We start from the raw sequence: 54091 nt of genomic DNA on the forward strand, positions 1-54091 counted from the left end.
CATGCGCGGTGACGCTGTCGACCGACAGCCGCTACGTCATGGACGGGCTGACCAAGTGGATTCACGGCTGGCAGAAGAATGGCTGGAAGACCGCCGACCGGAAGCCGGTGAAGAATGCCGAGCTGTGGCAGGCGCTGATCGAGGCGGCGAAGCGCCACAAGATCGAGTGGAAATGGGTGAAAGGCCATGCCGGCCACCCCGACAACGAACGCGCCGACAAACTGGCAAGCGACGCAGCCATCGCAGCGGGCCGGCGCCCGGCCTGATCCGGCGGCAGGTCTCGCCTCCGCCGCGATCGGAGCATGGCCGCTCCCCGGTTCACGTACGAGGCGACGGCTCGCGGGCGATTCACCGCAGCCTAGGGATCACCCCGGCGGCGACCGGTGTTCAGAACCTTTGCCGGTCGCGGCTCTCACGGCGGCCTGCGCGTCCGGATCCCCGCGTGCGCGGGGATGACGATCGGAGCGATTACGAGTCCCGATCGGTCTTGGACCTGGGCGCCCCGTCGGTACTCATCCCCACGGCCTAGGGCCGATCAATAATCGGGTTCAAACGGGGATCAGGGGCCCGTAAATCACCCGTCATCCCCGCGCAGGCGGGGATCCATAGACGCCAACGAACGACATCGAGCCGAACGCGGTGCGTCCATGGGTTCCCGCGTGCGCGCAAACGACGGCCACAGGCGAAAGCGCTATATGGCGATCTGCCCTAGTCCGCCTCTTCCACCGGCGCGTCCGGGCCGTTCTTCAGGACCGACGCGATGGCGTTGCGGGCGCTGGCGCGGCTGGAATAGCCCTCGGTCCAGAAGATCGTCTCGCTGTTGTGCTTGAACTTGGCGACGAACTCGCCGGCCTTGTTCTTCTCGATCACGAACCTGTGCGCCATCGCCACCTCCTCATATCAACGGCCCTACCCTATCATCGAAGCGCCCCGGTGAGTAGCGGTCGGGATCGACGCCGCCCACCGCGGGCGGGCGGCCCAGCAACATCGCGGCGGCCATCTCCGCGGCGGCCGGCGCGGTCTGGATGCCGAAGCCGCCCTGCCCCGCGCACCAGAAGAACCCGCGCTCGGCAAAGCCATAGACCGGCAACCGGTCGGGCGCGAAGGTGCGCAGGCCCGCCCAGCTGCGTTCGACCGCCCGCACCTGCCAGTCGACCGCCCCCTCGAACCGGTCGACCGCCACCGCGATATCGAGTTCCTCGGGCGCGGCGTCGCACGGGGTGGTGGGCACCTCGTCGTGCGGCGACAGCCAGAGCCGCCCGCCGGGCTCCGGCTTGAAGTAGAAGCGCCCGCCCAGATCGGCGACCAGCGGCAGGTCGGCCGGGGCGCCGGGATCGGTGCGCAGCTGCACCATCGTCCGGCGATAGGGTTTCAGCCCCAGCGGCCGGGCACCCGCGGCGACCGCGACCTGATCGGCCCAGGCGCCGGCGGCGTTGACGATGATGTCGGCGGCGACGGTGCCGGCGGGCGTGTCGATCGTCCAGCCGCCATATTGGCGTTCGGCCCCGCGGATCGCGGCATCGGTGACGATCGTCGCACCGCCCCGGCGCGCCTCTGCCAGGCACCAGCCGTGCAGCGCGGCGACATCGATATAGGCGCAGCTCGGCTCCATCACGCCGATCGTCCAGCCCGGCCGCAGCCCCGGTACGTGGCCAGCGGGATCGACCGCGGACAGCGCGACCGCGCTGCCGTCGAACGCCGCCAGCAGCGCCTCCGCCGCCGCCACGTCGCCACTGCGCCCGATATGGAGCGAGCCGAGCGGCGACAGGAAGCCGCCGTCGCGCAGCGCCGGGCCCGACGCGGTGGTCAGCGGCTGGATCGCCGGCCCGCCGTACGTCTCCGACCAGAACGCCGCGGAGCGACCGGTGGCGTGGAACCCGGCGACCGACTCCGCCTCCAGCACGACGATGCGGGCATGCGGCGCCAGGGCCGCGGCCAGGCTGGCGCCGGCGATGCCGCCCCCCGCGATCGCGATGTCGAATCGCGTGTCGGGCAGCGTCATGAGGGCGGCGGCGATTCGGGACGGCGCATCGGCGCCATGGTTACGGTTTCGCAAGCCCTGCCGTCTAGGAGTCGCGGCATGGATTGGGAACTCATCCGTATCGGACTTGGCCTGGCGGGCGCGGCGCTGCTGCTGTCGGCGGGCATCGAGGATGCGCGGGCGCGCGAGATCGCCAATCGCAAGAGCATCGCGCTGGTGTTGATCGCCCCCCTGTGGTGGTGGGCGAACGGCGCGTCGCTGTGGCCCGACGCGGTCGTCCAGCTGGGGCTGGCGCTTGCCATGTTCGGGTTGTTCGCGGTCGCGTTCCACTTCGGCGCGATGGGCGGCGGCGACGTGAAGCTGATCGCCGCGCTGACGCTGTGGCTGCCGCTCCCGCTGCTGGCGGCGATGCTGGTGACGATGTCGCTGGCGGGCGGCGCGGTGACGCTGGCGATGCTGGTCGAGCGTGCCGTGACCCGGCGCCGCACCACCAATTCGGCAGCCCGGATCGAGGTGCCGTACGGGGTGGCGATCGCCATCGCCGGCATGCTGGCGCTTCGCGAACCCATCCTTAACCAATTTGGCTGATGATTAACGTCGGATCAACCCGACGGCCCTGGAAAGGCGCGAGAAAGAGACATGGACAGTCGTAAGCTCATCCTGCTGGTCGGTGCCCTGATGGTCGCGGTCGTCACGGCCCTGATCGCCCGGTCGCTGATCGCCGGCAGTGCCGCGCCCGAGGCGGCGGCCGTACAGCCCGTCGCGGTGCAGGGTCCCGAGGTGCTGGTCGCGACCCGCGCCCTTCCCGTCGGCACCATCCTCGACGCCAGCGCGCTGAAGTTCCAGCCCTGGCCCAAGGAGCTGGTCGACAACGCCTATTTCCTGAAGGACAAGGCCGACCTGAAGTCGCTGCAGGGCACGGTGGTGCGCAACGCCATCACCGCGGGCCAGCCAGTGACGCAGGGCGCGCTGGTGAAGCCCGGCGATCGCGGCTTCCTGGCCGCCGCGCTCGGCCCCGGGATGCGCGCCGTGACGGTGCCGGTGTCGGCACAGTCGGCGGTGGCGGGCTTCGTCTTTCCCGGCGACCGCATCGACCTCGTCCTGACCCAGTCGGTCGCGGGCGGCGGCGACGGCCCCCCCTTGCGCGTCTCGGAGACGTTCATGCGCAACATGCGCGTCCTCGCCACCGACCAGCGCACCGACAATCTGGTCGGCGACGACGGCAAGACCCAGGTCCGCACCTTCTCGACCGTGACGCTCGAGGTCACGCCCAAGATCGCCGAGGAACTGGCTGTCGCGCAGACCGTCGGCTCGATCTCGCTGTCGCTCCGCTCGCTCGCCGACAATTCGGCCGAGCTCGAGGAGGCGATCGCCAACGGCACCATCAAGATGCCCGACGGCAATCCGACCGCCGAGAAGGCGATGATGCTGCGGGTCGCCCGCCAGCCGCTGTCGGGCGTCGCCTCGCTGGCGACCGGTGCCGACGTGTCGAAGTTCCAGCGCCGCTCCATCCCCGGCAAGGGCGACCAGACCAGTTCGGGCCCCAGCACGATGGGCCCCGGTGCCGGCGCGCCCGCCGCGGCGCCCGCCCCCAGCTTCCCCGGCGCGACCGTCGTCGCGGTGGGACCCGTGGTGCGCATCGCCCGCGGCAACAACGTCACCGCCGTCTCGGTGGGAGGTAAGTAAGCATGTTCCATCCGATCACTCCGCTGGCCGCCTCGGTCGGCCTGGCCCTGGCGCTCGCCGCCGCGGCCGCCACGCCGGCCACCGCGCAGACGACCGCGGCCGCCACCGGCACCCCGGTGGTGGAAGTGGCGACCGGCCGTGGCCGCCTGGTCACCCTGTCCCGCCCGATGAGCGACTTGTTCATCGCCGATGACTCGGTCGCCGACGTCCAGGTCCGCTCGCCCACCCAGCTCTACATCTTCGGCAAGAAGACCGGCGAGACGACGATCTCCGCCACTGCCAAGGGCGGCGCGGTGGTGTTCGCCACCACGGTGCGCGTCGGCAACAATCTGGGGTCGGTCGGCTCGATGCTGGCGATCGCGATGCCGGAGGCGCGGATCACCGCCACGCCGATGAACGGGATGCTGCTGCTGACCGGCACCGTCGCCACCCCGGCCGACGTCGCCGAGGCCGAGCGGCTGGTCCAGGGCTTTGTCGGCGACTCGACGAAGGTGCTCAGCCGGCTGCGCACCGCGACGCCGCTGCAGGTCAACCTGCAGGTCCGCATCGCCGAGGTGAACCGCGGGTTCAGCAAGAATATCGGCGTCAACGTCTTCTCGGTCGACCGCACGGGCGGGTTCAAGTTCGGGCTTGGCCAGGGCCGCTCTCCCGGAACGCAGTTCACTCCGGGTGGACCTTTGGGAACCGGCCTGACCGGGGCACCTGCCAATGGCAGTCTGGTGAACCGCGCCACCGGCGCCACGACACTCGGACTCGCCGGACAGCTGTTCGGCCTCGACCTGCTTGGCGCGATCGATCTGGGCGAGAGCATCGGTCAGGTGACGACGCTCGCCAACCCCAATCTCACCGCTCTGTCGGGTGAAACCGGCAGCTTCCTGGCCGGTGGCGAAATCCCGATCCCGCTGGCCGGCGGACTCGGCACGATCTCGGTCGAATACAAGCAGTACGGCGTCAGCCTGTCGTACACGCCGACGGTGCTGGCCGACGGCCGCATCTCGCTGCGCGTCCGTCCGGAAGTGTCACAGCTCGACTATTCCAACGCGGTCACGATCGGCGGAACCGCCGTGCCCGGGCTCACCTCGCGGCGGGCCGAAACGACGGTCGAACTCGGTTCGGGCCAGAGCCTGATGATCGGCGGCCTGCTGTCGAACAGCCGCAACAACACGATCGACAAGACGCCGTTCCTCGGCGACATCCCGATCATCGGCGCCCTCTTCCGGTCGAACAGCTGGCGTCGCAACGAGACCGAGCTGGTCATCATCATCACGCCGTATCTGGTCAAGCCGGTCGACAACATCCGCGACATCGCGATGCCGACCGACGGATACAAATCGCCGACCGATGCCGAGCGACTGCTGCTCGGCAAGCTGGGCTCTGGCGACACCGGCGGCCAGCGGCCCGTCCCGACGATGGCGCCCGAACCGCAGCCCGCCGCCCCCGGCGTCTCCGCCCTGCCGTCCGCACCGATCGCGACGACGGCCGCCACCAGGCCGGCGCGTGCGCGCGGCGGCAGCGTCGCCGCCGCGCCCGGCTTCTCCAACTGATCGCCAAGGTAGCCCATCCATGATGCAGCGTTTCCTGATCCTGTCCTGCCTGGCGCCGGCCGTCGCGCTCGCCGGCTGCGCGGGTACGAAGAACCGGGGGGTCGAATCGGTCCACCAGCCGGTGGTCGGCCGCTCCGACTTCCGCCTTGATCTGGCTGCCCCCGCCGGCCGGCTGGCGGCGGGCGAGCAGCAGCGGCTGACCGGCTGGCTCAGCGGCCTGCGCGTCGGATACGGTGACCGCGTCGCGGTCGACGATCCGCTGGGCGGCAACGCCGATGCGCGCGACGCGGTATCGAGCGTCGTCGCCGGCTTCGGCCTGCTGCTGGCCGACGAGACGCCGCCGTCCGCGGCGCCGATCGCGCCCGGCACGGTGCGCGTCGTCGTCAGCCGGATGAAGGCGAGCGTCCCCGGCTGCAACGACTGGTCGCGCGACAGCTCCGTCGATTACGGGCAGAACACCTCGTCCTATTACGGGTGCTCGGTGAACGGCAATCTGGCGGCGATGATCGCCAATCCGCAGGACCTGATCCACGGCGCCGGCAACCGTGGCGGCGCCGATCCGGCGGTCGTCTACAAATCGATCGATCTCTATCGAAAGGCCGCACCCAGCGGCGGTGGCGGCACGACCGTGAAGGCCGAGTCGGCGGGAGGCAAGTAAGATGAACGCACCCTGGAAGCCCGGTACCCGCGATCCTTTCGTCGCCTATGTCTGCGACGAGACCACGGCAGAGGCATTGCGCCCGCTGGCGGTCGAGATGGGCTGGTCGGTCGAGAAGATCCACAAGGGCGGGCTGCGCGCCGCGATCCAGGCGCTGTCGGTGTCCGCCAGCCCCACCGTGCTGCTGGTCGATCTGGCGGAATCGGGCGACCCGCTGAACGACATCAACGCGCTGGCCGAGGTATGCGAACCCGGCACGATGGTGATCGCCACCGGTCAGGTGAACGACGTCCGCCTGTACCGGGATCTCGTGTCCAGCGGCATTCAGGACTATCTGCTGAAGCCGCTGCATCCGGACTCGGTGCGGCAGGCGTTCGCCAACGCGCAGGCGATGCTGAACGCACCGCGGGCGGTGGAGGCCTCGACCGACCGGCCGCACAGCGCGATCGCGGTGATCGGCGCGCGCGGGGGCGTCGGCGCATCGACGGTGGCGGCCTCGCTGGCCTGGCTGCTCGCCGAGCGCGAAACGCGGTCGACCGCGCTGCTCGACCTCGACATCCATTTCGGCACCGGCGCGCTGGCGCTGGACCTGGAGCCGGGCCGCGGACTGACCGACGCGATCGAGAATCCCAGCCGGATCGACGGGCTGTTCATCGAACGCGCGATGGTCAAGGCGTCGGAACGGCTGGCGGTCCTGTCGGCCGAGGCGCCGATCAACGCCCCGCTCGTCACCGATGGCGCCGCCTTCCACCAGCTCCAGGAAGAGATGCGCTCGGCCTACGAGTGCACCGTCGTCGATCTGCCGCGGACCATGCTGGTCCAGCATCCGCACCTGATGGCCGAGGTGCAGATCGCGGTCATCGTCACCGAACTGACGCTGGCGGCAGCGCGCGACACCATCCGGCTGCTGTCGTGGATGAAGACCAACGCGCCGCAGTGCCAGATCCAGATCCTGGCCAACCGCGTGCACACCGCCGGCCAGCCGGAGATCAACCGCAAGGACTTCGAGGGGTCGATCGAGCGCAAGATCGATCACCTGATGCCGTTCGACCAGAAGCTGGCGAGCCAGGCGGCCAAGCTCGGCAAGCCGCTGGCGGAAGCCGGCAAGAACGGCAAGACGGTGACGCCGCTGCTCGATCTGGTCACCGCCGTCGCCGGAGCGGTCGACGACGCGGCCGACGGCAAGGGGACGGCCAAGGCCGGCAAGGGATCGCTGATGGGCAAGCTGGGCGATTTCCGCAGCCTGTTGTCGAAGCCTGCGCCGAAGGCCGCATCCAAGCCCGCGATGGCCAAGAAGTAAGGTCATGTTCTATCCGATCCTGCTGCTGACGGTCTGCGCGGCGATGCTCGCGCTGATCGCCGCGACCGCGCTGTCCGGCCCGTCCGTGTCGCGCATCCAGGCGCGCCGCATCGCCGGGCTGCGCGATCGGCATGCGCATGTCGATGTCGTCGAGACGCAATCGCGCGGCATCGGCCACGCGCGCGACACGAAGATGGACATCGCGTTCGGGCGCATCCTGCCCAACCGCGAGCTGTTGTCGAAGCGGCTGGCGATGACCGGTCGCGACTGGACGGTGGGGCAATACGGCCTGGCAACGGCGGGGCTCGCGATCTTCATCATGCTGGCGCTGTGGCTGAAGGGACTGCCCTTCTTCATGGTGCTGCTGCTCGGCCTCGCGGTCGGCGGCGGCCTGCCGCATTTCGTGGTCAGCCGGTTGATCGCGCGCCGGATCAACCAGTTCACCATCCGCTTTCCCGACGCCATCGACCTGCTCGTCCGTGGCCTCCGCTCCGGCCTGCCGATCAGCGAGACGATGGGCGTGGTGGGCAACGAGGTCGACGGTCCGGTCGGCGACGAGTTCCGCTCGATCAGCGACAAGATGAAGATCGGCCGGACGATGGATGCCGCCCTGCAGGAGACGGCGGATCGGCTGGGCACGCCCGAATTCCAGTTCTTCGTCATCACCATCGCGATCCAGCGCGAGACGGGTGGCAACCTGGCCGAGACGCTGTCGAACCTGGCCGACGTGCTGCGCAAGCGGGCGCAGATGAAGCTGAAGATCCGCGCCATGTCGTCGGAATCGAAGGCGTCGGCCTATATCATCGGGTCGTTGCCGTTCATCGTGTTCGGGCTGATCTGGTTCATCAACGACAAGTACATGCAGAACTTCTTCGTCGACGAGCGGCTGATCGCCACTGGCATGGGCGGCATGGTGTGGATGGGCATCGGCGGCTTCATCATGGCCAAGATGATCAGCTTCGAGATCTGAGGGAACAGGGCGATGGGTCAGACGGGCGGACCGACGCTGCTGGGCGTCGATGTGATGTGGGCGGCGACGATCCTGTCGGGGATCGCGGCGTTCGCGGTGATGGTGGCGATCTATGCGGCGACGACCGTGCGCGATCCGATGGCCAAGCGCGTCAAGGCGCTGAACGATCGCCGCGAGCAGTTGAAGGCGGGTATCACCGCCTCGACCAAGCGGCGCGCCAAGCTGGTCCAGCGCAACGACACGACCGACCGGATGCGCGACCTGCTCGGCTCGATGAAGATGCTGCAGGACAGCCAGATCAAGGAAGCGCAGCAGAAGCTGCTCCAGGCCGGCATCCGTCGCAAGGAGTGGGCGGTCGCCGTCATCTTCGGGCGGCTGGTCCTGCCGGTCGTGTTCGGCGCGCTTGCCGGCTTCTGGGTCTATGGCACCGACGGTTTCGCCGAATGGTCGCCGATGAAGAAGTACGCGCTGGTCGCCGGTACCCTGATCCTGGCGTACAAGGCGCCCGACATCTTCCTGAACAACAAGATCCAGAAGCGCTCGGACGCGATCCGCAAGGGGCTGCCCGACGCGCTCGACCTGCTGGTGATCTGCGCCGAGGCCGGGCTGACCGTCGATGCGGCGTTCCACCGGGTCGCGCGCGAACTGGGCCGCGGCTATCCCGAGCTGGGCGAGGAATTCACCCTGACCGCGATCGAGCTCGGCTTCCTCACCGATCGGCGTCAGGCGTTCGAGAATCTGGCGATGCGCGTGAAGCTGGACGCGGTGAAGGGCGTCGTCACGACGATGATCCAGACCGAGAAGTACGGCACGCCGCTTGCCTCGGCTCTCCGCGTGCTGTCCGCCGAGTTCCGCAACGAGCGGATGATGCGCGCCGAGGAAAAGGCCGCGCGCCTGCCCGCCATCATGACGGTGCCGCTGATCCTGTTCATCCTGCCGGTATTGTTCATCGTCATCCTCGGACCGGCGGCCTGTTCGATCAAGGACGCGCTGTTGAGCAGCTGACCCGTTCGCATCGCCGCCGCAGCGCCCACAGGGCGCGGCGGGTGGCGATGCGGGCGGCCGTGCCGCTGCCTTCGACCCCCTGCGACACCGCCAGCCAGGCGGCGCCCAGCTGGCCGAAGCCCAGCATGCCGGCGATACCGGCGATGCGATGCGCCTCGGCGGGGTGATCGGTCGTCGCCAGTGCCGCCAGCGCGGCGGTCAGCTGCGCGCGCAGCCGCCCGATCATCTCCCCGATCTCGTCGGCACCCAGCGCCGCCTCCAGCCCATCGAGCGTGGCGGAGGGATCGTCCGGGCGCCACCGCTGCGCCAACGCCTTGATCCCGGCCGCTCCCGCCGCCTTGTCCAGCACGTCGTCGACATCGGCCGGCGTCGCCTGCGCGGCCGCGACCCATGCGACGATCGGCGCATCCCGCACCGCCGCGTGCGCGCGGAGGACGTCGATCGCCGGCACGTTCCCGCCCCCGCGCAGGATCAGCGCCGGCACCGTTCCAGACGCCGCGCGATGCCAGCCGTCCGCCGTCGCGCCGACCGGCTCCCAGCCCAGCGAGGCGAACAGCTCGCCCGCGAAACAGCGATCGCCCGCGTCGTCGTCGATCATCAGCACCATCGGCCGCATCGATCCCGCTCCGTCGCTATTCCGGACAGACTCGCCGATCCGGATCGAAATTTACTGGAATATGAACGAAATATATCCGAAAGTCGTTCCTGAAGGCATCGACGCCTTTGGGGGACAGCGATGACGGATGGCCGCATACTGATTGCGGACGACCATCCCTTGACTTGGGAAGGGCTATCGCTCGCGGCGCGGGCGGCGCTGCCGGGTATCTCCGTCATCCCGGCCGGATCGATCGCCGATGCAGTCCAGGCGCTGAAGGGGCGATCGGCGTTCCGGCTGGTCCTGCTGGATTTCGAGTTGCCCGACGCGCAGGGCTTCTCCGGGCTCCTGCGTCTGCAGCATGTCAACTCGACCGTTCCGATCTGCGTCTTCACCGCCCATCAGGATCCCACCCTGGTCGAGGCGGCCCGGGCGCTGGGGGCAGCGGGTTTCATTCCCAAGAGCCTGAAACTGGACGAAATTGCCGCGATCCTGCGCCGCATCCTGGCGGGCGGCACCTATTTCCCGCCGGCTGTCGCCGCCAACAACGGCATCGCCGCGGCCCGCGATCGCATCGCCGAGCTGTCGCCGGCGCAGCGCGCGGTGCTGATCGCGATGGCGGACGGGCGCGCCAACAAGCAGATCGCCTTCGACCTGCAGATCGGCGAGGCGACGGTGAAGGCTCATCTCACCGCCATCTTCCGCAAGCTGGGCGTCACCAACCGCAGCCAGGCGCTGCTGGCCGTCCAGCCCCTGCTGCAGGCGGGCAGCGCGGCCGCAGGACGATGAGCGCGCAGACCCGCCGGACCGAACTCTTCCTGCGCGCCCCCCGCCGTCGCCGATATGTGCTAATTGCGATCCTCGTCCCGCTGCTCCTCGCCGTGCTGGTGGCGGCGTTGCGGTACGAATTCGGCCGGGCGGAGGCGATCCGGACGGAAGCCACGCATTCCTACGACCGGCGGGTCGCCGCGCTGACGCTGCTGTCGCGGCTGAAGGATGCGGAGACGGCGCAGCGCGGCTATCTGCTGACCGGCGATCCCGCCTTCCTCGTTCCGTACGAGCCCGCCCGGCGCGACATCGCCGCGATGCTGGACCGCGCGGCGACGCCGGCCGGACCCGCCTGGCCGGCGACCGTCACCGCCGGGGTCGCCGCCAAGTTCCGCGAACTCGACCGCACGATCGACATTGCCCGGCAGGACGGGCGGACGGCGGCGATGGCCGTGGTGGCGCAGGGCCGCGGCCTGCGGCTGATGGACCGGCTGCGCGTCGAGGTCGGCGCCATGGTCGCGCGCGAAGCGGCGGCCTATGCCCGCGACGAGGCGATGTTCCGCCAGCGCCAGGCGCGCCAGCAGCTGGCGGTCACGCTGATCCTCGTCGCCCTGATCGCGGTCCTGATCGTGTCGCTCGGCATGGTCTGGCGGCTCCAGCGCCAGCGCTATGACGGGCTGGTGCAGACGTTCGAGGCGGCCGAGCGGCACCGCACGATCCTGGACAGCACGATCGACGCGATCCTGATCCTGAATCCCAGCGGCACGATCGAGGTGGTGAACGCCGCCGCCACGGCGATGCTGGGCTATGCCAGCGACGAACTGGAACGGCGCGACATCGCCATGCTGATCGACCTTGCGCCGGGCGAGGGCAGCTTCCACCGCCGCATCGGCCTCGTCGACGGACTGATCCGCCGGTCTTTCCTGACCGATCGCACCGTCCGTCATCGCGACGGCCGGTCGATCGCGGTTGATGTCGCGATGGGCGTGATGCACCTGCCCAGCGGCGACCACATCGTGGTGTCGCTGCGCGATATCGCCGAGCGCAAGCGAATCGAGCGGATGAAGGACGATCTGATGTCGACCGTCAGCCACGAGCTTCGCACCCCCCTCACCTCCGTCGTCGGTTCGCTGGGCCTGCTGCGCGCGGGCAGCGTCGGCCCGCTGCCCGCCGGCGCGGAGCGGCTGGTGGAGATCGCCGAGAACAACTCGCGCCGGCTGATCCGCCTCATCAACGACATGCTCGACATCGACCGGATCGAATCGGGCAAGCTCCACCTGGTGCGCGATCCGATCGATCTGGGCACCGTGATCGACCGCGCCTGCACCGGCAGCCAGGGGCTGGCGACCGGCAACGGGGTGGAGATCGTCTGCCATCCGTTCGCGCGCCCGGTCATGGTGTCCGGCGACGCCGACCGGCTGCTCCAGGTCGTCACCAACCTGCTGTCGAACGCGATCCGCGTCTCGCCGCCGGGGCAGGCGGTGGAACTGGGGCTGGAGCGGGACGAGCGGGGCCAGGCGCTGGTCGTCGTCGACGATCGCGGCCCCGGCATTCCGCCGGCCTTTCGCGATCGCATCTTCGGCCGGTTCGAACGCGCGACCCGCGACGACGGATCGACCGGCACCGGCCTCGGCCTCGCCATCTCGCGTGAGATCGTGGCGCGGCACGACGGCAGGCTGTGGTTCGAGGATCGACCGGGCGGGGGCACCCGCTTCGCCTTTTCGCTGGCGACGATCGGCGCGGCGGCCTCTTGTGACGGACAGGCGCCCCGCGTGCTGGTCTGCGCCGCCGACGAGGACGAGACCGCGACGCTGGTCGCGATCGTCCTCAACGAAGGCTGCACGTACGACGTGGTGCGCACCGTCGCCGACGCCCGCTCTGCGGTGCGCCGGCAGGACTATGCCGCCATCCTGGCCGACCTCAACCTGCCTGAAGAAGGCGGGCTGTGGCTGGCCCGCACCCTGCGCGAGGGGGACATGGCCAGCGACACGCCCATCATCGTCGTGTCGCACGGCGCGCTCGACGACGGGGCCGGGCTGTCGCCGCTGGACGTCGTCGACGTGATCGGCGCGCGCGCCGATCCCGGGCGTACCGCGGCGGCGCTGAAGACCGCGCTGGGCCGCACCGGCTCGCGTCGACCGGTCATCCTCCACCTCGACGACGATCCCGATCTCCTCGCCGTCGTCGGCGCCGCGCTGGAGCCGGAGGCGCGCACCGTCACCGCGACCAGCCTGCCGGCCGCCCGCGCCCTGCTGCAGACCTTGTCGCCCGACGCGGTGATCCTCGACATGCAGCTGGCGCACGGCTCGGGGCTGGAGCTGGTGCCGTTCCTGCTGGACACGGAGGGGCTGGCGATCCCGACGATCATCTATTCCGCGCAGGAGGTCGGCCCGGAACTGGCGAGCGGCGTCGATGCCGTCCTGGTGAAGGCACGGGGCTCGATCCCCGACCTGAAGGCGACGGTGCGCCGGGTCGTGCGCGCCCGCTCCGGCACGCCCGCGGCCGGCCGACCGACACCTGCCCCCGTGGACGAGCCAGCCGCATGAGGCCGCTCGACATCCTCTATGTCGACGATGACGAGGATATCCGCCACATTGTCCGCCTGTCGCTGTCGCTCGATCCGGCGATCACGCTGCGGATCGCGGGGTCCGCGGCAGAGGCGCTGGCGCTGCTCGAGCGGGGCCGCCTGCCCGATGTCGCGCTGCTCGACGTGATGATGCCCGGCCGCGACGGGCTGGCGCTGCTGGCCGATCTGCGTGCGCGTCCGGCGACGGCCGCGCTGCCGGTGATCTTCATGACCGCCAAGGGCCGCCCCGCCGATGTCGAGCTGTACCGCGCGCGCGGTGCGCTCGGCATGATCCTGAAGCCGTTCGACCCGCTCGACCTGGCCGGACAGATCCGCGCCCGGATGGACCCGATCCTCGACGAGAGTGGTTGACAAGACCGGCTGGCTTGCCTAGCTGGCCGCTCTTCCCCGCCCGGCTTCTCGCCTGGCGAGGCTACGCATTTGGAAAGTGATGAAGGCCATGTTCGCAGTCGTGCGCACGGGCGGCAAGCAGTATCGCGTCGCCGCCGGAGACAAGATCGTCGTCGAGAAGATCGACGGCGACGCCGGTTCGTCCGTGACGCTGGGCGATGTCCTGCTCGCCGGCGAAGGGTCCGAGCTGAAGGCCGTCGCCGGTCTGACCGTGGCGGCCGAGATCGTCGCGCAGGCGAAGGGCGAAAAGGTCATCGTCTTCAAGAAGCGTCGCCGTCACAACTATCGCCGCCGCAACGGTCATCGCCAGAACCACACGATCCTCAAGATCGTGTCGGTCGGCTGATCAGCTGCGCGAACAAGGAGTAATCGCAAATGGCACATAAGAAAGCAGGCGGTTCGTCGCGCAACGGTCGTGATTCGGCCGGCCGTCGTCTCGGCGTGAAGAAGTTCGGCGGGCAGGAATGCATCGCCGGCAACATCCTCGTGCGTCAGCGCGGGACCAAATTCTATCCGGGCGCCAATGTCGGCATCGGCACCGACCACACGCTGTTCGCGCTGGTCGATGGTCGCGTGGCGTTCTCGAAGGGCAAACTCGGCCGCAGCTTCTGCTCGGTCGAGATTATGGCCGAGGCTGCCGAATAACATCGGGTAACCAACCGGGTTGCCCACCAGGGCGACCCGGTAGCCATGCCGACAGGCAAGGCCAACCGAACAAGGGAGACGGGTCGCCCCGGCTCCCTTTTTCTTGCTCCCTCCCCTGCCCGTGTCGCGGTCTCGTCATGTTGGCGTGGCAGCGCGCGCGCAACGCGACGAGGAGTAGGAAGACATGTTCGCGCGGACGGAGAGACTGTTGCTGCGCCCCGCCTGGCCGGAGGACGCCGCCGCACTGGCGGCGGCGCTGAACGATGCGCGGGTCTCGCACGCCTTGGAGCGTGTGCCTCATCCCTACACGCTGGCCGACGCGCGCGCCTGGGTGGAGGCACCGCGCCCTGCTGACGAAGCCAGCTTCCTCATCGACTCGCTGGAACATGGGGCACCCATTCTGATCGGCGGTATCGCGATCATCGGTGGACCGGTCGACCCGCGCATCGGCTATTGGCTGTCGCGGAACCATTGGGGACGCGGCTACGCGACCGAGGCAGGCCGGGCGATCATCGACATGGCGCGCCACGCGCTCCCGATCACCCGACTGTCGGCCCGCCATTTCGCCGACAATCCGGCGTCCGGCCGCGTTCTCCGCAAGCTCGGCTTCCGTCCCACGGGCGACGCCGGCCAGACCCACTCCGCAGCCCGCGGCGAAAGCACGGCGGCGGTGGGTTATACGCTGGATCTGGACGACGACCGATCGCCCCTGCCGATCGCGGCCTGACGAGAGACCGCCGATCGGGTCGCGCTAGACTGAACTGCGATCAGGTCTCGTCAACAGCATCGTCACCCCGGACTTGATCCGGGGTCCCGCTTGTCCCGCGTCCAGCGGGATCCCGGATCAAGTCCGGGATGACGACTGTATAAAGCTGATCGACAGCAACTCTAGGTCCCCGCCCGGCGAACGAGGCGATCGGCCGTTACTGGGTGTGATCCATCAGGCTGAACCACTCACAGCGACCACCCCGGCGACGGCGGGACCTCTACAAAACTCTTTCGTCATCCCGGCGCACGCCGGGACCCATCTGTCCGCGAGCGTCGAAGCCGTCGATGTTCCGTGTTCATGGGTCCCGGCTTCCATCGGGATGACGAAGAAAATCAAATGTGGAGGACTTTCGCAGACGTCTCGCGAAGGCCGGGGTTCAGCGAGCGGCGGCAGAGAGGCGCGTTGCGCGTCGTCGGGTCGGCCATTCTGGCCGGAACTCGGCCTTGACCGAGCGGGTCCGTGCTCCTGCGCACGCAGGAGCCCAGGGTCACGGGCGACCACCCTGCCTGGCCCGGACTTCGGCATTCGCCGCAACACGGCGGATGGGCGTGCGATCATAGGGACCTTTCGCAGGGAGCTGGCACCCCCTGCGATCCCGCCCCGCCACCATCCGGAACGGCCAAACTGTCCTACACCACCCCCGACCGGTAATAGATGATCGCATCCGCCCCGCACCGATCATCCCCGCCGGCGCACCTTCCCACCGCACCTTCGCCAGGTTACGACAGCTTCACTGTCGCAACTTACCCGTCCCGGCACAACCTCTGGCAATTTCTCCGTGTGCTCGTCCAAGTACCGGCAAGAAAACAATTAAACGCCCACCGGACACTCGCAACATTCGCCACGTCCAACGCCCGCAACCCGAAACTTCCTCAACATTCGCGCGCTCAGGCGGCCAGCGGCGCCACCTTCCGCGCACCGGGCAGAAGCGCATCCTCATACTCGCTCTCCGCCAGTGCGATCAGCGCCCGGTCGTCATGCTGCCACGGATGGAAGCCGGGCAGGAAATAGCTGAGCCACACGCCCGCGACCTTGCGCGCCATGCCGGGCCGGCCGAACGCGTACCAGGCCAGCTTCGCCCAGACCCGCGGCCCCGTCAGCCCGTCCTGCCGCAACAGTTCCAGCATGCCCTTGCGCCGGCCCTGATAGAATTTCCACGTCGTGATCAACATCACCAGCGACTTCACCTTCCAACGCCGCAAGCGCGACCAGTCGCGCGTCGCGTGCAGCCAAGTGTCGTACGCCACGCCCTTGTGCTCGATCTCCTCGGCGGCGTGCCACTGCCACAGGCCGGCCGCCTGCGGCTCACCGCCGGCCAGGTGGCGCGGGTTGGCGATCAGCTCGTGCGCGATCATCGCGGTGAAGTGTTCCAGCGCCATCGTCGCGGCCAGGTTGCCGATCGGGTGGCGTCCCTTGGTCAGCGCCAGCGCCTCGTCGACGTGCCGCTCCAGCAGGGTCACGTCGTAACCCTGGTCGACGACGTGGCGGTTGAACGCGACATGCTCGCGGCTGTGGATCACCTCCTGCTTTACGAACGCACTGATCTCGCCGTGCAGCTTGGGCGGCGTACCTTCGCGGAATGCCTTCACGCTCTCGCAGAAATACGCCTCGCCCTTGGGAAAGGTGATCGACAGCGCGTTGTAAAAGGCGGTCGCGATCGGATCGTCGTTCAGCCAGTACCGCTTCAGCTGCTGGCCGCGCCCGAAGCGTACGTCGCGCGGGGTGATCGTCAGATCGGCGGGAGTGGTTGCCTTCGCCATGAAATCCTCCAAGGTCGCCGGAGCAGCGGCCGCTTATTGACAGCCGTGTAAGTAAGGCACCCCGTTTCCCATGTCAACGCGCCGCCGCCTTGCTCCCGAAGAATCGCGCACCGCCGCGCTCGATGCCGCACGCGCGCTGCTGATCGAGGCGGGGCCACAGGGGGTGACGCTGAAGGCGGTGGCAGCACGGATCGGGCGCACCCATGCCAATCTGCTCCATCATTTCGGCTCCGCCGCCGGGCTCCAGCGGGCATTGGCGGAGCGGATGGCGGCCGATATCACCGCGACGATCGGCGAGGCGGTGCTGGCCGCGCGCGCCGGCACCCGCGATCCGCGCGCGATCGTCGATCTCACCTTCGACGCCTTCGACCGCGAGGGGGCGGGGGCGCTCGCCAGCTGGATGATCCTGACCGGCAACCACGACGCGCTCGATCCCATCCTCCAGGCGATCCACCGGCTGGTCGACCAGCTCGCCGCCGGCACCGGGCTGGGCCAGCGGCCGATCGCGGAGGAGACGTTGCAGCTGGTGCTGCTGGCGCTGGGCGACGCGCTGCTCGGCGCGCCGATGGCGCGCGCGCTCGGCCTGTCGCGGACCCGGGCGCGCGAACTGGCCCTCGCCGGCCTGCTCGGTGCCCATCCGGGTGACGGGGACGCCGTCAGCGGCTAAGGGGCGGCGATGCATTTCCTCGACCAGGCAAAGATCTTCGTCCGCTCCGGCACCGGTGGCCCCGGCGCCGTCAGCTTCCGGCGCGAGAAGTTCATCGAATATGGCGGCCCCGACGGCGGCAACGGCGGCAAGGGCGGCGACATCGTGTTCGAGGCCGTGGCCGGGCTGAACACGCTGATCGACTTCCGCTACACCCAGCATTTCCGCGCCCCCCGCGGCCATGGCGGATCGGGCAGCAACCGCACCGGCGGCGGCGGCGACGACCTGCTCATCAAGGTCCCCGTCGGCACCCAGATCCTGTCGGAGGACAAGGAGGACGTGCTCCTCGACTTCACCCGCGTCGGCCAGCGCGAGGTATTCCTGCGCGGCGGCGATGGCGGGCGCGGCAATGCCAGCTACAAGACCTCGACCAACCGCACGCCGCGCCAGCACGGCACCGGCTGGCCGTGCGAGGAGGCGTGGGTGTGGCTGCGGCTGAAGCTGCTCGCCGATGCCGGGCTGGTCGGCCTGCCCAATGCCGGCAAGTCGACCTTCATCAACGCCGTCACCAACGCCCAGGCGAAGGTCGGCGAATATGCCTTCACCACCACCCGTCCGCAGCTGGGCGTCGTTCGGCACAAGCAGCGCGAGTTCGTCGTCGCCGACATCCCCGGCCTGATCGAGGGTGCGGCGGACGGCGCCGGCATCGGCGACCGCTTCCTCGGCCATATCGAGCGATGCCGGGTGCTGCTGCACCTCGTCGACGCCAATGACGACGATGTCGCCGAAAGCTACCGCATCGTCCGCGACGAGCTGGAGGCGTACGGCGCGGGCCTGATCGACAAGCCGCACATCGTCGCGCTCAACAAGATCGACATGCTGGACGACGAACTGATCGAGGCTTTGTCGGCCGAGCTTGCAGAGGCGTCCGGCGCCGACGTGATCCCGATCTCGGGCGCGAGCGGGACCGGGGTCGACTGGGTGCTGGATCGCCTGATCGAGGCGATCCCCGACAGCGGCACCGCCGCCGTCGAGCCCGACGACGAGGGGGAGGACGAGGTGGAATGGTCGCCGCTGTAGACCGGGCACGGAACGGCGACGATGGCTGACACGCCGGCGATGCAGCTGTTCCCGCCGGCCACCTGCCCGCGCCTGATCGTCAAGGTCGGCTCCGCCTTGCTCGTCGATGCCGGTGGCGCCGTCCGGCGCGAGTGGCTGGCGACGCTGGTCGGCGATGTTGCCGCGCGCGTCGCTGCAGGCCAGCAGGTCGCGATCGTCTCGTCGGGCGCGATCGCGCTCGGTGCGCGCCGCCTCGGCCTGGCGAAGGGCGGCCGCGCCAGCCTTGAGGACGCGCAGGCCGCCGCTGCGACAGGACAGATCGTGCTGGCCCAGTCGTGGGCGGAACTGCTCGGCGCGCATGGCCTGTCGGCGGCGCAGATGCTCGTGACGCTGGGCGATCTGGAGGACCGGCGCCGCTATCTGAACGCCGCCGCCACGCTCGCCCGGCTGCTGTCGCTCGGAACCGTGCCGATCATCAACGAAAACGACAGCGTCGCGACCGAGGAGATCCGCTTCGGCGACAACGACCGCCTCGCCGCCCGCGTCGGACAGGCGGCGGCGGCCAGCGGGGTGATCCTGCTGTCCGATGTCGACGGGCTCTACGACGCGAACCCGACGAGCAATCCCGGTGCCCGCCACATCCCCCGTGTCGACCGGATCGACGCGGTGGCGGCGATGGCGGATGCCGGCTCAGCGTCGGGCATGGGATCGGGGGGCATGGTATCGAAGATCGCCGCCGCCCGCATCGCGACCGGCGCCGGCATCCCGCTCGCGATCGCCAGCGGCCGGGTCGATGCGCCGCTGTCGGGCGAACGGCCGCACACGCTGTTCGTCGCCGAGCGCACCGCGACCGCCCGCAAGGCATGGTTGTCCGGCGGACTGACGGCAGCCGGCACGATCCGGGTCGATGCCGGCGCCGCGGCAGCGCTGGTCGGCGGGGGCAGCCTGCTGGCGGCGGGGGCGACTGCGGTGGAGGGCGACTTCGCCCGCGGCGATCTGGTCGCGGTGCACGGACCGGCGGGGCCGGTCGCGCGCGGCCTGGCCGAATACGACGCCGCCGACGCGCGCCGCCTGCTCGGCCGCCGGAGCGAGGAACATGCGGCGATCCTCGGCTATGCACCCCGCGCCGCGCTCATCCACCGCAGCCACCTGGCGCTGACATGATGCTGGCGATCACCGGCGGCACCGGCTTCGTGGGCGGCGCGCTGATCCGGCACGCGGCGGCGGCCGGTCACCGGATCAGGGCATTGGCCCGCCGCCCGCAGCCGCCGACCGAGCAGGTCGAGTGGGTGGCCGGCGCGCTCGACGACGCCGCGGCCCTAGACCGGCTCGTCGCTGGGGCGGAGGCGGTGGTGCACGTCGCCGGCGTGGTCAACGCGCCCGACCGGGTCGGCTTCGTCGCCGGCAATGTGGAGGGTACACGCGCGATCCTGCGCGCCGCCCAGGGCGTGGAGCGGTTCGTCCACGTCTCCTCGCTTGCCGCGCGGGAGCCGGCGCTCTCCAACTATGGCTGGTCGAAAGCGGAGGCGGAGCGGCTGGTGGAAGCATCGGCACTGCCATGGACGATCGTCCGCCCGCCCGGCATCTACGGCCCCGGCGACCTCGACCAGCTCGACCTCTTCAGACTGGCCAGGCGCGGCCTCGCGTTCCTGCCCCCGCCGGGCCGGCTGTCCCTGATCGCGGTGGACGATCTGGCACGCCTGCTGCTCCGGCTGGCGATCCACGATGCGCCGCGGACGATCTACGAGGTCGATGACGGCGGCGACGGCTGGACCCATGACGGCTATGCCCGCGCGATCGGCGCAGCGGTCGGCCAGCGCGTGCTGCCGATGCACCTGCCCCGCGCACTGCTGTCGCTGATCGCATGGGGCGACCGGCGTCTTCGCAGCGACCGGGCCAGGTTGACCGCAGACCGCGTCAGCTATTTCTGCCATCCCGATTGGACGGTGGACCCTGCCAAGCGACCGCCGGCGGCGCTGTGGCAACCGTCCATCCCGACGCCACGGGGATTAGCCGACACGGCCAACTGGTATCGCGCCAATGGGCTGTTGTAGCATGGACGGCCTGTTATAGCCGCAAGCCTGCCGCATTTTCCCGCCAAGGAATTCCGATGAGTGACCGCCAAGCCATCTTCGACACCGTCGCCGGCCAGATCGAGCCCTTCAACAAGAAGGGCGTGGCCCTGACCGACGCGACCACTTTCCAGGGCGATCTGGAATGGGACAGCCTGACGGTCATGGATTTCGTCGCGGCGATCGAGGACGAGTTCGACATCGTCATCACGATGAACATGCAGGCGGAAATCGAGACGATCGGCCAGCTGGTCGATGCCGTCGCCAAGCTGAAGGACGACTGAGCCCGACATGACCGAAACCGGCCTGCAGGCGGAAACCCTCCCTGCCTCTCCCGCCAGTGCCGCCCCGGCGCGCGACCTGATGTCGAAGTTCGACGGCCTGATCGCCGAGCGGCAGGCGCTGATGGACAGCGGCGTGATCGATCCGTTCGCGATCGTGATGGAAGAGGTGCGCAGTCCGACCGAGGCGGTCATCAAGGGCCGCGAGACGATCCTGCTCGGCACCTACAACTATATGGGAATGACGTTCGACCCCGACGTGATCGCCGCCGGCAAGGCCGCGCTCGACCGGTTCGGGTCGGGCACCAACGGCAGCAGGATGCTGAACGGTACCTTCCGCGACCATATGGAGGCGGAACAGGCGCTGCGCGACTTCTATGGCATGTCGGGTGCGATCGTCTTCTCGACCGGGTACATGGCCAATCTGGGCATGATCTCGACCTTGGCGGCAAAGGGTGAGTACGTCATCCTCGACGCCGACAGCCACGCGTCGATCTATGACGGTTGCCAGCAGGGCAATGCCGAAATCGTTCGCTTCCGCCACAATTCGGTCGACGATCTCGACCGCCGGCTCGGGCGCCTGCCGAAGGAACCCGCCAAGCTGGTGGTGCTCGAGGGCGTCTATTCGATGCTGGGCGATGTCGCCCCGCTGAAGGAGATGGTCGCGGTCGCCAGGAAGCACGGCGCGATGGTGCTGTCGGACGAGGCGCATTCGATGGGCTTCTACGGCCCCAACGGCCGCGGCGTGTACGAGGCACAGGGGTTGGAGGACGAGGTCGACTTCGTCGTCGGCACCTTCTCCAAATCGGTCGGGACGGTCGGCGGCTTCTGCGTGTCGAACCATCCCAAGTTCGAGGCGATCCGCCTCGCCTGCCGACCGTACATCTTCACCGCCAGCCTGCCGCCCTCGGTCGTCGCGACCGCCGCGGCATCGATCCGCAAGCTGATGACCGCGCGCGAAAAGCGGGCGCGGCTTTGGGAGAATGCCCGCACGCTCCACGGCGGGCTGAAGGCGCTCGGCTTCAAACTCGGCACCGAGCATTGCGACAGCGCGATCGTCGCCGTGATCCTCGACGATCAGGAACAGGCGGTCGCGATGTGGCAGTCGCTGCTGGAGAACGGGCTGTACGTCAACGTCGCCCGCCCCCCCGCGACTCCGGCGGGCACCTTCCTGCTGCGCTGCTCGATCTGCGCCGAACACACGCCGGGGCAGATCGCCGCGGTGCTCGACAAGTTCGCCGCTGCCGGGCGGTTGACCCGCGCAATCGCCTGATCGTGACGGTGGAGGCACGACTTTCCTCGGCCACGTCAATGGTCTAGGACGGTCGTGTGGAGCGAGAAGGCGACACGAACGCGCCGGGGGGCGCCGCACGGTGGCAGACGGTATCGCTGGTGGCGATGGCGCTGCTGGCAGGGCTCGTGCTGATCGCGTTGATCGTGACGCTGCGTGGCAGCAATCGCGAGCGGGACCACGCGCTGGAACTGCAGCGCCACAGCTACGACGTGATGATCCTGGCGCGTTCGCTGGCCGGCACGATCGCCCGATCGGAAGCGTCGCTCGGCCGCTACGTCATCTCCGGCGACAAGGCGATGGGGCAGCTCTACTTCGACGACTGGCGACTCGCCTCGTCGCAGATCGACCGGCTGGACCAGCTGACCAGCGACAATGCGGCGCAGGACCCCGCGATCGAGCGGCTGCGCGCGGCCTATCGCACCCGGGGCGAGGATCTGTCGACCACGGCCCTTTCGACCACCTATGGCCGCAATTCGCAGGCATGGGCCCGGTATTATCAGTCCAGCAAGGCCCGCGCGCTGCTCGCGATCAACAGCGAACTGGACGAGATCATCTCGCGCGAGCGGCGCCTGCTGGAAAGCCGGGTGCAGACCGCGGCGGCGTCGGTCGCGAGATCGACGCGGATCGCCAGCGTGCTCGGCGTGTTCGGCCTGCTATTGGTGCTGGGCGCCATCGTGCTCGGCTGGCTGAGCGTGCGCGCGGTCAACGAGCGGGTGCTGGCCCGGGCGGATGCCGACGCGGCCCGCGATCAGGCGCAGGCGCTGGCGACGGCCGTCGAGGAGGCGACGAGCGAGCTGCGCGCGCGTGAGGCGACGTTGCGCCAAGTCCAGAAGATGGAGGCGGTGGGCCAGCTGACCGGCGGCATCGCGCACGACTTCAACAACATGCTGGCCGTCGTGCTGGGCGGGCTGGAGCTCGCGCGGCGGCATGTGACGCAGGATCCGGTGACGGCGCAGCGCCACCTGGACAATGCGACCGAGGGTGCGAACCGCGCCGCCGCGCTGACCCGGCGGCTGCTGGCGTTCAGTCGCGAAGAGACGCTGAAGCCGGAGCCGATCGCCGCGGCGGAGCTGATCACCGGGATGTCGGAGCTGCTCGACCGTACGCTGGGCGATGGCATCGTGCTGGACGTTCGCAACGACGCGGCGGGATGGCGCGTGCGGGCCGACCGGGTGCAGCTGGAAAACGTGGTGCTGAACCTGGCGGTCAATGCGCGCGACGCATTGGGCGGACGTGGGACGATCCGGGTGCTGACAGCGACGCGCACCCTGGCCGAAGGGCAGATCGGACAGTGTTCCGCGGGCGATTACGTGATGCTGGCCGTGGCCGACGACGGCTGCGGCATGACGCCCGAGGTCGCCGAGCGGGTGTTCGAGCCGTTCTACACCACCAAGGAGGCGGGCAAGGGAACCGGTTTGGGGCTGAGCCAGATCTTTGCGTTCGTGCGCGGGCAGGCCGGCGAGATCACCATCGACACCGCACCCGATCGGGGCACGACGGTGACGCTCTACCTGCCCCGTGACACCGCGCCGGCGGTGCCCGTGCCCGCGACCGAGGCGCCCTTCGCCGATGATCGGGGCGCCGCCGGTCTGGACATCCTGGTCGTCGAGGACGATCCGCGCGTGCTGTCGGCGACGGTCGGCGCGCTGGAAGAACTGGGCCACCGGGCGATCGGCTGCGACGATCCGTACGCGGCCCCTGCCCTGCTGGCGAACCATCCCGAGGTGAACCTGCTGGTGTCCGACGTGCTGATGCCGCGCCAGACCGGGCCGGAGATGGTCGCCGGGCTGCGCGAGCATTTCCCGCACGTCGCGGTGCTGTTCGTGACGGGCTATGCCGGGGAGAACAGCGCCGCCGATCTGGGCGCTTACCATGTGCTGCGCAAGCCGTTCACCCTGACGCGGCTGGAGCGATCGATCGTCGAGACGATGCGGGAGCACAAGCCGGCGCCGCAACGGCTGGCGGCGGAGTAGCAGCGGCTCGCTTTTTACCGCTAGCGCCGTGCGGGCGTGCCCATTACCGCTGCGGCCATGAAATCCATCGACCGCTATATGGCGCGGCTGATCGCTTTGCCGCTGTTCGCGACATTGGTCATCGCGGCGATGCTGCTCGTGCTGGATCGCATGCTGCGGCTGTTCGACTTCGTTGCGACGCAGGGCGGACCGATCAGCGTGGTGTGGCGGATGCTGGCCAACCTGCTGCCCGAGTATCTGGGGCTGGGCATTCCGATCGGCCTGATGCTCGGCATCCTGCTGGCGTTCCGCCGGCTGGCGACGTCGTCGGAGCTGGACGTGCTGAGCGGCGTCGGCATGAGCTACAACCGGCTGCTGCGGGTTCCGTACATGTTCGCGATCGGGCTGGCGCTGGTCAACATCGCCATCGTCGGCTTCGTCCAGCCGCAGGCGCGCTATTACTACGAGCAGCTGCGCTTCGAGCTGCGCACCGGCGCGCTGGGCGCGTCGGTGAAGGTCGGCGAGTTCACCCATATGGGCAGCCGCATGACCATGCGGATCGAGCAGAGCCGCGACAGCGGGCGCGACCTGTCGGGCATCTTCGTCCATGTCCAGACGCCCAAGAACGACTGGATCGGCGTGACCGCCGAGCATGGCCGGTTCATGGCGACCGACGATCCCAACGTCATCAATTTCCGCCTGACCAACGGCATACTGGTCCATGACAAGCCCGGCTTCCGCACGCCGAGGGTGCTGGGCTTCACGTCGCACGACCTGCCGATCGACCTGCCCAAGTTCGAGAACTTCCGCCAGCGCGGTGGTCGCAACCTAGAGTTCACGCTGCCCGAGCTGGCCAAGCTGGGCCGCGACGGGGCGATGAGCGAGCAGCAGCGCGACAGCAGCCGGGCCGAGTTCCATTTCCGCCTGGCGGAGGTCGCGTCGATGTTCCTGCTGCCGCTGCTGGCGGTGGCGCTGGGCGTGCCGCAGAAGCGGTCGACCTCTGCCCTGGGCGTGTTCCTGGCGATCGTGATGATCGTCACCTACCACAAGGTGAACGAGTATGCGCAGAGCGTGGGCGAGCTTGGCAAGGTCGACCCGGCGATCGCATTGTGGGTGCCGTTCGCGATCTTCGCGGCGCTGGTGATCCGGATGTACTACGTCATCGCCTATGTCCCCGGCGGGCAGCCGATCGGCGGGCTGGAACGCGGGTTCGCCAAGCTGGCGAAGGCGATCGGCCGCCGCATGCCCGGGCGGCGTCGGACGGAGGCCACGGCGTGAAGGGCATGAGCTTCTTTCCGTCGCGCACCGTCGCGATCTACACGGCGCGGCTGTTCCTGGTCAGGACCTTCGCCATCCTGTTCGCGCTGGTGCTGGTGCTGCAGGCGCTGGACCTGCTGAGCGAGAGCGGCAACATCCTGGCGGTGAAGGGCAACGGGCAGGGACAGATCTGGACCTATGTCAGCCTGCGCACGCCGCAGATCATCGCACGGTTCCTGCCCTTCTCGGTCCTGCTGGGCACCATCCTGACCCTGATCACGATGAACCAGAACAGCGAGGTCATCGCGCTGAAGGCCGCCGGACTGTCGGCGCATCAGGTGCTGGCGCCGCTGATCGTCGCAAGCCTGGGGGTGGCGGCGCTGTCGTTCGCGTTCAACGAGCGGATCGTGGCACGGGCGACGGCGACACTGACCCAGTGGCAGCGGGTCGACTACGGGCCGATGCCGATCGACCGGGGCGACCGGAGCAACGTGTGGGTACGCGACGGCGACGACCTGATCCAGGTCGACCAGATCAGCGGCCGCGGCAACGGCGCCCGGCTGGGCGGGGTGACGCTGTACGACCGTGCCGGTGGCAACCTGCAGTCGATCGTCCGGGCGCAACATGGCGAGCGCAAGGACGACGGCTGGCTGATCGGCCCCGTCACCACCCGGTTCGACGTGGCCAGCGGCAAGCTGATGCGGCTGGGATCGGTGGTGGTGGCGCGCGGCGTGCGGCCCGACCAGTTCACGCTGGCCGCGGTCGATCCCGACGGGCTGCCGTTCGACCAGCTGGAAGCGGCGATCGACGACCTGTCCGAATCGGGGCGGCCGACCAAGGCGCTGGAGGGTGCGTTGTGGCACAAGCTGTCGGGGCCGCTGTCGTCGGTGCTGATGCCGCTGCTGGGCGCCGTCGCGGCGTTCGGCATCGCGCGATCGGGCAAGCTGTTCGTCCGGGCGGTGATCGGCATGGCGCTGGGCTTCGCCTATTTCGTTGCGGACAATTTCGCGCTCGCGATGGGAAATCTGGGAGCTTATCCCCCGTTTCTCGCGGCCTGGGCACCGTTCCTGCTGTTCTTCCTGATCGGTGAGGCGGTGCTGTTCCGGACCGAGGAATAAGGCGGAAGGTAAGGCTAAGGTAAGGCCTGGATCATGTCGGCGCGGGCGGTGACGGATGGGCGTCGAGGCTGGAAGGTAAGGCTAAGGTAAGGCGTAAATCGAGTTTCCCGGCTGTTCAGCGTGGTGCGCTATCGGTGGAGGAAGCAGCGCAGGCGCCCGGCCGAGACCTCGCTTCTTCCTCTCTGGCGACGATGGTGAAAAGGGCGGGATCCCGGACCATGTCCGGGATGACGGACAGATGGTGTCTGGTGAGGACATTCCGAAATTACGTCGATCCGTCCATGTAGGACAGCGGTCAGCGGCGGAGCATGGTGCTGCGAGCGATGCGGCCGACGAGCACCGGCAAGCCCGAATAGCTGGCCTTGTGATAGGGCGAATCCCCTTCCAGCAAGGCGGTGAGGCGGCGATGCGCCTCCCCCAGCGCATGATAGGGGACGCTGGGGATCAGGTGGTGCAGCGCATGGTAGCGCAGGCCGACCGGTGCCCAGAGGCCGGGCAGCAGCGACGGCGGCGGCACGTTGACCGTGTCGAGATATTGCGCCGTGACGCTCATCGGCTCGCCTTCGTTCTCCCAGAGATGCGCAACGAGGGTGCGGACCTGGTTGAGGACCGCGACGGCCGACGCGATGCCGAGGATCAGGAGGAACGCACGCAGCGGCAGTACCCCGGTCGCGGCAAGGGCCACGAGGGCGATCGCCCAGATGCTTGCGGCGGTCTCGATCCGGTTCCAGAGCGTCCTGGCATCACCCTCCGGCATGCGGCGGCGGAATTGCGGATTGATGGCGAGGGCCGAGTAACGCTCGACCACGGTCCTGCGCAGCCGCGGCGACAGCAGCGACAGCGGCGACAGCACCGCGAAGCGGAACAGCAGCGCGACCGGCGCGAGCGCCGACACGACGATGAATACCGGCAGGGTCCACGGCTTCATCAGCGCGAGCGGCAGATATTCGGGATCCTCGACGGTGCCGTAGCGGGTCTTGGCATGGTGGAGGTTGTGAACGCCCTCGTACATGAAGGACGGGATCAGCATCGGCACGCCGACCACCGCGTTCCAGCCGGCGCGGAAGTGCGGCAGGCTGGCATGCTTCATATGGCTGACTTCGTGGATGAAGCTCATCGCGCGATAGAGGCCGAGCACCGCGACGATCGCCGCGATTATCGTCACCGCAGTGGACGTCGCCATCGTCGCCACAACGAGCGCGCCGTAACCGAGCACCGCCGAGCCGAGCAGATCGGCCCAGTAGATGGCCGGGTTCGGCCGCGACAGATCGCGCGTCAGATCGGCGGCGGCGCGCAGCATCGCCCGGTCATCGGCGATCTGCGACAGCGAAGGCCGCGCCGCGGTGGCGCGATCGAGAGTGATCGTGCTGGTCATGACGGTATCCATTGCCCCAAGATAGTGGCGACAGCGTGGCTTTTACAGCAGCGGCAAATGACGGAATCCTCACTCGCCATGATCGCCCGGGCCGTTTAGATCGCCGGGGCAGACGCGTTTGGGGAGCGATGACGATGGCCGCAGTGACGATCCGACCGGTGCTGACGAAGCGGGATCGCAAGGCGTTCGTCGAACTGCCGTTTCGCCTGTACGCGGACGACCCCCACTGGGTGCCGCCGCTGAAGTCGGAAGCGCTGGGGCTGATCACGCCCGAGAAGAACGGCTGGTTCAGCCACGCCAAGGCGCAGTTGTTCCTGGCGGAACAGGACGGCCGGGTGGTCGGGCGGATCAGCGCGCATATCGACACTTTGGCGCTGACCATGCCGGCCGATCAGGGCTTCGGCCCCGGGGTCGGCCAGTGGGGCCTGATGGATGCTGAGCGCGAGGACGTGTTCCAGCTGTTGCTGGCGACCGCGGAGGAATGGCTGCGCAACGAGGGGATGACGCGGGCGCTGGGCCCGATCAGCATGTCGATCTGGGAAGAGCCGGGCCTGCTGATCGAGGGATACGACCACTCGCCGACGATTATGATGGGGCATGCCAAGCCCGAATATCGCGGCTGGATCGAGGCGGCAGGCTATGCCCCCGTCAAGCAGTTGCTGACGTACGACCTGCGCATCGATCGGGAATTCCCGCCCATCGTGCAGCGGATCATCAAGTCGGGCGAGAAGAACGAGCGGATCCGCATCCGCGACGTCGACAAGTCGAAATTCGACCAGGAGGCGGCGATCATCCTGGCCATCCTGAACGATGCATGGTCGGACAATTGGGGCTTCGTGCCGCTGACCCCGCCCGAGATCAAGGACGTCGGCGTCAAGCTGAAGCCGATCGTGTTCAACGACCTGATCCGCATCGCCGAACTGGACGGGCGGCCGGTGGCGTTCATGATCACGCTGCCCGACCTGAACGAGGCGATCCGGCCGTTGAACGGATCGCTGCTGCCGTTCGGCTGGGCCAAGTTGCTGCTGTGGCTGAGGAAGCCGCAGGTGCGGACGATGCGCGTGCCGCTGATGGGGGTGGTGAAGGAACTGCAATCGTCGCGGATGGCGAGCCAGCTGGCCTTCATGATGATCGAGTACATCCGCCGTGCGTCGGTGGTGCGGTACGGCGCGACGCGGGGCGAGATCGGCTGGATCCTGGACGACAATCAGGGGATGCGGTCGATCGCCGATACGCTGGATAGCCGGATCAACAAGATCTATCAGGTGTACGAGCGGACGCTGTAGCGGCAGCGGTCGAACCGATCTTCCCCCGATCGGACGGGCCCCGCGACGGCGTCCGCCGCGGGGCCATGTGTCGGTCGGGGTGTCAGCGGCGGGGCAGCTGGCGGGGATCGATGCCCTGCGCCTGCCAGCCGGACAGCGTCTTGCACGCGCGATGCGTGATGCGCGAGCCGGTCACCTCGTTGACGATGCAGTAACGCTGGTCGGGGCTGTCGATGCGCGAGGTCTTCGTCACCGGCTTGCCGATGTTGGCCACAATGGTGTCGACCGGGGCGGCGGTGGCGGCGGTCGTCAGCATCATGGCGGCGGCGAACGAGGTCAGGACGATGGTCTTGGCAGTCATGGTGGTCACTCCCTATCGGTGCGGTTGTTCCGCATCCGAGACATTGCACCGACCGTGCCAACTGCATGAAAGCAGCGATATCAACTACTTGCCCTGACGGTGTGTTATAGTAGCACGCCACATACAGGTGAAATCCGCCAATTGGTGGCGGCGGATCAGAACAATGTCACCAAACCGCCATAGACGCGCAGGCCGGGGGCATCGTGGTCGAGCCCGGCCGCGGCGCCGATGTCGAACTGGAGATGGTGATTGGGCTGCCATCCGGCCGACAACCCGGCCAGCCAGCTGGTGGTGCGGCCGGCCGGATCGCGATCGCGCAGGGCCTGCACCTCGGCGGTCAACTCGATCCCCTCCGCTGGATTCCACTCGACACCGGCGACGCCGCTATAGGCGAGATGCCGGCCCCATCCGTCCTCGTCGACGGCGGCGTCAACCTCCGGCGTGAATTCCAGCTGCACGGCGTCCGACAGATCCCAGGTCACCGGCGCGACCAGTCCGGCGCCCCAGTCGCCGGCACCGATCGGCTGGCGGCCGACCGGCAACGTCGCGAAGGGCAGCAGCGCCACCGACAGGCCGTGGCCGTCGGGATTGGCAAGGTTCTGCTTCACCGCGAGTCGAACGTCCCCTGCCCTGCCGACGCGATCGACGCCGCCTGCGGCATCGCGCAGCCGCTGGTGGCCATAGGGTGTCCAGGCGAGTTGCAGCTCGGTCGCCTCGCCCACGCCGAAGCGCAATTCAGTGAAGGCGAACTGGATGGTGTCGATCCGCTCGCCATCGTCGCGCTCACGCGTCCAGTCGGCCAGACCGGTCTCGACCTGAAGATGGCCGGACTCAACGGTGCAGGCCGGGGTGCCCAGGCCGGGCCGCTCGGCGCACAGATCGCGCGCGGTGGCCGGCGCGGCCAGCAGCACCGCCAGTGCGACGGCGCCCGGCATATGGCGCATCAGCGCAGCCGGACCCAGGTGGGGGCGTGATCGCTAGCCTTTTCGCGCGCCCGGTACGACTTGTCGACGCCGGCATCGACCAGCCGGTCGGCCGCCTGCGGGCTGAGCAGCAGGTGATCGATGCGGAAGCCGGCATCCCGCTGCCACGCGCCGGCCTGATAATCCCAGAAGGTCCAGACCCCACCCTTCGGATGGCGGGTGCGCAACGCGTCGGTCCAGCCCTGCGCGGTCAGCCGGCGATACGCAGCGCGACTTTCGGGCTGCATCAGCGCATCCTCCGCCATTGCGCGGACCGAGAAGCTGTCGTCGTCGTTGGGAATGACGTTGTAGTCACCGGCCAGCACCGCCGGCACTTCCTCGGCCAGGATGTCGCGCGCGCGCCCGGCGAGCCGGTCCATCCAGCGCAGCTTGTAGTCGAACTTCGGGCCGGGGCGCGGATTGCCGTTGGGCAGGTAGAGCGAGGCGACGACCAGCCCGTCGACCTCGCATTCCAGATAGCGGCTGTGCTCGTCCTCCGGCTCGCCGGCGAGGCCGCGGTGACGCTCGACCGGGGTCTTGCCGCGGGCGAGGACGGCGACGCCGTTCCAGGCCTTCTGCCCGTGCCAGACGGCGCCGTAGCCGGCGGCCTCGATCTCGGCGAGCGGGAAGCCCTCGTCCGCCGATTTCAGTTCCTGCAGGCAGACGATGTCGGGCTGATCCTCGGCCAGATACTCGACGACGCGGGGCAGCCGGGCCTTGATGCCGTTGACGTTGTAGGTGACGATCTTCATCAGATCGCGAAGCTGGTGCCGCAACCGCAGCCGGACGCCGCCTGCGGATTTTCCACCCGGAACGCGGCACCACCCAGCGACTCGACATAATCGACCATGCAGCCGCGGACGAGATCGAGGCTGACGCTGTCGACGACGAGGCGGACACCGTCGGTCTCCGCGACCGCGTCGTCGCCCTCGGGCGCGTCGGCCAGGCCGAACTTGTACTGGAACCCCGAACAGCCGCCGCCATCGACCGAGAGCCGCAGGATCGCGGGCTTCTCCTGGCGGGCGGCGATCGCCGCGACGCGGGCGGCGGCGGCGGGTGACAGCGAGACGTCGGATGCTAGCGTGGCCATGGGCAGTAGATAGGCGGTGTGCCGGGATGCGGCAATGCGGCGCGGCATCGGTGCTTGATCGCGGCGCCGGGCGATCTAGGCTGGCGGGCGATGGCCGACAGCGATCCCTCCGGCACCGCAGGCCACCGCGAGCGGCTGCGCGGACGGCTGCTCGCCGAACCGGGCGGGCTGCTGGAGCATGAGCTGGTCGAGTATCTGCTGATGCTGGCGATCCCGCGGATCGATACGAAGCCGATGGCGAAGGCGTTGCTGAAGGAGTTCGGCGGGCTGGGCGGGCTGTTCGCGGCGGATGCGGAGAGCCTGATGCGGGTCGACGGCGTCGGGCCGAGCGCGGCGGCGGCGATCCGGATCGTGCAGGCGGCATCGGTGCGGCTGCTGCAATCGGCGGTGGCGGACCGACCGGTGCTGGCCAACTGGCAGGCGCTGCTCGATTATCTACGCGCCGACATGGCGCATCACGGAGTCGAGCGGTTCCGGGTGCTGCACCTGAACACGCGCAACGTGCTGATCCGCGACGAGGTGATGAGCAAGGGCACGCTGGACGAGGCGGCGGTGCATGTGCGCGAAGTGATCCGGCGGGCGATCGAGCTGCAATCGGCGGCGATCATCCTGGTCCACAACCACCCCTCCGGCGACCCCTCCCCCAGTCGCGCCGACATCGATGTGACGCGATCAATCGTCGAGGCGGGAAAGCGGATGGGGATCGCGGTGCACGATCACCTGATCATCGGCGCGCACGGGCATTCGTCGATGCGGGCGCAGGGGCTGATCTGAGGGTCCGGAGCACAGTCCATCTTGTGGAGGACGACTGGCACGGCAACGCCGCCGAACCGAAGTCCGGCGGCGCCGTCGCTGCTATCGCAGCGGTCGGATCATGACTGGCCCTGGGCCAGGAACCCGGTCACCTCGGCCTTGTCGAGGGACTTGTTCTTGTTGACGTCCGCCTGGGCGAAGGCGGCGCCGACCCACTTCTTCGTCTCGGCGCTCTCCGCCTTGGTCGCCGGATCGCTCGCGGTCTTCAGGGCGACCATCCACGACGTGAATTCGGCGCGGTCGAGCTTCCCGTCGGCGTTCTTGTCATACTGGCCGAACTGCGTGTCCACCGCCGAGGCTACCTGCGCGCTGTCAGCCTGCAGCTGTGCCGCGGTCGCGTCCGCCGATTGGGCTGTCGGCGCGGCCGGCTCCACCGGTGCCGCCTGCGGTGCAGTTGTCGGCGCGGGTGCGGTGGTCATCGTGCTATCCTGACCAGCAGGGGCGACTGGCGCCGTCGTCTGGGCAAGAGCGGGGGCAGCAATGGCCATGGTGCCGGCGAGAAGGATCGTCTTCATCATCTTAACTCTCCTTTGAGTTTCAACAGCATCTCGGCAGACTGTTCGTCGTTGGCGCCGGGATGATGTCGTGAAATGCTTCGGTAGAACTACAGATGGGTTGATTCGGTTCCGATTTGAAGGCCGCGCGCCATGCTGCTAACGCCCGCTCACCCCATGCCCCGAGTGAGCCGCACGACGGCCCGTGGCCAAAGCAGGACGAGAGACCGAGATGATTCCGCGCTATTCCCGCCCCGACATGGCCGAAATCTGGACGCCGGAGGCGCGCTTCCGGATCTGGTTCCAGATCGAGGCGCACGCGACCGACGCTCTGGCCGAACTGGGCGTCGTACCGAAGGAAGCGGCGGCGCGGATCTGGGAAGCCGATGCGGCGGCGGGGCCGTTCGACGTGGCGCGGATCGACGCGATCGAGGCGGAGACCAAGCACGACGTCATCGCCTTCCTGACCCATGTGTCCGAACGGACCGGGCCTGAAGCACGGTTCCTGCACCAGGGGATGACCAGCTCCGACGTGCTCGACACCTGTCTGGCGGTACAGCTGGCACAGGCGGCGGACATCCTGATCGCCGATCTGGACAAGTTGCTGGACGTGCTGAAGCGGCGCGCGATCGAGCACAAGCTGACGCCGACGATCGGGCGCAGCCACGGCATCCATGCCGAGCCGGTGACGTTCGGGCTGAAGCTGGCGCAAGCCTATGCCGAGTTCGATCGCAACCGCACGCGCCTGATCGCGGCGCGGGCCGATGTCGCGACCTGCGCGATATCCGGCGCGGTCGGCACCTTCGCCAACATCGACCCGTTCGTGGAGGAATATGTCGCGGGCAAGCTGGGCCTGACGGTCGAGCCGGTTTCGACGCAGGTGATCCCCCGCGACCGGCACGCGATGTTCTTCGCCACGCTGGGCGTGATCGCCAGTTCGATCGAGCGGCTGGCGACCGAGGTGCGCCACCTGCAACGCACCGAGGTGCTGGAGGCGGAGGAGTATTTCTCGCCCGGGCAGAAGGGATCGTCGGCGATGCCGCACAAGCGCAACCCGGTGCTGACCGAGAACCTGACCGGGCTGGCGCGGATGGTGCGCGGCTATGTGACGCCGGCGCTGGAGAATGTCGCCCTGTGGCACGAGCGCGACATCAGCCATTCGTCGGTGGAGCGATACATCGGCCCCGATGCGACGATCACGCTGGATTTCGCGCTGGCGCGGCTGACCGGGGTGATGGACAAGCTGCTGGTCTATCCCGCGCGGATGCAGAAGAACCTCGACCAGATGGGCGGGCTGGTCCACTCGCAGCGCGTGCTGCTGGCACTGACCCAGGCGGGGGTCAGCCGCGAGGATGCGTACCGGCTGGTCCAGCGCAACGCGATGCGGGTGTGGGAGTCGGATGGCGCGCTGTCGCTGCTCGACCTGCTGAAGGCGGATGCGGACGTGACGGCGGCACTGCCGGTGGCGGAGATCGAGGCGAAGTTCGATCTGGAATATCATTTGAAGCACGTCGACACGATCTTCGCGCGGGTGTTCGGCGCAGAAGCGTAACGCCAGATCAGCGATGCATGCACAAAATGCAATCGTGATGGACTGTTACAAAATTGCGTCAAACGGACATGATCGCCATATCGCCCTTGCCGGATATGTCGCCGGCATCGGAGACCCTACCATGCGCATGTTCGAGACCGTGACCAGCACGATGCTGGTTCTCGCGGCCCAGGCGCTGGTGGTCGGCGTGGTCGTCACCACGTTCTAACCATCGGCCCACCGCCCCCTGACGGGGGCGGACTGGGCGGCTGCGGGGTCTGCCGCTCAACAAATTCATTTCCTGCCCATCCATGGACAGGTCGACGCGATCATGATCGACTTCATTGCCAGAGCCGGCAGGGAGAAATCGCGTGAGACGTTCATGGATCGTCGCGGGTGCAGCCAGCATCCTTCTCCTCGGCATCGCTGCGATCCTGGAGCGAGCGCCTTCGGCACCGGCCCAACATGATTCCGGGGCGATTACGGTCGCCAAGGTAGCGGAGCGGACCAATCGGCCCGCACCCGCCGCTGCGGCCTCCGCCCCCCGGTCGTCAGCCGCCCCTCCTCCTGCAGGGCCCTCCATTGCCGCGCCAACTGGCGTCGGCTCCGCCGACCAACCGCCTCCGCTTCCCGACGGACTGGAGGGAAGTTTCGATCCGCTTGCCTTTGCCCGATCGGTGAGGGCGGAGAAACGCGACGGCAGCTGGGCGCCAGCGGCGGAAGCCAGCCTCAGGTCGAGCATCGCGCGCATATCCTATATGGGCCCGCAGATGAAAACCGTGTCCGCCTATTGCGGGTCGACCCGATGCGAGGTGACCGGCACAATGCCAGTGGGGCTGCCGAAAGAGAGCATGAATGTCGCGATGCAAGAAATGCAGGGCGAGCGGATGACGGAAATGCTCGGTGCTGCGCATCAGCAGCAGCATGGCGTGATGTTCGGTGAAGACACATTCACGATTTGGACCATACGGGAGCCGGTGCAGGCACCGCGTTAGCCCGGCAGCGCCCGCTTTGGAGGGAAACAAGCGATTTCCGCCATTTCGAGGCATATGTCGCACTCGCCGATGCCCGCATCGAAGAGCATGTCGGCGTGATCGGATGCCGTATGACGAACCCAGCCGGACGGAGGCAACCAGCCGTTGCGGGGAGCAACCAGCTCGAAAAGGTTACCCGACAGGACGTGGGCGCGGCAGCACGGTCCCCGTCGGCGGCCGGCTCTTACAGAATGCTGATTTCCCGTCCCTCGTCTTTGGGGAGGGTTGGCCGGGGCACACACATCATCGCGGCAACCGCGGAACGGACCCAAACCCAACCGCTCCCCCTAATAGGACAGGGCCTTTCACCTGACGGGGGCGGACTGGGCGGCTGCGTATCGATATTCCCGCTCGTCAAATCGAGCGCGGCTTTGCCCTGATCGGCACCCCGCCCGAAAGCCTCGGCGGGTCAAAATCGAGATCGGCATGATGAGGTGCCGGATGACGGACCTTCGACGGGCGGCCCTCCGCCCGCATGCGGCAATCGGCTTCTTCCCAGCCCGGCGGTGACGATCCCTCCTGAACCCAGTGGGCGACGCTCGCCTCGTCACACCAGTGCAACAGCCGCGGCATCGTTTTCAGGTGGTCGCCGCTCGTCATGTAGGCGCGCATGTCGGCCTGCTGACGCCACAGCGTCATCGTCCAGAAAGTAAGCTTGCGATCGGCAAGCAACGACCCGCCGAGGAAACCCACCGCCCGCTCGACCTGCCGCTGCGCGCGCCAGGTATCGACGGCAAAGGCGGGCATGAACCGCAGCGAGCGAATGCGGAGGCGGGTTATGCTGACGAATGGCATTCCGCGGTGATGCGGCGGGTACCGGCAGAGCACAAGCGCCGGAGCGTGAATGCGGAGTCGCGTTCGCCGCCGGTACGCTGCTCCCGCTTCCCTCCCCGGAAGGAGAGGAAGCGGGATCCCGGATCTAGTCCGGGATGAAGGATGAGGGGAACGGCCGATATCGCGGCGACGGCCGGTGAGAACCGGACGACGAACTCACGACGTCACTCGCCCGCGAAGACACCTTTCAGCTTCGAGAAGAAGCCCTGGCTGGCGGGGCATTCATCGCCGGTCTCGGTTTCGCGGAACAGTTCGAGCAGCTCGCGCTGGCGGGTCGACAGGCGGGTCGGCGTCTCGACCTCGATCTGGACGACGAGGTCGCCGTGCCCCCTGCCCTGCAGCACCGGCATGCCGGCTCCGCGCTGGCGGAGCTGCTTTCCCGACTGGATGCCGGCGGGAATCCTTACCTCGTGCGTGCGACCGTCGAGGCCGGGGATCGCGAGCGATCCGCCCAGCGCGGCGGTGGTGAAGCTGATCGGCGCGCGCGCGAACAGCGTCGTCCCCTCCCGCTCGAAGAGCGCGTGCCGCTTGACGTGGAGGAAGATGTAGAGGTCGCCGGCCGGCGCACCGCGCGGCCCCGCCTCGCCCTCGCCGGTCAGGCGGATGCGGGTTCCCTCGTCGACACCGGGGGGGACGTTCACGCTGAGCGTCTTGGTCTTCTCGACCCGACCCTCACCACGGCAATCGCCGCAGGGATCGGCGATGACCTGGCCGGATCCCTGACAGACCGGGCAGGCACGCTCGACCACGAAGAAGCCCTGCTGCGCGCGGACCTTGCCGTGGCCGTTACACTGGCGGCAGGTGGCCGCATGGGTGCCGGGCTTGGCGCCCGAGCCATGGCAGGTGTCGCATTCGGCAGAGACGTCGACGGTTATCTCCGTCTCCTTGCCGTGGAACGCCTCTTCCAGCGACACGTCCATGTCGTAGCGGAGGTCGGCGCCGCGCCGCGCCTGCTGGCGCCCACCACCGCGGCCGCCGCCCATGAACTCGCCGAAGACGCTTTCGAAGATGTCGGAGAAGCCGCCGAAATCCTGCGCGCCGTGACCGCCGCCCGGGCCGCCGTTCTGGAACGCGGCATGGCCGAAGCGATCATAGGCCGCCCGCTTCTGCGGATCCTTCAGGATGTCGTACGCCTCGGAGACCGCCTTGAACCGGGCCTCCGAATCCTTGCAGCCCGCGTTCTTGTCCGGGTGGTACTTCATCGCAAGCTTGCGGTACGAGGACTTGATCGTCCCGGCGTCCGCGGTCCGCTCGCATTCGAGCAGCTCGTAATAGTCGATCTGGGTGCTCATGATAGGCCCTTCAGCTCCCGATCGTCACCCCGGCGGAGGCCGGAGTCTCCCCGCTGGAGGGAGATGCCGGCCTGCGCCGGCATGACGATCGGGAGGGGTGACATCACGCCTTCTGGCTGTCGTCGACTTCCGAGAATTCGGCATCGACCACGTCGTCGCCGCCCGTCTCGCCACCGCCCGCAGCACCGCCGGCCGGCGATGCGTCGGCCTGCTGCTGCTTCTCGTAGATCGCCTGGCCCATCTTCATCGCGACCTGCGCCAGTGCCTGCGCCTTGTCGTTCATCGCATCGGGCTCACCACCCTCGACCGCGGTCTTCGCCTCGGCGATCGCCGCCTCGATCTCGGACTTCAGCGACGCGTCGATCTTGTCGCCATTGTCGGCAAGCTGACGCTCGGTGGTGTGGATCAGCGATTCAGCGTTGTTCTTCGCCTCGGCGCCGGCACGACGCTTCTTGTCCTCCTCGGCGAACTGCTCCGCGTCGCGGACCATCTGGTCGATATCGGCGTCGGACAGGCCGCCCGATGCCTGGATGCGGATCTGCTGCTCCTTGCCGGTGCCCTTGTCCTTGGCCGACACGTTGACCAGGCCGTTGGCGTCGATGTCGAACGTGACCTCGATCTGCGGCACGCCGCGCGGCGCCGGCGGGATGCCGACCAGGTCGAACTGGCCGAGCAGCTTGTTGTCCGCCGCCATCTCGCGCTCGCCCTGGAACACGCGGATCGTGACCGCGCCCTGATTGTCGTCGGCGGTCGAGTAGGTCTGCGACTTCTTGGTAGGGATCGTCGTGTTGCGGTCGATCATCCGGGTGAACACGCCGCCCAGCGTCTCGATGCCCAGCGACAGCGGCGTCACGTCGAGCAGCAGCACGTCCTTGACGTCACCCTGCAGCACGCCCGCCTGGATCGCGGCACCCATCGCCACGACCTCGTCCGGGTTCACGCCGGTGTGCGGATCCTTGCCGAAGAAGTTCTTCACCGCCTCGCGCACCTTGGGCATGCGGGTCATGCCGCCGACGAGCACGACCTCGCTGATGTCGGCGGTCTTGAGGCCGGCATCGGCCAGCGCCTTCTTCATCGGATCGATCGTGCGCTTGATCAGGTCGTCGACCAGCCGCTCCAGATCGGCGCGGTTGATCGTCTTCACCAGATGCTTCGGCCCGTTCTGGTCCGCGGTGATGAAGGGCAGGTTGACCTCGGTCGAGGCGGCCGACGACAGCTCGATCTTCGCCTTCTCGGCCGCTTCCTTCAAACGCTGGAGCGCCAACTTGTCCTTCGACAGGTCGATGCCCTCGTCCTTCTTGAATCCCTCGGCCAGGAACTCGACCAGCTTGTTGTCGAAATCCTCACCGCCGAGGAAGGTGTCGCCGTTGGTCGCCTTCACCTCGAACACGCCGTCGCCGATCTCGAGGATCGAGACGTCGAACGTGCCGCCGCCCAGATCGTAGACCGCGATCGTCTTGCCGTCCTGCTTCTCGAGCCCATAGGCGAGCGCTGCCGCCGTCGGCTCGTTGATGATGCGCAGCACCTCAAGGCCAGCGATCTGGCCAGCGTCCTTGGTCGCCTGGCGCTGGGCGTCGTTGAAATATGCCGGCACGGTGATGACCGCCTGCGTGACCGTCTCGCCCAGATAGGACTCGGCGGTCTCCTTCATCTTCTGGAGCGTGAAGGCGCTGATCTGCGAGGGCGAATAATCCTTGCCTCCGGCCGAGACCCACGCGTCGCCGTTCGGCCCGCGCGCGATCTTGTACGGAACCAGCTCGGTATCCTTCTTGGTGATCGGATCGTCGAAGCGGCGGCCGATCAGGCGCTTCACCGCGAAGATCGTGTTGTCGCCGTTCGTCACCGCCTGACGCTTCGCCGGCTGGCCGACCAGTCGCTCGCCATCCTTGGCGAAGGCGACGATCGAGGGCGTGGTGCGCGCGCCCTCGGCATTCTCGATCACCTTGGGCTTGCCGCCCTCCATCACTGCCACGCAGCTGTTGGTCGTGCCGAGATCAATACCGATTACTTTAGCCATGAGTTCGTGTCGTCCCTCACTCGATATAAAAACGCCGGATCGCACCCCGTTACGGCAGCGCAATCTTGTCGATGATGGGCGCGATATAGGAGGGGTTCCGCTTGCCGCAAGACGGCCGGGAACCTAGTCGCCGTTCGGAAGTGGCACGAAGGGACGGATGGAATGCGCTGGCTGGCACCGATGGTCATAGCGGCAGCGATGCTGACGGGTTGCCGCGACGAGGCGGAGCTGCGGGTGGACGGTGCGTGGATCCGCCTGCCCGCGGTGGCGGGGCGTCCCGGCGTCGCCTATTTCACCATCCATGGCGGGCCGCAGCCGGCGACCCTGATCAACGTGTCGAGCGGATGGGCGGTGCGCGCCGACATGCACGAGAGCATGAGCGGCGCAGGCGGCACGATGTCGATGCGCCCGATCGGCGACGTGCCGGTGCCGGCGAACGGCACAGTCGCCTTCGCGCCGGGCGGCCGCCACGTCATGGTGTACGGGATCAACCCGGCGGTGCATGTCGGCGACACGATGACGTTCACCTTCACCTTCGCCGACGGGCGCCGCATCCGCCGCATCGCGCGCGTGGTCGCCGCGGGTGCCGCCGGCCCGGCATGACGACGCCGCCCGGCACCGGCCGGCCGATGACGACGGGCGAGAAGGAGCTGGCGCGGACGGTGTTCCGCGACAGCGTCGACCTTTCCCCGGTAGAGATCAGGCGGCGGAAATGGGCGTTCTTCCAGCCGCGCGAGGTGGCGATGGCGCCGTGCGGGCACCTGCACTTCCACCCGCACAGCAGCAACTGGAGCGAGGACTTCGCCGGCGAGGACATCGGCCTGCGCGGGCTGTTCCTCCACGAGCTATGCCATGTCTGGCAGTGGCAGCGCGGCGTGTACCTGCCGCTCGCCCGGCATCCGTTCTGCCGGTACAGCTACACGATGAAGCCGGGCTGGCGATTGCAGCGCTACGGGCTGGAACAGCAGGCGGAGATCGTCCGCCACACCTATCTGCTGCGCGAGGGCCATGCGGTGCCGGGCGCGCCGACGCTGGCGGCGTACGAAAGCCTGATGGACGCGTTCCGCTGACACGAAAAAGGGCCGCCGGCTGATGCCGACGGCCCCCTTCCCGTCCGATCCGAAGATCAGGCGTAGGTGGCAGTGGTGCTGCGACGACGGTAGCGGGCCGCACCGGCGACCATGCCGAAGCCGACGAGCATCATCGCCCAGGTGGCGGGCTCGGGCACTGCGGCGGTCGGACGGAACTCGAGGCGGCCGGCATAGGACGACAGCCCCTGCCCATTGGCATAGCTGACCGACAGCAGCTGAGTACCGGCGTTCACCGCCTGCGTGATCGTGCGGCGCTCGAGCGTGCCGGTCGAGATGATGTCGAAATCCTTGCCGTTCAGCTTCACCGAAGTGAAATCCAGCGCGTCCGGAATAAAGATCACGTCCAGCGAGTTCGCCGAGGCGAACAGGTTGCCGGCCGACGACAGGTCGAACGTGTAATCGTCGGTGCCCGAACCACGGAGGAACGAGTTGCCGAACACGCCAACCAGAGCCCCGTTCTGGAGCGACAGCGTGACCAGCGTCGCCGCCGATGCGGGTGCAGCAGTGAACGCCGTCGCAGCCGCGATGGCGGCGATCATCATCTTCTTCATATTCATCCCCCTGGATTGGATTGAGGCCTCATCATTAGCATTAATCTGTGATTAAGGAAGTCGCTCGCTTTTGAAAACGCCATCCAACAGCGTCAAAATATATCAGTACCACGTCCCTTTTCAGGACAAGGTCACTGCTCAATCCTTTGCATGAACAGGCATGCCGCCGACGTGGCGCTCGCCGCGCTCCGCCGCCAGCGCCGTCTGGCGGTGACGCTCCGCATAGCCCGCCCGCTGCGTATCGTCGCGCGCCGCGTGGCAGCGCTCGCAGGCGATCCCCTCCTCGAACAGCGGCGAGCGCTCCCCCGCCGGCGATACGGGCATCCGGCAGGCGCGGCACAGCACATGGCTGCCCGGCGCCAGCGCGTGGCCGACCGCGACCCGCTCGTCGAAGACGAAGCATTCCCCCTGCCACCGGCTCTCCTCCGCCGGCACCTCCTCCAGATAGCGCAGGATGCCGCCGTCCAGGTGATAGACGTCGGCCACCCCCTCCGCCTTCATCAGCGCAGTCGCCTTCTCGCAGCGGATGCCGCCGGTGCAGAACATCGCGACCCGCTTGCCGGCGAGATCGTCGCGGTGCGCGCGCACCCAGTCCGGAAAGTCGCGGAAGCTGTCGGTACCGGGATCGAGCGCACCCCGGAACGTGCCGACGCCGATTTCATAGGCGTTGCGGGTGTCGATCACGACCGTATCGGGATCGTCGACCAGTGCGTTCCACTCGCTCGGGGCGACATGGACGCCGGCATCCAGCGCGTCGATGCCGGGCACGCCCATCGTCACGATCTCCGCCTTCACCCTCACCTTCAGCCGGTGGAAGGGGATGGCGTCGGCATCGGCGAACTTCGGCTGGAGATCGGCGCAACCCGGCAGTGACCGGATCGCCGCCAGCACCGCATAGACGCCGGCCGGCGGACCGGCGATGGTGCCGTTGATCCCCTCGCCCGCGACCAGCAACGTGCCGCGCACCCCAGCCCTGCCCGCGACCGACTCCAGCCGGTCGCGGATCGCGGCAGGATCGTCGAAGCGGGCGAAGCGGTACAGCGCCGCGACCCGGACCGTCACAGCGCGGAGAAGTCGATCGGCGCGTGGCGATCGAGCGCGTTCGGCGCCGGCGGCATCGGGTATTTCAGCCCGGTCGCGCAATTGAACAGGACGACGCGCTCGTCCTCATCCACCTCGCCGGTGCGTAGCGCCTCGTGGTAGGCAGCAAGCGTCGCCCCGCCCTCCGGACACAGCAGCAGGCCGTCCTTGCGCGCGCAATCGTCAACCGCCCGCAGGATGGCGGGATCGCCGACACCCAGCGCCTTCCCGCCCGATTCGCGTACGGCGCGCAGGATCAGGAAGTCGCCGACGGCGCGGGGCACCCGGATGCCGGCGGCGACGGTGTGCGCATCCTCCCACCGGTCGGCATGCTCCTCCCCCGCCTCGAACGCGCGCACGATCGGGGCGCAGCCGGACGCCTGGACCGCGTACATGCGCGGCCGCTTCGATCCGATCCAGCCCAGCTTCTCCAGTTCGTCGAACGCCTTCCACATGCCGATCAGGCCGGTACCGCCGCCGGTCGGGTAGAAGATCGCATCGGGCAATTCCCAGCCGAACTGCGCGGCCAGCTCCAGCCCCATCGTCTTCTTGCCCTCGATCCGGTACGGCTCCTTGAGGGTCGAGAAGTCGAACCAGCGCCCCTCGGCTGCGCCCTTGCCGACGATCGCGCCGCAATCGTCGATCAGGCCGTTGACCCGCCACACCCGCGCACCCTGCATCGCGATCTCGCGCACGTTGATCTCGGGCGTGTCCTCCGGACAGAACACGATCGTCTCGATCCCGCAGCGGGTCGCGTAGGCCGCCAGCGCCGCGCCCGCATTGCCGTTGGTCGGCATCGCGATCCGCGTCACGCCCAGCTCGCGCGCCATCGCGACCGCCATCACCAGCCCGCGAGCCTTGAAGCTGCCGGTGGGCAGGCGACCTTCGTCCTTGACCAGCACGTTGGCGCCGCCGCTGACCGGGATCGGCACCAGCGGGGTCTCGATCTCGCCCAGGCTGACGATGCTCTCCGTCCGCCGCACCGGCAGCAGCTCGCGCCAGCGCCACAGATCGGTGGGGCGCGCCGACAGGGCATCACGCGACAGGGCACGCCCGGCTGCGCCAAGGTCGTAGCGGACCAGCAGCGGCCGCCCGACGCGCGACAGCCCATGCAGCCGATCCGCCTCGTACCGCTCCCCGGTCATCGAGCATTCGAGATGGGTGACGAAGCCGGGGCGATCGGCGGTGATGTTGATGGTCATGACAGGGATCCGGTTGATCGACGAAGGGCGCGAGCGATGCAGTGCGATTGACGCGCGGCGAACCAGTACGGTAGCGCCGTGGCAGGCGACAATAGGAACATGCGTTGGCAAATACCCTGGTGGTGGTTCCGAGCGTGCCCGCGGCACCCGATGGTGACGGCTTCTTCCTGGATCGCAAGGCCGTCGAGGGACAGGCGCTGTTCGTCGAGCTCTGGCCGGGGCCCGTCCGCTTCCTGATGCGCCCGGGCGATCGATCGGCCATCGCCTTCGGCCAGCACTACCGCCGCGACGAACTGCCATGCGAGATCAGGCTGATACCCGACGATCCGACCGACCTGCCGGGCGCGTTCGACGATGCCGCGGTCATTCTGGCGGCAGCCGACAGCCACAACGACCTGACGATCGCGGATCGTGCCACCGCGCCCGTCGTCTACATCATCGAATACACCCTGGCCACGCGGCTGCGGATCAACCAGCTGTACAATGGATGGTCGCTGCGCGGGCTGAAGACCGGTTTGTGGACGATCAAGACCGAGATCGCCCGCCGCCGGGCGATGCGGCGCGCGGCAGGTTTGCAGTGCAACGGGACACCGGCATTCGCGGCGTTCGGCCCGCTATCGGCGAACCCGATGCTGTACTTCGATACGCGCGTGACCGAGGCACAGCAGATCGATGCCACGGCGTTGCAGAACAAGAAGGCGGCGATCCGATCGGGCCGGCCGCTGCGCATCGCATTCTCCGGCCGTCTGGACGCGATGAAGGGCGTCGACCACCTGATCCCGGTTGCGGCGGCACTCGCCGCGCTCGGTGTCGACTTCCACCTCGACATCTATGGCGACGGCAGCCTGCGCGACCGGCTGGCCGAGCAGATCGCCGCGAAGGGTCTGGCGGATAGAGTGACGATGCACGGCCCGGTGTCGTTCAACGACGACCTGGTACCGGCGATGATCGGCCACACCGACCTTTTCCTGTGCTGCCACCGTCAGGCGGATCCGTCCTGCACCTATCTCGAGACGCTGAGTTGCGGGGTGCCGATCGTCGGATACGGCAACGACGCGTTCCGTGGCGTCGCCCGGTTGGGCGAGATCGGAACGGTGGTGGCGATGAACGACATCGCCGGCGCCGCGGCGGCGATCGCGGCACTGGATGCCGATCGGCCGCGACTGGCAGCGATGGCCGACGCGGCGGCGAAGGCAGGCCGCGATCACAGCTTCGAACGAGAGTTCGGCGCGCGGATCGCTCATCTGCGCGCGATCGCCGATGCGGGTGGACGCGGCGGCGCATAACCGCCGCCGCCTGGCTCAGTCCGGCTTGCGCGCCACGCCGACCAGTGCGGGGCGGAGCAGGCGGTCCTTGATCATGTAGCCGGCCTGCATCTCCTGCACGATGGTACCGGGCTCCGCGTCGCTGGGCACCTCCAGCATCGCCTGATGCTTGTTGGGATCGAGCGTCGCGCCCATCGCCTGGATGCGGGTGATGCCGTGGCGGGCCAGCACGCTGTCGAGCTCGCGTCCGGTCGCGTCGAGGCCAACGACCAGTCCCTTGAACTTCTCGTCCTCACGCGATTCCGGCGGGATCGCGGCCAGGCCGCGGGAGAGGTTGTCGGCCACCGACAGGATATCGCGCGCGAAGCTGGTCGCGGCATAGTTGCGCGCGTCGGCGGCTTCCTTCTCGGCCCGGCGGCGGACGTTCTGGATATCGGCCTGCGCGTAGAGCACGTCCTGCCGGGCGGCGGCGAGCTGATCCTCCAGCTCGGCGATCCGTGCCGCGGCGGCATCGTGCGCGGCGACTTCGGGCGCGGCATCGGCCGTTTCGGCGCGCAGCGTTTCCGCGTCGGTGTTGGTCTCGTCGATCATCTGTTTCCCTGTAGTTCAGCCCATCAACCGGGCAAGCGTTGCCGCCGTGAAATCCACCATGGGCACGACGCGCGCGTAGTTCAACCGGGTCGGGCCGATCACGCCGACCACGCCGACTACCTGCCCGCCCGGTCCCCGGAACGGACGGGCGATGACCGAGGATCCCGACAGCGCGAACAGCTTGTTCTCCGCGCCGATGAAGATGCGGGTCGAATCTCCCGCGCGTGCCGAGTCGAGCAGCGAGGCGATCTCCTGCTTGCCCTCCAGCACGTCGAGGAGGTCGCGGACGCGTTCGAGGTCGGCGGCGGCGGCGGCGTCGATCAGGCGGCCCTGGCCGCGCACGATCAGCACCGGGCGCCGGTCGCCGTCCTCGCTCCACACGGCGATGCCGCGCTCGATCAGCGCGCGCGCGGCGCCGTCGAGTGCGGCCTGGCCATCGGCCAGCTCGCGTTCCAGCCTGATCCGCGCCTCCGCCAGGGTCAGCCCCGACAGCGTCGCGGACATGTAGTTGGCCGCCTCGACCAGCGCTGACGGGGTCATGCCGACAGGCAGGTCGATCACGCGGTTCTCGACCGCGCCGTCGCCCGCCACCAGCACCGCCATCGCCTGGTCGCGCGACAGCGGCACGAACCCGACCTGGCGGAGCACCAGTTCGCGCTTGGGCACCAGCACCAGCCCGGCACAGGCGGACAGCCCCGACAGCGCGGCGGTGGTGGCGGCCAGCGCCTCCTCCACCGGGCCGCCGCGGCCGCTGTTCCGGCCCAGCTGCGCCTCGATCGCGGCGCACTCCTCGGCAGTGGGTTCGGTCGCCTGCATCATGCCGTCGACGAACAGGCGCAGGCCCCGATCGGTCGGCAGGCGGCCGGCCGAGGTATGCGGGCTGGCGAGCAGGCCCAGCTCCTCCAGCTCGCCCATCACGTTGCGGATCGACGCGGGCGACAGGTTGAGGCCGGAGGCGAGCGCGATCGTCTTCGATCCCACCGGCATGCCGCTCGACAGGTAACCGTCGACGACGGCGCGGAAGATGTCGCGCGCGCGATCGGTCAGTTCGGCGACGGGCGGGAGCATGGCGTCTATCTAGGGTCCGCGGACGGCTTTATGAAGTCGGATACGGGCAGCGCCTGAGGTGCGGTGCGGAACGCGTCGCGCATCTTCTGGTCGCCGCAGCCGTAATAGAGCGAGACGTGCTGGGCACCGCCGCTCGCCTCCGACCAGCGCACGTCGACACCCGGCATGTCGGTGGGCGCCGGACCACCGCACAATTCCGTTCCCATCTTGTACAGCTTCTCGCCATTGTCGGGGCGATAGGGCTGGAGGGCGGCGGCGAAGCGGCGATATTGATCGGGCGTCGCCTTGAACTCGCGGGTGCCCGTCACCGCGGTGAAGCGGATACCCTCGAACGTGCCGGTGCCGTCGGGCTGGATCGTGATGACATAGACAGGGCAGGTGCCGTAGCACGGCGCGGTCGCATAACGGATGGAGTCGCTCTCGATCGCGACGGGCACGCCCGCCACGGGCCGCTCGGCCGTCGTGCAGCCCGTCGTCAGCAGTGCGGCGGCCGCCGCTGCCATCGTCACCTTCATCCTGGACGTCATCCGCATTCTCCTGTCGGCACGGCACTGGCGCGGCCGGGCTCCGCCGTCTAGGGCCTGCCGCCTGTAAGATTGAGGAGAGTTGAATGCGCCCCAGCGGCCGCGCGCCAGACCAGATGCGCGCCATCACGATCGAGCCCCGCTTCACGCGTCATGCGGAAGGATCGGTGCTGATCGGCTTCGGCGACACCAGGGTGCTCGTCACCGCTTCGGTCGAGGAGCGGGTGCCCCCCTTCCTGCGCGGCAAGGGCGAGGGCTGGGTGACGGCGGAATACGGCATGCTGCCGCGCGCGACCCACACCCGCGGCAATCGCGAGGCGGCGAAGGGCAAGCAGTCGGGCCGGACGCAGGAGATCCAGCGGCTGATCGGGCGATCGCTGCGCGCGGTCGTCGACCTGAAGGCGCTGGGCGAGCGGCAGATCGTGCTCGATTGCGACGTGATCCAGGCGGATGGCGGGACGCGCACCGCCTCGATCTCTGGCGCATGGGTCGCGCTCAGGCTGGCGATCGACGGGCTGATGGCGGCGGGCAAGCTGACCGCCGATCCGATCCGGCAGAAGGTCGCGGCGGTCAGCTGCGGCATCTATCGCGGCACGCCGGTTCTCGACCTCGATTACGACGAGGATTCGGCGGCGGACGCGGACGGCAATTTCGTGCTGCTGGAAAACGGACACATCGCCGAGGCGCAGGCGACGGCCGAGCACGCCACCTATGACGAGGAGGCGCTGCTGCGGCTGCTGCGGCTGGCGCGGATGGGCTGCGCGGATATCTTCCGCGCACAGGCAGAGGCGGTGAAATGAGCGGCGAAGGCACCGAACCCCAGGCGATCCGCAAACTCCAGCCCGGCAAGCTGGTGATCGCCAGCCACAATGCCGGCAAGGTGCGCGAGATCGCAGCGCTGCTGGACGGCCGTGGGCTGGACGTCGTGTCGGCAGCGCAGCTCGACCTGCCGGAGCCCGAAGAGACCGGCACCAGCTTCGTCATGAATGCCGAGCTGAAGGCGCGGGCGGCGGCGGACCTGTCGGGCCTGCCGGCGCTGGCCGACGACAGCGGGCTGTGCGTCGATGCGCTGGCGGGCGATCCCGGCATCTTCTCGGCACGCTGGGCCGGCGAGGACAAGGATTTCGCGCGGGCGATGGACCTGATCGAGGCGCGGATGGCGGACACCGGCCCCGCCCCGGCGCGCACCGCGCATTTCGTCTGTGCGCTGGCGCTCGCGTGGCCGGACGGCCATGTCGAATGGTTCGAGGGGCGGGTCGACGGCACGCTCGTCGCGCCGCGGCGCGGCGACAAGGGCCATGGCTACGATCCGATGTTCCAGCCCGACGGCCACGACCTGACGTTCGGCGAGATGGACGATGCCGCCAAGAACGAGGTGAGCCACCGCGCCGACGCGTTCCGGCAGATGGTGGCGGCGGTGTTCTGACCGAGGCGGTTACCGTTAGAAAGCCACCTGCCCCATCACGTTGCCGGCGGGCGCATAGCGGCAGACCAGCACGTCGTCCTGCCGCCCCGCTGCGACCGCACAGCCGACATGGGTGGTGCCGCGCCAGATCATCTGGGAATAATGGCCGACATCCTTCCACGCGCCGGTGCGGCTGAACGCCGGGGTCGGTGCGTTGATATAGTCGCGGGCCTCCGACAGCCACGCCGCCACCATCTCGCTATAGGTATAGGCCTCGTGGCTGCCGGCCCACAGATTCTCGCCGACGCCGGGCCGCGCGGCGGTGGGCCCGACATGGTCGAACCGGCCGTCGCGGGCCAGTTCCTCGGCATGGGCGCGGGCGGAGGCGGCGAGCTCCTCGCTCCACAGCAGCGGCGGCACGCCCACCAGCGCGCGGGCGGTGGCATGGGCGACCAGCATCGTGCGGCGCAGGATCAGGTCGCCACGCGGCTGCGGCGTCGGATCGATCCATGGCTGCACCCGGGTCGCGACGTTCGACTGCGGCGCCGTGCCGGCCCCCGCGGCCAGCGCGGACGATGCGAGCAGGAACGAGAGGTTGGACCTGGCCATGCACCGGGGCATAGCGGGCGATGATGAAGGACTCGGAAACAGTGCCGGCGGATAACTCCATGAATTTGGCGCTTTACGTCCACTGGCCCTTTTGCGTGTCGAAATGTCCCTATTGCGATTTCAACAGCCATGTCCGCGAGCAGGTCGATCAGGATGCGTGGCGCGACGCGCTGGTCGCCGACCTGCGCTACGAGGCGGGGCTGCTGCCGGGGCGGCGGATCGGATCGATCTTCTTCGGCGGCGGCACCCCGTCGCTGATGCCCCCCGCGACGGTCGCGGCGGTGCTGGACGCCGCCGCCGGTGCCTGGCCGATCGCCGACGATGTCGAGATCACGCTGGAGGCCAATCCCTCGTCGGTCGAGGCGGCACGCTTCGCCGACCTGGCGCTGGCCGGGGTGAACCGCGCATCGCTGGGCCTGCAGTCGCTGGACGACACGGCCCTGCGCTTCCTGGGGCGGGCGCACGACGCGCGTGAGGGGCTGGCGGCAGTGGCGACCGCGCAGGGCGCGTTCGGGCGGGTGAGCATCGACCTGATCTACGCACGTCCCGGCCAGACGATGGCGGCGTGGGAGGCGGAACTGGCGGCGGCGCTGCGGCTCGGCACCGAGCATCTGTCGCTGTACCAGTTGACGATCGAACCCGGCACGCGCTTCGCCACCGAGGCGGCGGCGGGACGGCTGACGATCCCGGACGGCGACTCGGCGGCCGACCTCTTCGAGGCGACGCGCGCGATGACCGCGGCGGCGCGGCGACCCGCCTACGAAACCTCGAACCATGCCGCGCCGGGTGCGGAGAGCCGCCACAACCTGACCTATTGGCGATACGGCGACTATGCCGGGATCGGGCCGGGCGCGCACGGCCGGCGCGGCGGGCTGGCCACCGTGCGGCACCGCAAGCCCGAAAACTGGATGGCGGCGATGGCGCGGAACGGCCACGGTGCGCAGGCGGAGGACGCCCTCGCCCCGCACGACCGCGCGACCGAGGCGCTGGTGATGGGCCTCAGGCTGGCGGAGGGCGTGTGGCTGCCACGTGTGGCGGCGCTGGCGGGCGGAACGGCGCCAGTCGACCGGCCGGCAGTCGACCGGCTGTCTGCGCAGGGGCTCGTCGCGCTCGAGGGAGAGCGGCTGCGGGTGACGGACGCCGGCGCACTGCTGCTGGATGCGATCCTGACCCAGCTGGTCGCGGATGCGCCGGGCTGATCGCTCCCGCCGACCCTGCCCGGCCGGCAGGATCGACGAGCTGAGGCTTACTTGCCGAAGCCGCCGGGTGCGGGCGAGACCGTCACGGTCGTGCCGCCGCGGATCTCCTGAACCTCCAGCGCGCGTTCGGCGATCCCGTCGCGGTTGAAGCGGAAGGCGCCATCGAGGCCGGAGAAGCCATCGGGGTCGCGCAGACGGGCTTCGGGAAAGGACGAGCCCGGCTTCCAGTCGCGCGCGATGCGCACCGTCAGCAGGACCGAATCATAGCCCAGACTGGACAGCCGGTACGGCGCGGCACCGAAGCGCGCGCGGTACTTGACCGCATATTGCCGGTAGAGCGTGTTCGAGACGCTGGCGAACCACGCCCCGGCCAGCGCCGGACGCGCGGCGATGCCGTTCTCGGAATTCCACAACTCGGTGCCGAGCAGCCGCGTCGTGGCGCCGCTGCCGCGCTTCACCACGCTGCCCGCCGCGGCCGCGATGGCGCCGCCGTCCGCGACCAGCACCGCCCCGTACGGCGCCTTGGCGACCAGCCGCTGCGCCGATGCGGTCACCGCGCCGGTGGTGCGGCCATAGGTCTGGAGCGAGACGACCTGCCCCCCCGCCCCCTCGACCGCGCGGAGGAAGGCGGTCGACGCCCGTTCGCCGTACAGCCCGTTGGGAACCAGCCCGGCGAAGGTCGAGACGCCGCGGTCGCGCGCGTAATCCACCACCCGTTCAATCGACTGGGCGGGGACATAGCCCATCAGGTAGGTGCCGCCGCCCGCGACGCCGGTATCGTTCGAGAAGCTGAGCACCGGAACGCTGGCCGCCTTCGCGATCGGCGCGACGGCGCGGACGTCCTCGGACAGGAGCGGCCCCAGGATCAGCTGTGCGCCTTCGGCGATGGCACGCCGGGCAGCGCCCGCGGCACCGCCGCCGGCGACCGAGGCCGTGTCGTAGTTGGTGATCCGCACGGAGCGGGTCTGGGTGTCGAGCAGCGCCAGCATCGTCGCGTTGGCGATCGACTGGCCGACGCCGGCATTGCCCCCGGTCAACGGCACGAGCAGCGCGACCCGGCTGCGATCGGCATCCTGCGGCAGGCCGGCGACGATCTGCGGCTCCCTCGCCGGGACGGGGCGGTCGGCCGGTCGGGCGGGCGCCGGCTCCGCCCCGCGCGGCAGCACGGTCTGGCACGCCGCCAGCAATCCCGCGGCAGCGATGGCGATCCAACGGCTTAGCCGCCGACGTTGCAACAGTGCGGCAGCCTCTGCCATGACGTTCCCCATGCTTCCTCTTGATCCCGGTCTCTACATCGTCGCGACGCCGATCGGCAATCTCGGTGATCTGTCGGCGCGCGCTTCCGACGTGCTGTCGCGCGCGGACGTGGTGGCGGTGGAGGACAGCCGGGTCACCGCTGGCCTGCTGCGCCACATCGGGGCGAAGCGGCCGATGGTGCCGTATCACGATCATAATGCCGAAGGGGTCCGCCCCGGCCTGATCGCGCGCATGGCCACCGAGGCGGTCGCACTGGTGTCGGATGCGGGGACGCCGCTGATCTCGGATCCCGGCTACAAGCTGGTGCGCGATGCGCGGGCGGCGGGGCACGCGGTGGTGACGATCCCCGGCCCGTGCGCGGCGGTGGCGGCGTTGACGCTGGCGGGGCTGCCGACCGACCGTTTCCTGTTCCTGGGCTTCCTGCCGCCCAAGGAGAAGGCGCGTGCCGACGCGATCGCCGAGGTGGCGGGCGTCCGCGCGACGCTGGTGCTGTACGAATCGGGGCCGCGTCTGGCCGCGTGCCTGACGGCGCTGGCATCCGGGCTGGGCGACCGCGAGGCGGCGGTGACGCGCGAGATCACCAAGAAGTTCGAGGAGGCGGTGACGGGCACCCTGTCCACGCTCGCCGCCCGCTATGCCGAGGTGCCGCCGCGCGGCGAGATCGTCGTCGTCGTCGCCCCGCCCGGCGAGGCGCCGCCGGCGAGCGAGGAGGATGGCGATGCCGCCCTGGCCGAGGCGCTGACCCGCCTGCCCGCGGCGAAGGCGGCGGGAGAGGTGGCGAAGCGGCTGGGGCTGGACCGCAAGGCGCTGTACGCACGGGCCCTGGCCCTGAAGGCCAGGAGGGACGAGGATGACGCGCGCGGCCGTGCCGGATAGGAGGCGAGGATGACCGAGATCCGCCACCGCCTCGCCTTCCATCACACCCCCGGCGACGGGCCGACGGTGATGTTCCTCCCCGGCTACGCATCCGACATGGCGGGCAGCAAGGCGCTGGCGCTCGACGAATGGGCGAAGGCGGCGGGCCGCGCCTATCTCCGCTTCGACTATGCCGGATGCGGCCAGAGCGAGGGCGCGTTCGAGGACCAGACGCTGGCCGGCTGGCTCGACGATGTGCTGGCGATGATCGACGAGGCGGTGGCGGGGCCGGTGGTGCTGGTCGGCTCGTCGCTGGGCGGGTGGCTGATGCTGCTGGCGGCGAAGGCACGGCCGGACCGGGTGGTCGGGCTGGTCGGCATCGCCCCGGCGCCGGATTTCACCGACTGGGGCTTTTCCACCGACGAGAAGATGACGATCCTGCAGCAGGGCCGGCTGGAGAAGGCGAACCCCTACGGGTCAGAGCCGACGCTCTACACCCGGGCCTTCTGGTCCTCCGGCGAGGCGCGGCGGATCATGTTCGGGCCGATCGCGTTCGATGGGCCGGTCCGCTTCCTGCAGGGACAGGCGGACCGCGACGTCCCGTGGAACCGCACCGTGCATCTGGCCGAACTGATGCGCTCGCGCGACGTGCAGACCTGGCTGGTGAAGGACGGCGACCACCGCCTGTCGCGGTTGCAGGACATCTCGCTGCTGGTCCGCGCGGTCCACGACGTGCTGGCCGCGATCGCCGACAAGACCGGGGAGCCTGCGGCTGCGGCGGGCGTTGAGGCACCATGAAGTATCTGCACACCATGATCCGCGTCGCCGATCCCGATGCGACCATCGCCTTCTTCGAGCAGCTGGGGCTGAAGGAGGTGCGCCGGATGGAGAACGACAAGGGCCGGTTCACGCTGATCTTCCTCGCCGCCCCGGGCGCGATGAATGCGCCGGGCGAGCGGGCGGAGGCGGAGGTCGAGCTGACCTACAACTGGCCGGCCGAAGACGGCAGCGCGCCGGAGACCTATACCGGCGGGCGCAATTTCGGCCACCTCGCCTACCGCGTCGATAATATCTACGAGACGTGCCAGCGGTTGATGGATCATGGCTACACCATCCATCGCCCCCCGCGGGACGGCCATATGGCGTTCGTGAAGACGCCCGACGGCATTTCGATCGAGCTGTTGCAGGACGGCGCGCTCGATCCGGCCGAACCCTGGGCCTCGATGCCGAACACGGGCAGCTGGTGATGACGGCGCCGGCGCTGGAAGTGGTCGCGGTGCCGGTACTGGCGGACAATTACGCCTGGCTGGTCTACGATCCCAAGACGCAGGAGGCGGCGGTCGTCGATCCGGGCGAGGCGGCACCGGTCATCGCCGCGGCCGAGGCACGCGGCTGGACCGTGTCGCAGGTCTGGACGACGCACTGGCATCCCGATCATACCGGCGGCAACGCGGCGATGAAGGCGGCCGGTGCGACGATCGTCGGCCCGGAGGCGGAGCGCGCGCGGATCGACCCGCTCGACACCGGCCTGCGCGAGGGTGACGTGGTCCGGATCGGATCGCACACCGGACAGGTGCTGGCGGTGCCCGGCCATACGGCGGGGCACATCGTGTTCCACTTCGCCGACGACGCGCTGCTGTTCAGCGGCGACACGCTGTTCGCAATGGGCTGCGGCCGGCTGTTCGAGGGGACGCCCGCGCAGATGTGGGCGAACATGGAGCGGTTCGCCGCCATGCCCGACGAGACCAAGGTGTTCGGCGGCCACGAATACACCCAGTCCAACGCGCGGTTCGCCGCCCATGTCGCGCCCGACGATGCGGCGGTGGCGGCGCGGCGGGACGAGGTGGATGCCCTGCGCGCCCGCGGCGAGCCGACGCTGCCGTCGACGATCGGGGCCGAACGGGCGACCAATCCGTTCATGCGGGCAGGATCGGCGGCGCGGCTGGGCGAGCTGCGCGCGGCGAAGGACGATTTCCGCGGATAGCGCGG

Annotated in this window: 59 protein-coding genes (1 of these 59 cut by a window edge); 38 read left to right on the forward strand and 21 right to left on the reverse strand. The window is 68.9% G+C overall.

What is annotated here, in order from left to right; translation table 11 throughout:
* Positions 1-266 carry the 3' portion of a ribonuclease HI gene (rnhA, locus tag ABC319_RS05950; protein WP_413069338.1) on the forward strand. Its footprint begins 190 nt before the window's first position, so the window shows 266 of its 456 coding nt (coding positions 191-456); its start codon lies beyond the left edge, outside the window; the stop codon is at positions 264-266.
* Between the two features lie 442 nt (positions 267-708).
* Here rnhA and ABC319_RS05955 read toward each other — a convergent pair whose 3' ends face one another.
* On the reverse strand, positions 709-885 hold the full coding sequence (locus ABC319_RS05955; RefSeq protein WP_413069339.1) for a YegP family protein: 177 nt from the start codon (positions 883-885) through the stop codon (positions 709-711).
* 10 nt (positions 886-895) lie between these two features.
* Positions 896-2002: an NAD(P)/FAD-dependent oxidoreductase gene (locus ABC319_RS05960; RefSeq protein ID WP_413069340.1), complete on the reverse strand. Its 1107-nt coding sequence runs from the start codon at positions 2000-2002 to the stop codon at positions 896-898.
* 78 nt (positions 2003-2080) lie between these two features.
* Here ABC319_RS05960 and ABC319_RS05965 point away from each other — a divergent pair, with 78 nt between their 5' ends.
* From ABC319_RS05965 to ABC319_RS05995, 7 genes are read left to right on the forward strand one after another with little or no spacing between them, the layout of a single operon-like run.
* Entirely contained in the window at positions 2081-2569 is a 489-nt protein-coding gene (locus ABC319_RS05965; protein WP_413069341.1) for an A24 family peptidase, read from the forward strand.
* A 51-nt stretch (positions 2570-2620) separates the two neighbouring features.
* Positions 2621-3667, forward strand: a complete 1047-nt coding sequence (gene cpaB / locus ABC319_RS05970) for a Flp pilus assembly protein CpaB (protein ID WP_413069342.1) — start codon at positions 2621-2623, stop codon at positions 3665-3667.
* Between the two features lie 2 nt (positions 3668-3669).
* Positions 3670-5211: a type II and III secretion system protein family protein gene (locus ABC319_RS05975; RefSeq protein WP_413069343.1), complete on the forward strand. Its 1542-nt coding sequence runs from the start codon at positions 3670-3672 to the stop codon at positions 5209-5211.
* 19 nt (positions 5212-5230) lie between these two features.
* A complete protein-coding gene (locus ABC319_RS05980; protein WP_413069344.1) occupies positions 5231-5869 on the forward strand; it encodes a CpaD family pilus assembly protein in 639 nt (212 codons plus the stop codon).
* 1 nt (position 5870) lies between these two features.
* On the forward strand, positions 5871-7169 hold the full coding sequence (locus tag ABC319_RS05985) for a CpaE/TadZ family protein (protein WP_413069345.1): 1299 nt from the start codon (positions 5871-5873) through the stop codon (positions 7167-7169).
* 4 nt (positions 7170-7173) lie between these two features.
* Positions 7174-8139, forward strand: coding sequence for a type II secretion system F family protein (locus ABC319_RS05990; protein WP_413069346.1), 966 nt, complete (start codon positions 7174-7176; stop codon positions 8137-8139).
* 12 nt (positions 8140-8151) lie between these two features.
* The gene (locus tag ABC319_RS05995) at positions 8152-9144 is read left to right on the forward strand and encodes a type II secretion system F family protein (RefSeq protein WP_413069347.1); all 993 of its coding nucleotides are present in this window, start codon (positions 8152-8154) and stop codon (positions 9142-9144) included.
* Here the strand turns inward: ABC319_RS05995 and ABC319_RS06000 are convergent.
* Positions 9119-9760 (reverse strand): hypothetical protein, encoded by a 642-nt coding sequence (locus ABC319_RS06000; RefSeq protein WP_413069348.1) that lies wholly within the window; start codon positions 9758-9760, stop codon positions 9119-9121. The genes ABC319_RS05995 and ABC319_RS06000 overlap by 26 nt on opposite strands.
* Before the next feature lie 120 nt (positions 9761-9880).
* Between ABC319_RS06000 and ABC319_RS06005 the strand changes: the two genes are divergently transcribed.
* The 6 genes from ABC319_RS06005 to ABC319_RS06030 all read left to right on the forward strand — a co-directional run bounded on the left by ABC319_RS06005 (position 9881) and on the right by ABC319_RS06030 (position 14856).
* Entirely contained in the window at positions 9881-10528 is a 648-nt protein-coding gene (locus ABC319_RS06005; protein ID WP_413069349.1) for a response regulator transcription factor, read from the forward strand.
* Positions 10525-13053 carry an ATP-binding protein gene (locus tag ABC319_RS06010; RefSeq protein ID WP_413069350.1) on the forward strand — a complete coding sequence of 843 codons (2529 nt, stop codon included), beginning with the start codon at positions 10525-10527 and terminating at the stop codon, positions 13051-13053. Before ABC319_RS06005 ends, ABC319_RS06010 begins: the two co-directional genes overlap by 4 nt.
* Positions 13050-13445 (forward strand): response regulator, encoded by a 396-nt coding sequence (locus tag ABC319_RS06015; RefSeq protein ID WP_413069351.1) that lies wholly within the window; start codon positions 13050-13052, stop codon positions 13443-13445. Before ABC319_RS06010 ends, ABC319_RS06015 begins: the two co-directional genes overlap by 4 nt.
* 88 nt (positions 13446-13533) lie before the next feature.
* Positions 13534-13830, forward strand: a complete 297-nt coding sequence (gene rplU, locus ABC319_RS06020; protein WP_305171370.1) for a 50S ribosomal protein L21 — start codon at positions 13534-13536, stop codon at positions 13828-13830.
* A gap of 29 nt (positions 13831-13859) precedes the next feature.
* A complete protein-coding gene (rpmA, locus tag ABC319_RS06025; protein WP_413069352.1) occupies positions 13860-14129 on the forward strand; it encodes a 50S ribosomal protein L27 in 270 nt (89 codons plus the stop codon).
* 184 nt (positions 14130-14313) lie between these two features.
* Complete coding sequence (locus ABC319_RS06030) at positions 14314-14856, forward strand: GNAT family N-acetyltransferase (RefSeq protein WP_413069353.1); 543 nt, start codon at positions 14314-14316, stop codon at positions 14854-14856.
* Between the two features lie 929 nt (positions 14857-15785).
* On the opposite strand, the gene ABC319_RS06035 is transcribed toward ABC319_RS06030, so the two are convergent.
* A complete protein-coding gene (locus ABC319_RS06035) occupies positions 15786-16658 on the reverse strand; it encodes a metal-dependent hydrolase (RefSeq protein ID WP_413069354.1) in 873 nt (290 codons plus the stop codon).
* 70 nt (positions 16659-16728) lie between these two features.
* On the opposite strand from ABC319_RS06035, the gene ABC319_RS06040 reads away from it, so the two are divergent.
* The 9 genes from ABC319_RS06040 to lptG all read left to right on the forward strand — a co-directional run bounded on the left by ABC319_RS06040 (position 16729) and on the right by lptG (position 26337).
* A complete protein-coding gene (locus tag ABC319_RS06040) occupies positions 16729-17325 on the forward strand; it encodes a TetR/AcrR family transcriptional regulator (protein ID WP_413069355.1) in 597 nt (198 codons plus the stop codon).
* Between the two features lie 9 nt (positions 17326-17334).
* Positions 17335-18384, forward strand: coding sequence for a GTPase ObgE (gene obgE / locus ABC319_RS06045; RefSeq protein ID WP_413069356.1), 1050 nt, complete (start codon positions 17335-17337; stop codon positions 18382-18384).
* 39 nt (positions 18385-18423) lie between these two features.
* Complete coding sequence (proB, locus tag ABC319_RS06050) at positions 18424-19527, forward strand: glutamate 5-kinase (protein WP_413071626.1); 1104 nt, start codon at positions 18424-18426, stop codon at positions 19525-19527.
* Entirely contained in the window at positions 19524-20417 is an 894-nt protein-coding gene (locus ABC319_RS06055; protein ID WP_413069357.1) for an NAD-dependent epimerase/dehydratase family protein, read from the forward strand. The genes proB and ABC319_RS06055 overlap by 4 nt, the downstream gene beginning before the upstream one ends.
* A 56-nt stretch (positions 20418-20473) precedes the next feature.
* Positions 20474-20719, forward strand: coding sequence for an acyl carrier protein (locus tag ABC319_RS06060; protein ID WP_413069358.1), 246 nt, complete (start codon positions 20474-20476; stop codon positions 20717-20719).
* 7 nt (positions 20720-20726) lie between these two features.
* Positions 20727-21989, forward strand: a complete 1263-nt coding sequence (gene spt / locus ABC319_RS06065; RefSeq protein ID WP_413069359.1) for a serine palmitoyltransferase — start codon at positions 20727-20729, stop codon at positions 21987-21989.
* A 125-nt stretch (positions 21990-22114) separates the two neighbouring features.
* Positions 22115-23983: an ATP-binding protein gene (locus ABC319_RS06070; protein ID WP_413071627.1), complete on the forward strand. Its 1869-nt coding sequence runs from the start codon at positions 22115-22117 to the stop codon at positions 23981-23983.
* Between the two features lie 57 nt (positions 23984-24040).
* A complete protein-coding gene (gene lptF / locus ABC319_RS06075) occupies positions 24041-25240 on the forward strand; it encodes an LPS export ABC transporter permease LptF (RefSeq protein WP_413069360.1) in 1200 nt (399 codons plus the stop codon).
* A gap of 5 nt (positions 25241-25245) precedes the next feature.
* Positions 25246-26337, forward strand: a complete 1092-nt coding sequence (gene lptG / locus ABC319_RS06080) for an LPS export ABC transporter permease LptG (RefSeq protein ID WP_413071628.1) — start codon at positions 25246-25248, stop codon at positions 26335-26337.
* A 295-nt stretch (positions 26338-26632) separates the two neighbouring features.
* Here lptG and ABC319_RS06085 read toward each other — a convergent pair whose 3' ends face one another.
* Positions 26633-27712, reverse strand: a complete 1080-nt coding sequence (locus ABC319_RS06085) for a fatty acid desaturase family protein (protein ID WP_413069361.1) — start codon at positions 27710-27712, stop codon at positions 26633-26635.
* A gap of 134 nt (positions 27713-27846) precedes the next feature.
* Between ABC319_RS06085 and ABC319_RS06090 the strand changes: the two genes are divergently transcribed.
* Positions 27847-28998: an N-acetyltransferase gene (locus tag ABC319_RS06090; protein ID WP_413069362.1), complete on the forward strand. Its 1152-nt coding sequence runs from the start codon at positions 27847-27849 to the stop codon at positions 28996-28998.
* A gap of 82 nt (positions 28999-29080) precedes the next feature.
* Here ABC319_RS06090 and ABC319_RS06095 read toward each other — a convergent pair whose 3' ends face one another.
* From ABC319_RS06095 to ABC319_RS06110, 4 genes are all read right to left on the reverse strand, one after another.
* Complete coding sequence (locus tag ABC319_RS06095) at positions 29081-29338, reverse strand: hypothetical protein (RefSeq protein ID WP_413069363.1); 258 nt, start codon at positions 29336-29338, stop codon at positions 29081-29083.
* Positions 29339-29493: 155 nt separating this feature from the next.
* Positions 29494-30282, reverse strand: a complete 789-nt coding sequence (locus tag ABC319_RS06100) for a transporter (RefSeq protein ID WP_413069364.1) — start codon at positions 30280-30282, stop codon at positions 29494-29496.
* The gene (gene xth / locus ABC319_RS06105; protein WP_413069365.1) at positions 30282-31052 is read right to left on the reverse strand and encodes an exodeoxyribonuclease III; all 771 of its coding nucleotides are present in this window, start codon (positions 31050-31052) and stop codon (positions 30282-30284) included. Before xth ends, ABC319_RS06100 begins: the two co-directional genes overlap by 1 nt.
* Positions 31052-31390: a HesB/IscA family protein gene (locus tag ABC319_RS06110; RefSeq protein ID WP_413069366.1), complete on the reverse strand. Its 339-nt coding sequence runs from the start codon at positions 31388-31390 to the stop codon at positions 31052-31054. Before ABC319_RS06110 ends, xth begins: the two co-directional genes overlap by 1 nt.
* Before the next feature lie 90 nt (positions 31391-31480).
* On the opposite strand from ABC319_RS06110, the gene radC reads away from it, so the two are divergent.
* Positions 31481-32164, forward strand: a complete 684-nt coding sequence (gene radC / locus ABC319_RS06115) for a RadC family protein (RefSeq protein WP_413069367.1) — start codon at positions 31481-31483, stop codon at positions 32162-32164.
* A gap of 98 nt (positions 32165-32262) precedes the next feature.
* Here the strand turns inward: radC and ABC319_RS06120 are convergent, their stop codons facing one another.
* Positions 32263-32721 carry an EF-hand domain-containing protein gene (locus tag ABC319_RS06120; RefSeq protein WP_413069368.1) on the reverse strand — a complete coding sequence of 153 codons (459 nt, stop codon included), beginning with the start codon at positions 32719-32721 and terminating at the stop codon, positions 32263-32265.
* A gap of 208 nt (positions 32722-32929) precedes the next feature.
* Here ABC319_RS06120 and purB point away from each other — a divergent pair, with 208 nt between their 5' ends.
* The 3 genes from purB to ABC319_RS06135 all read left to right on the forward strand — a co-directional run bounded on the left by purB (position 32930) and on the right by ABC319_RS06135 (position 35223).
* Entirely contained in the window at positions 32930-34249 is a 1320-nt protein-coding gene (gene purB, locus ABC319_RS06125) for an adenylosuccinate lyase (RefSeq protein WP_413069369.1), read from the forward strand.
* A 13-nt stretch (positions 34250-34262) separates the two neighbouring features.
* Positions 34263-34457, forward strand: a complete 195-nt coding sequence (locus ABC319_RS06130; protein ID WP_413069370.1) for a hypothetical protein — start codon at positions 34263-34265, stop codon at positions 34455-34457.
* Positions 34458-34998: 541 nt separating this feature from the next.
* Positions 34999-35223 carry a hypothetical protein gene (locus tag ABC319_RS06135; protein ID WP_413069371.1) on the forward strand — a complete coding sequence of 75 codons (225 nt, stop codon included), beginning with the start codon at positions 34999-35001 and terminating at the stop codon, positions 35221-35223.
* A 393-nt stretch (positions 35224-35616) separates the two neighbouring features.
* Here ABC319_RS06135 and ABC319_RS06140 read toward each other — a convergent pair whose 3' ends face one another.
* The 3 genes from ABC319_RS06140 to dnaK form a co-directional block, all read right to left on the reverse strand.
* Entirely contained in the window at positions 35617-36057 is a 441-nt protein-coding gene (locus ABC319_RS06140) for a DUF3291 domain-containing protein (protein WP_413069372.1), read from the reverse strand.
* 203 nt (positions 36058-36260) lie between these two features.
* Positions 36261-37388 (reverse strand): molecular chaperone DnaJ, encoded by a 1128-nt coding sequence (gene dnaJ, locus ABC319_RS06145; RefSeq protein WP_413069373.1) that lies wholly within the window; start codon positions 37386-37388, stop codon positions 36261-36263.
* A gap of 103 nt (positions 37389-37491) precedes the next feature.
* The gene (gene dnaK, locus ABC319_RS06150; protein WP_413069374.1) at positions 37492-39405 is read right to left on the reverse strand and encodes a molecular chaperone DnaK; all 1914 of its coding nucleotides are present in this window, start codon (positions 39403-39405) and stop codon (positions 37492-37494) included.
* A 162-nt stretch (positions 39406-39567) separates the two neighbouring features.
* Between dnaK and ABC319_RS06155 the strand changes: the two genes are divergently transcribed.
* Both ABC319_RS06155 and ABC319_RS06160 read left to right on the forward strand, forming a co-directional pair.
* Positions 39568-40008, forward strand: a complete 441-nt coding sequence (locus ABC319_RS06155) for a copper chaperone PCu(A)C (RefSeq protein ID WP_413069375.1) — start codon at positions 39568-39570, stop codon at positions 40006-40008.
* Positions 40005-40475 carry a vgr related protein gene (locus ABC319_RS06160; RefSeq protein ID WP_413069376.1) on the forward strand — a complete coding sequence of 157 codons (471 nt, stop codon included), beginning with the start codon at positions 40005-40007 and terminating at the stop codon, positions 40473-40475. Before ABC319_RS06155 ends, ABC319_RS06160 begins: the two co-directional genes overlap by 4 nt.
* 56 nt (positions 40476-40531) lie before the next feature.
* Here the strand turns inward: ABC319_RS06160 and ABC319_RS06165 are convergent, their stop codons facing one another.
* From ABC319_RS06165 to ABC319_RS06175, 3 genes are all read right to left on the reverse strand, one after another.
* On the reverse strand, positions 40532-41047 hold the full coding sequence (locus ABC319_RS06165) for an FxDxF family PEP-CTERM protein (protein ID WP_413069377.1): 516 nt from the start codon (positions 41045-41047) through the stop codon (positions 40532-40534).
* A gap of 138 nt (positions 41048-41185) precedes the next feature.
* Entirely contained in the window at positions 41186-42109 is a 924-nt protein-coding gene (gene trhO / locus ABC319_RS06170; protein ID WP_413069378.1) for an oxygen-dependent tRNA uridine(34) hydroxylase TrhO, read from the reverse strand.
* Positions 42106-43329, reverse strand: a complete 1224-nt coding sequence (locus tag ABC319_RS06175; protein ID WP_413069379.1) for a threonine synthase — start codon at positions 43327-43329, stop codon at positions 42106-42108. The genes trhO and ABC319_RS06175 overlap by 4 nt, the downstream gene beginning before the upstream one ends.
* Before the next feature lie 104 nt (positions 43330-43433).
* Between ABC319_RS06175 and ABC319_RS06180 the strand changes: the two genes are divergently transcribed.
* Positions 43434-44615 carry a glycosyltransferase gene (locus ABC319_RS06180; protein WP_413069380.1) on the forward strand — a complete coding sequence of 394 codons (1182 nt, stop codon included), beginning with the start codon at positions 43434-43436 and terminating at the stop codon, positions 44613-44615.
* A 15-nt stretch (positions 44616-44630) separates the two neighbouring features.
* Here the strand turns inward: ABC319_RS06180 and grpE are convergent, their stop codons facing one another.
* The 3 genes from grpE to ABC319_RS06195 are packed head-to-tail and all read right to left on the reverse strand — an operon-like array spanning position 44631 to position 46780.
* Positions 44631-45185, reverse strand: a complete 555-nt coding sequence (grpE, locus tag ABC319_RS06185) for a nucleotide exchange factor GrpE (RefSeq protein WP_413069381.1) — start codon at positions 45183-45185, stop codon at positions 44631-44633.
* Between the two features lie 15 nt (positions 45186-45200).
* Positions 45201-46253, reverse strand: coding sequence for a heat-inducible transcriptional repressor HrcA (gene hrcA, locus ABC319_RS06190; protein WP_413069382.1), 1053 nt, complete (start codon positions 46251-46253; stop codon positions 45201-45203).
* Between the two features lie 5 nt (positions 46254-46258).
* On the reverse strand, positions 46259-46780 hold the full coding sequence (locus ABC319_RS06195) for a DUF6438 domain-containing protein (RefSeq protein WP_413069383.1): 522 nt from the start codon (positions 46778-46780) through the stop codon (positions 46259-46261).
* Between the two features lie 83 nt (positions 46781-46863).
* Between ABC319_RS06195 and rph the strand changes: the two genes are divergently transcribed.
* Both rph and rdgB read left to right on the forward strand, forming a co-directional pair.
* Positions 46864-47577, forward strand: coding sequence for a ribonuclease PH (gene rph / locus ABC319_RS06200; RefSeq protein ID WP_413069384.1), 714 nt, complete (start codon positions 46864-46866; stop codon positions 47575-47577).
* Entirely contained in the window at positions 47574-48203 is a 630-nt protein-coding gene (rdgB, locus tag ABC319_RS06205; protein ID WP_413069385.1) for an RdgB/HAM1 family non-canonical purine NTP pyrophosphatase, read from the forward strand. The genes rph and rdgB overlap by 4 nt, the downstream gene beginning before the upstream one ends.
* Before the next feature lie 15 nt (positions 48204-48218).
* Here rdgB and ABC319_RS06210 read toward each other — a convergent pair whose 3' ends face one another.
* Positions 48219-48791 (reverse strand): CAP domain-containing protein, encoded by a 573-nt coding sequence (locus tag ABC319_RS06210; RefSeq protein ID WP_413069386.1) that lies wholly within the window; start codon positions 48789-48791, stop codon positions 48219-48221.
* A gap of 59 nt (positions 48792-48850) precedes the next feature.
* Here ABC319_RS06210 and hemW point away from each other — a divergent pair, with 59 nt between their 5' ends.
* Positions 48851-49990 carry a radical SAM family heme chaperone HemW gene (gene hemW / locus ABC319_RS06215; RefSeq protein ID WP_413069387.1) on the forward strand — a complete coding sequence of 380 codons (1140 nt, stop codon included), beginning with the start codon at positions 48851-48853 and terminating at the stop codon, positions 49988-49990.
* 47 nt (positions 49991-50037) lie between these two features.
* On the opposite strand, the gene ABC319_RS06220 is transcribed toward hemW, so the two are convergent.
* Positions 50038-51246, reverse strand: a complete 1209-nt coding sequence (locus ABC319_RS06220; RefSeq protein ID WP_413069388.1) for a penicillin-binding protein activator — start codon at positions 51244-51246, stop codon at positions 50038-50040.
* Between ABC319_RS06220 and rsmI the strand changes: the two genes are divergently transcribed.
* The 4 genes from rsmI to gloB are packed head-to-tail and all read left to right on the forward strand — an operon-like array spanning position 51245 to position 54086.
* On the forward strand, positions 51245-52123 hold the full coding sequence (gene rsmI, locus ABC319_RS06225; RefSeq protein WP_413069389.1) for a 16S rRNA (cytidine(1402)-2'-O)-methyltransferase: 879 nt from the start codon (positions 51245-51247) through the stop codon (positions 52121-52123). The genes ABC319_RS06220 and rsmI overlap by 2 nt on opposite strands.
* Positions 52124-52132: 9 nt before the next feature.
* Positions 52133-52900 carry an alpha/beta fold hydrolase gene (locus tag ABC319_RS06230; RefSeq protein WP_413069390.1) on the forward strand — a complete coding sequence of 256 codons (768 nt, stop codon included), beginning with the start codon at positions 52133-52135 and terminating at the stop codon, positions 52898-52900.
* Positions 52897-53349 (forward strand): VOC family protein, encoded by a 453-nt coding sequence (locus ABC319_RS06235; protein WP_413069391.1) that lies wholly within the window; start codon positions 52897-52899, stop codon positions 53347-53349. The genes ABC319_RS06230 and ABC319_RS06235 overlap by 4 nt, the downstream gene beginning before the upstream one ends.
* Positions 53349-54086 (forward strand): hydroxyacylglutathione hydrolase, encoded by a 738-nt coding sequence (gloB, locus tag ABC319_RS06240; protein ID WP_413071629.1) that lies wholly within the window; start codon positions 53349-53351, stop codon positions 54084-54086. The genes ABC319_RS06235 and gloB overlap by 1 nt, the downstream gene beginning before the upstream one ends.
* Positions 54087-54091 lie beyond the last annotated feature (5 nt).

It is taken from the genome of Sphingomonas phoenicis, from assembly GCF_047238005.1.
Taxonomy (GTDB): domain Bacteria; phylum Pseudomonadota; class Alphaproteobacteria; order Sphingomonadales; family Sphingomonadaceae; genus Sphingomonas.

Bases quoted from the DNA above. Each gene is read 5' to 3' on its own strand.
- ABC319_RS06160 (WP_413069376.1), top strand. From the start codon at position 40,005: ATGACGACGCCGCCCGGCACCGGCCGGCCGATGACGACGGGCGAGAAG.
- xth (WP_413069365.1), bottom strand. From the start codon at position 31,052: ATGAAGATCGTCACCTACAACGTCAACGGCATCAAGGCCCGGCTGCCC.
- ABC319_RS06230 (WP_413069390.1), top strand. From the start codon at position 52,133: ATGACCGAGATCCGCCACCGCCTCGCCTTCCATCACACCCCCGGCGAC.
- ABC319_RS06120 (WP_413069368.1), bottom strand. From the start codon at position 32,721: ATGATGAAGACGATCCTTCTCGCCGGCACCATGGCCATTGCTGCCCCC.
- rplU (WP_305171370.1), top strand. From the start codon at position 13,534: ATGTTCGCAGTCGTGCGCACGGGCGGCAAGCAGTATCGCGTCGCCGCC.
- dnaJ (WP_413069373.1), bottom strand. From the start codon at position 37,388: ATGAGCACCCAGATCGACTATTACGAGCTGCTCGAATGCGAGCGGACC.
- ABC319_RS06165 (WP_413069377.1), bottom strand. From the start codon at position 41,047: ATGAAGAAGATGATGATCGCCGCCATCGCGGCTGCGACGGCGTTCACT.
- dnaK (WP_413069374.1), bottom strand. From the start codon at position 39,405: ATGGCTAAAGTAATCGGTATTGATCTCGGCACGACCAACAGCTGCGTG.
- ABC319_RS06015 (WP_413069351.1), top strand. From the start codon at position 13,050: ATGAGGCCGCTCGACATCCTCTATGTCGACGATGACGAGGATATCCGC.
- ABC319_RS05965 (WP_413069341.1), top strand. From the start codon at position 2,081: ATGGATTGGGAACTCATCCGTATCGGACTTGGCCTGGCGGGCGCGGCG.
- ABC319_RS06130 (WP_413069370.1), top strand. From the start codon at position 34,263: ATGCATGCACAAAATGCAATCGTGATGGACTGTTACAAAATTGCGTCA.
- spt (WP_413069359.1), top strand. From the start codon at position 20,727: ATGACCGAAACCGGCCTGCAGGCGGAAACCCTCCCTGCCTCTCCCGCC.
- ABC319_RS06135 (WP_413069371.1), top strand. From the start codon at position 34,999: ATGAAAACCGTGTCCGCCTATTGCGGGTCGACCCGATGCGAGGTGACC.
- ABC319_RS06140 (WP_413069372.1), bottom strand. From the start codon at position 36,057: ATGCCATTCGTCAGCATAACCCGCCTCCGCATTCGCTCGCTGCGGTTC.
- ABC319_RS06175 (WP_413069379.1), bottom strand. From the start codon at position 43,329: ATGACCATCAACATCACCGCCGATCGCCCCGGCTTCGTCACCCATCTC.
- cpaB (WP_413069342.1), top strand. From the start codon at position 2,621: ATGGACAGTCGTAAGCTCATCCTGCTGGTCGGTGCCCTGATGGTCGCG.
- ABC319_RS06155 (WP_413069375.1), top strand. From the start codon at position 39,568: ATGCGCTGGCTGGCACCGATGGTCATAGCGGCAGCGATGCTGACGGGT.
- rdgB (WP_413069385.1), top strand. From the start codon at position 47,574: ATGAGCGGCGAAGGCACCGAACCCCAGGCGATCCGCAAACTCCAGCCC.
- lptG (WP_413071628.1), top strand. From the start codon at position 25,246: ATGAGCTTCTTTCCGTCGCGCACCGTCGCGATCTACACGGCGCGGCTG.
- ABC319_RS06210 (WP_413069386.1), bottom strand. From the start codon at position 48,791: ATGGCCAGGTCCAACCTCTCGTTCCTGCTCGCATCGTCCGCGCTGGCC.
- ABC319_RS06060 (WP_413069358.1), top strand. From the start codon at position 20,474: ATGAGTGACCGCCAAGCCATCTTCGACACCGTCGCCGGCCAGATCGAG.
- ABC319_RS06070 (WP_413071627.1), top strand. From the start codon at position 22,115: ATGGCGCTGCTGGCAGGGCTCGTGCTGATCGCGTTGATCGTGACGCTG.
- ABC319_RS06100 (WP_413069364.1), bottom strand. From the start codon at position 30,282: ATGCGCCATATGCCGGGCGCCGTCGCACTGGCGGTGCTGCTGGCCGCG.
- ABC319_RS05990 (WP_413069346.1), top strand. From the start codon at position 7,174: ATGTTCTATCCGATCCTGCTGCTGACGGTCTGCGCGGCGATGCTCGCG.
- grpE (WP_413069381.1), bottom strand. From the start codon at position 45,185: ATGATCGACGAGACCAACACCGACGCGGAAACGCTGCGCGCCGAAACG.
- ABC319_RS06040 (WP_413069355.1), top strand. From the start codon at position 16,729: ATGTCAACGCGCCGCCGCCTTGCTCCCGAAGAATCGCGCACCGCCGCG.
- proB (WP_413071626.1), top strand. From the start codon at position 18,424: ATGCAGCTGTTCCCGCCGGCCACCTGCCCGCGCCTGATCGTCAAGGTC.
- lptF (WP_413069360.1), top strand. From the start codon at position 24,041: ATGAAATCCATCGACCGCTATATGGCGCGGCTGATCGCTTTGCCGCTG.
- ABC319_RS06000 (WP_413069348.1), bottom strand. From the start codon at position 9,760: ATGCGGCCGATGGTGCTGATGATCGACGACGACGCGGGCGATCGCTGT.
- ABC319_RS06005 (WP_413069349.1), top strand. From the start codon at position 9,881: ATGACGGATGGCCGCATACTGATTGCGGACGACCATCCCTTGACTTGG.
- ABC319_RS06195 (WP_413069383.1), bottom strand. From the start codon at position 46,780: ATGACGTCCAGGATGAAGGTGACGATGGCAGCGGCGGCCGCCGCACTG.
- ABC319_RS06055 (WP_413069357.1), top strand. From the start codon at position 19,524: ATGATGCTGGCGATCACCGGCGGCACCGGCTTCGTGGGCGGCGCGCTG.
- ABC319_RS06110 (WP_413069366.1), bottom strand. From the start codon at position 31,390: ATGGCCACGCTAGCATCCGACGTCTCGCTGTCACCCGCCGCCGCCGCC.
- ABC319_RS05955 (WP_413069339.1), bottom strand. From the start codon at position 885: ATGGCGCACAGGTTCGTGATCGAGAAGAACAAGGCCGGCGAGTTCGTC.
- rpmA (WP_413069352.1), top strand. From the start codon at position 13,860: ATGGCACATAAGAAAGCAGGCGGTTCGTCGCGCAACGGTCGTGATTCG.
- ABC319_RS05985 (WP_413069345.1), top strand. From the start codon at position 5,871: ATGAACGCACCCTGGAAGCCCGGTACCCGCGATCCTTTCGTCGCCTAT.
- obgE (WP_413069356.1), top strand. From the start codon at position 17,335: ATGCATTTCCTCGACCAGGCAAAGATCTTCGTCCGCTCCGGCACCGGT.
- ABC319_RS05975 (WP_413069343.1), top strand. From the start codon at position 3,670: ATGTTCCATCCGATCACTCCGCTGGCCGCCTCGGTCGGCCTGGCCCTG.
- rsmI (WP_413069389.1), top strand. From the start codon at position 51,245: ATGACGTTCCCCATGCTTCCTCTTGATCCCGGTCTCTACATCGTCGCG.
- ABC319_RS06010 (WP_413069350.1), top strand. From the start codon at position 10,525: ATGAGCGCGCAGACCCGCCGGACCGAACTCTTCCTGCGCGCCCCCCGC.
- ABC319_RS05980 (WP_413069344.1), top strand. From the start codon at position 5,231: ATGATGCAGCGTTTCCTGATCCTGTCCTGCCTGGCGCCGGCCGTCGCG.
- ABC319_RS06085 (WP_413069361.1), bottom strand. From the start codon at position 27,712: ATGACCAGCACGATCACTCTCGATCGCGCCACCGCGGCGCGGCCTTCG.
- hemW (WP_413069387.1), top strand. From the start codon at position 48,851: ATGAATTTGGCGCTTTACGTCCACTGGCCCTTTTGCGTGTCGAAATGT.
- gloB (WP_413071629.1), top strand. From the start codon at position 53,349: ATGACGGCGCCGGCGCTGGAAGTGGTCGCGGTGCCGGTACTGGCGGAC.
- ABC319_RS06030 (WP_413069353.1), top strand. From the start codon at position 14,314: ATGTTCGCGCGGACGGAGAGACTGTTGCTGCGCCCCGCCTGGCCGGAG.
- ABC319_RS05960 (WP_413069340.1), bottom strand. From the start codon at position 2,002: ATGACGCTGCCCGACACGCGATTCGACATCGCGATCGCGGGGGGCGGC.
- ABC319_RS06035 (WP_413069354.1), bottom strand. From the start codon at position 16,658: ATGGCGAAGGCAACCACTCCCGCCGATCTGACGATCACCCCGCGCGAC.
- ABC319_RS05995 (WP_413069347.1), top strand. From the start codon at position 8,152: ATGGGTCAGACGGGCGGACCGACGCTGCTGGGCGTCGATGTGATGTGG.
- ABC319_RS06095 (WP_413069363.1), bottom strand. From the start codon at position 29,338: ATGACTGCCAAGACCATCGTCCTGACCTCGTTCGCCGCCGCCATGATG.
- ABC319_RS06220 (WP_413069388.1), bottom strand. From the start codon at position 51,246: ATGGCAGAGGCTGCCGCACTGTTGCAACGTCGGCGGCTAAGCCGTTGG.
- rph (WP_413069384.1), top strand. From the start codon at position 46,864: ATGCGCCCCAGCGGCCGCGCGCCAGACCAGATGCGCGCCATCACGATC.
- ABC319_RS06235 (WP_413069391.1), top strand. From the start codon at position 52,897: ATGAAGTATCTGCACACCATGATCCGCGTCGCCGATCCCGATGCGACC.
- ABC319_RS06090 (WP_413069362.1), top strand. From the start codon at position 27,847: ATGGCCGCAGTGACGATCCGACCGGTGCTGACGAAGCGGGATCGCAAG.
- purB (WP_413069369.1), top strand. From the start codon at position 32,930: ATGATTCCGCGCTATTCCCGCCCCGACATGGCCGAAATCTGGACGCCG.
- hrcA (WP_413069382.1), bottom strand. From the start codon at position 46,253: ATGCTCCCGCCCGTCGCCGAACTGACCGATCGCGCGCGCGACATCTTC.
- radC (WP_413069367.1), top strand. From the start codon at position 31,481: ATGGCCGACAGCGATCCCTCCGGCACCGCAGGCCACCGCGAGCGGCTG.